Here is a 57,671-nt window from a genome sequence, read left to right on the forward strand (position 1 = left end):
ATGGTCTGGGGCATGGCCCTCGTCGTGGTGGCGCCCCTGGTCACCTGGTCGGCTCTCGTGGTGCCCGGCTGGCTCTGAGGGGCCTCAGCGGCGGCCGGGTCCTGATGCCGTCCCTGATGCCTCAGGCACGGACCTGGCCGTCGCCCTCCACGATCCACTTGGTCGTCGTGAGCTCCGGCAGGGCCATCGGCCCGCGGGCGTGCAGCTTCTGCGTCGAGATGCCGATCTCGGCGCCGAAGCCGAACTCGCCACCGTCGGTGAACCGCGTCGAGGCGTTGACCATCACGGCCGCGGCGTCGACCTCGCTGGTGAACCGCCGGGCTGCCGCGCGGTCCTCGGTGACGATGGCCTCGGTGTGCCCCGACCCGTAGGTCCGGATGTGCTCGAGTGCGTCGTCGAGGTCGTCGACGACCCGCACGGCCATCTCGAGCGCGAGGTACTCGGTCGCCCAGTCCTCGTCGGTCGCGTCCTCGTGCGCCACGCCTGCCTTCTCGGCAGCCTCGCCGGACGAGGGGTCGGTGTGGAGCCGCACGCCCGCGCCGCCGAGCTCGGCGAGCACCTTGGGGAGGAAGTCGTCGGCCACCGCCCGGTCCACGAGCAGCGACTCGGCCGCGTTGCAGACACTCGGCCGGTGCGTCTTGGCGTTGACCGCGATGGCGAGCGCCTTGTCGAGGTCGGCGGCGGCGTCGACGTAGACGTGGCAGTTGCCGACGCCGGTCTCGATGACCGGCACGGTCGACTCGGTGACCACGGTCTGGATGAGCCCCGCGCCGCCGCGCGGGATGAGCAGGTCGACCAGCCCGCGGGCGGTCATGAGCGCGCGCACCGCGTCGTGGCCGCCGCCGTCGAGCAGGCTGATCGCGTCGGCCGGCAGGCCGCGGGCCTCGAGGGTCGTGCGCAGCACCGAGGCCAGCGCCCGGTTGGTCGACGCGGCCGCGGACCCGCCCCGCAGGATGACGGCGTTGCCGCTCTTGAGCGCCAGGCCGGCTGCGTCGACGGTGACGTTGGGGCGCGCCTCGTAGATCATCCCGACGACACCCATGGGCACCCGCACCTGCCGGATCTCCAGGCCGTTCGGCAGCGTCGAGCCGCGCACGACCTCCCCCACGGGGTCGGGCAGCGCGGCGATGTCGCGCAGCGCCTGCGCGACCCCTGCCACTCGCGCGGCGTCGAGGGTCAGCCGGTCGAGCAGTCCCTGGGCCATGCCGCCCTCGCGGCCGCGCTGGAGGTCCTCGGCGTTGGCCGCGATGACCTGCTCGGTCGCGGCGTCGAGGGCGTCGGCCATGGCGCGCAGCGCGGCGTCCTTGTCGGCCCGGGAGAGCAGGGCGAGGCGGCGGGCGGCCACCCGGGCGGCCGTGGCCAGCTCACGGACCTGCTCGACGGCGGCGGGGTCGATCATCGAGGGCACGGACATGCCCCAAGCGTATGCCGCGTGCCCGCCATGCGGACGTGCGTCCCGGCTCCCGGACCCCCCCCTCCTTCCCCGCCGAGGAGGTCCGGCGGAGGGGGGCGGGGCGCACCGGCGCGCACGCGGCATACCGGCTTTGCCACAATGCGCGGGTGAGCATCCTGTCGATCCAGTCCTCGGTCGCCTACGGCCACGTCGGAAACAGCGCGGCGGTCTTCCCGCTGCAGCGCCTCGGGGTGGAGGTGTGGCCCGTCTACACGGTGCACTTCTCCAACCACACCGGCTACGGCCAGTGGCGCGGGCCGCTGCTGCCGGCCAGCGACGTGCGCGAGGTGATCACCGGTGTCGAGGAGCGCGGGGCGTTCCCGAACGTCGACGCGGTGCTCTCGGGCTACCAGGGCGGCGAGGACATCGGTGACGTCATCCTCGACGCCGTCGCCCGCGTGAAGAAGGCCAACCCCGAGGCGATCTACGCGTGCGACCCGGTGATGGGCAACGCCAAGAGCGGCTGCTTCGTGCACCCGGCGATCCCGGTGCTGCTGCGCGAGCGCGTGGTGCCGGCGGCCGACCTCATCACGCCGAACCAGTTCGAGCTCGGCTTCCTCACCGAGACCGAGCCGGAGTCCCTCGAGGACACCCTCACTGCCGTCGACAAGGCGCGCGCCATGGGCCCGCAGACGGTGCTCGTGACGAGCGTGCTGCGCCCCGACCGGCCCAAGGACACCATCGAGATGCTGGCCGTGAACGGTGACGGCGCATGGATCGTGCAGACCCCGCAGCTGCCCCTGAAGGCCAACGGCTCCGGCGACGTCACGGCGGCGCTCTTCACCGCGCACCTGCTCTCGACCGGCAGCGCGGCCGAGGCGCTCGGCCGCACCGCCTCGAGCGTCTTCGACCTGCTCGAGAACACCCTCAGCTCAGGCGAGCGCGAGCTGCAGCTGGTGCAGTCACAGGAGAGCATCGCGCACCCGAAGATGCAGTTCGAGGTCAGGCAGGTGCGCTGAGAGGGACCCGCTCAGAGGATGACGAGGTCGTCGCGGTGGACGACCTCACGCTCGTAGCCGGGGCCGAGCTCGCGGGCCAGCTCGTGCGTCGTGCGGCCGAGCAGGTCCGGCAGTTCCGACGACCCGTAGTTGACCAGCCCCCGGCCGATCACGGTGCCGTCGGGGCCGCACAGCTCCACGGCGTCGCCGTCCCCGAAGGCACCGACGACCTCGGTGATGCCCGCCGGCAGCAGCGACTTCCGTCGCTCGACGACCGCGCGGACGGCACCCTCGTCGAGCATGAGCCGGCCGCGGGGCGTGGTGGCGTGGGCGAGCCAGAGCTTGCGCGACGCCCGCCGTGAGCCGGTCGGGACGAAGAGGGTGCCGACGTCCTCGCCGCCCAGCGCCGCGCCGGCCTGGTCGGTGCTGGTGAGCAGGCAGGTGATGCCCGCCGAGTTGGCGATCGACGCGGCCTCGACCTTGGTCACCATGCCCCCGCTGCCGACCGACGAGCCGGTGCCGCCGATGCGCACGTGGTCGAGGCCCAGGCCGCCGACGACGAGCGGCACCCGCTGTGAGCCGGCCTGGCTCGGCGGTCCGTCGTAGAGCGCGTCGACGTCGGTGAGCAGCACCAGCGCGTCGGCGTGGGCGATGTGGGCCACGAGGGCGGCCAGGCGGTCGTTGTCGCCGAACCGGATCTCCTGGGTGGCGACGGTGTCGTTCTCGTTGACGATGGGCACGATCCCGAGCTCGAGGAGCCGGTCGATGGTGCGCTTGGCGTTGGTGTAGTGCGAGCGCCGGGTCACGTCGTCGGCGGTCAGCAGCACCTGCCCCACCGTGAGCCCGTGGGCGCCGAAGGCGCGCTGGTATGCCGCGACGAGGGCCCCCTGCCCCACGCTCGCCGCCGCCTGCTGCGTCGCGAGGTCCCACGGGCGCTTGGTCAGGCCGAGGGGTGCGATGCCCGCGGCGATGGCGCCGGAGGAGACCAGCACGACCGAGGTGCCCTCGAGCCGACGCTGTGCGAGCACGTCGACGAGGGCCACCAGCCGGCGCTCGTCGAGTCCACCGCCGTCGGGGTCGGTCAGCGACGACGAACCGACCTTGACGACCAGCCGCGAGGCCTTGGCCACGTCCTCGCGCCGCCGCGCAGGGGTCATGCGTCGTGCCTCACTCGTCGTCGTCCTCGCGGACCGTGGCCCAGTGCCCGGCCCGGCGCTCGGCCGCCAGCTCGTCGCGCGCGGCAGACTTGGCAGCACGGCGGTCGGCGTACTCGGATCGCTTCTGCTCGCGCGTGGGGCGGCTCGCCTCCTCCAGGCGCAGGTCGGTGCCCCGGGCGCCGAGCAGCTCGGCCCCGGTGGCCATGGTCGGCTCCCAGTCGAAGACGACCGCGTTGTCCTTCGGGCCGATCAGCACGGTCGCCCCGGCAACCGCTCCGGCCTTGAACAGCGCTTCCTCGATCCCGGCACGGCTGAGCCGGTCGGCGAGGTAGCCGACGGCCTCGTCGTTGGAGAAGTCGGTCTGGCGGACCCACCGCGTCGGGCGCTCCCCCTCGATGCGGAAGACCTCGCCGTCCGGGGTGTTCTCGCGCACCACACGGAAGCCGCTGTCGTCGACGGCCTTGGGCCTGATCACGACGCGCGGCGCCTCGACGACCTCGAACTCCCTGCGGTGCTCTGCGACGTGACGGGCCATGGCGAAGGTGAGCTCCTTCAGGCCGGTGCGTGCCACCGCGGAGACGACGAACACCTCCACCCCGCGGGCCTCGAGGTCGGGCCTGACCATCTCGGCGAGCTCGCGGGCCTCGGGCACGTCGGCCTTGTTGAGCACGACGATGCGGGTGCGCTCGGCCAGCGGCCGGCCGCCGAGGGAGTCGTCCGGCACGTACTGCGCCAGCTCCTCCTCGATGACGTCGAGGTCGGTCATGGGGTCGCGGCCCGGCTCGAGGGTGGCGCAGTCGATGACGTGCACCAGCACCGAGCAGCGCTCGACGTGGCGCAGGAACTCCAGGCCGAGCCCCTTGCCCTGGTGGGCGCCCGGGATGAGGCCGGGCACGTCGGCGATGGTGAAGCGCTCGTCCCCGGCCATGACGACGCCGAGGTTGGGCACGAGCGTCGTGAACGGGTAGTCGGCGATCTTCGGCTTGGCGGCAGAGAGCACCGAGACCAGCGAGGACTTGCCCGCAGAGGGGAAGCCGATGAGCGCGACGTCGGCGAGCGACTTCAGCTCGAGCACGACGTCGAGCACGTCGCCGGGCTCGCCGAGCAGGGCGAAACCGGGCGCCTTGCGCCGGGGCGAGGCCAGCGCCTTGTTGCCCAGGCCTCCGCGGCCGCCGCGGGCGATAACGAACTCGGCGTGCTGGCCGACGAGGTCGGCGAGCACCTCGCCCTCGGTGCCCTTCACCACGGTGCCCTCGGGCACCGGCAGCACGAGGTCGTCGCCGTCGGCGCCGTTGCGCTCGTCGCCGGCGCCGGGCTTGCCGTTGGGCGCCTTGCGGTGCGGGTGGTGGTGGTAGTCGAGCAGCGTCGTTGCCTGCGGGTCGACCCGCAGGATGACACTGCCGCCACGACCGCCGTTGCCGCCGTCGGGGCCGCCGAGCGGCTTGAACTTCTCGCGCTTGACGGAGGCCACGCCGTGGCCGCCGTCGCCGGCGGCGACGTGCAGCACGACGCGGTCGACGAAGTTGGCCATGGTCTCTGCTCTCTGTCTGGGGGCGACCCGAGTCTAGGCCGCTGCCCCTTTGTCGGGTGACCCGAGAAAAGTGCGCTTCACCCCGGGTGGCACCCCGGGTGAAGCGGCTGTTTATCGGGTGACCCGATAAAGGGTCGGGGAGGGAAAGTGCGAAGGGGGCGGGCCGCACTGGGCCCGCCCCCTCGCGAGGTTCGGTGACCGCGGGGTCGAGGCCCGCGGCATACCAATCACTCCGCGGCGACGGTCTCCGCCGGGACGATGTTCACGGTCTTGCGGCCGCGCTTGGTGCCGAACTGCACGTTGCCGGCGACCAGGGCGAACAACGTGTCGTCGCCGCCACGGCCCACGCCGTCACCGGGGTGGAAGTGCGTGCCGCGCTGGCGGACGAGGATCTCGCCCGCGTTGACCAGCTGGCCGCCGAAGCGCTTGACGCCGAGTCGCTGTGCGTTGCTGTCACGACCGTTTCGGGTCGAGGACGCACCCTTCTTGTGTGCCATGTCAGTTCCTGCCTTGTCTTAAGTCTACGGTCTAAACGAAGTCTGGTGGGCGGGAGGCTCAGGCCTCGATCGCGGTGACCTTGACCTGGGTCAGGTGCTGACGGTGGCCCTGGCGCTTCTTGTAGCCGGTCTTGTTCTTGTACTTCATGATCGTGATCTTCGGGCCCTTGGCGGGCTTGACGACCTCGGCGGTGACCTTCACCTTGGCGAGCTTGTCGGCGTCGCTGGTGATGGTGGAGCCATCGACCACGAGAAGCGGCGTGAGGTCAACGGTGTCGCCGGCCTGGGCGGAAACCTTGTCGATGATGAGGACGTCGCCGACCGACACCTTTTCCTGTCGGCCACCAGCGCGAACAATCGCGTACACAGTTGATCTCACTTTCGTCTTTCGAAGGGCACGCGCTCTCTGTCTGGACCGTCCGATAGCTACCCGCTGACGCGGACATCGGGAGCGGTGGGCGCACCGAGGGTCAAGAGTACCGGGTGGCCGCCCGCTCTCCAAAACCGAGCGGGCGGCATACCGGCAGGTCAGGCGTCGGGCGCGGGAGCCGCGCCGTCCTCCTCGCCAGCGGGCGACGCCACCGACGCGCGGGGCGGGCCGGCCGGGGCCACCACCCGTCCGCGCTTGCGGCGCCGGGGGGCGGCTGGCTCGGGCGCTGCGGGCTGCGCAGCCGGGGCCTCGTGGACCGGGGCCGCGGCAGCAGGTGCCGCCTCGGTCGCGGGCGCGCGCTCGGGTGCCGCCTCGGTCGCGGGCGCGCGCTCGGGTGCAGACTGCGCCCGGGCCGGTGCCGGCTGCTGCTCCTCGGACTCGGTCTCGTGGACCTCGAGCACAGGCTGGTCCTGCGAGGGCGCCTCGGAGCCGTCGGCCTCGAGGGCCACCCCGGCGCTCTTGAGCGCGGCAGCGTGGGCAGCCGCGGCGATCTGCGCCGGCGTCGGGCCGGTCGGGGTCGGCGGAGCCTGCTGCTCCTCGGCCTCGCGGCCGCCGGACCTGCCCTTGCGGCTGCGGGAGCGGGCGGCACCGCCGCCGTTGCCGGCGGACTCACCACCGCCGACGGCCCGCTCGACGGGCTCGGCGTGGACGATGATGCCGCGACCGTTGCAGTGGTCGCAGGTCTCGGAGAACACCTCGATGAGGCCGCTGCCGACCCGCTTGCGTGTCATCTGCACCAGCCCGAGCGAGGTCACCTCGGCCACCTGGTGCTTGGTCCGGTCACGGCCGAGGCACTCGAGGAGCCGGCGCACCACGAGGTCGCGGTTGGACTCGAGCACCATGTCGATGAAGTCGATGACGATGATGCCGCCGATGTCGCGCAGCCGGAGCTGGCGCACGATCTCCTCGGCCGCCTCGATGTTGTTCTTCGTGACCGTCTCCTCGAGGTTGCCCCCCGAGCCGACGAACTTGCCCGTGTTGACGTCGATGACGGTCATCGCCTCGGTGCGGTCGATGACCAGGGAGCCGCCGGACGGGAGCCAGACCTTGCGGTCCATCGCCTTGGCGATCTGCTCGTCGACCCGGTAGTGGCTGAAGAGGTCCTCCTCGGAGGTCCACTTCTTCAGGCGGCCGGCGAGGTCGGGCGCGACGTCGCCGAGGTACTCGCTGACCTCCTGCCAGGCCTGGTCGCCGGCGACGACCAGGGAGGTGAAGTCCTCGTTGAAGACGTCGCGGATGACGCGCACCGTGAGGTCGGGCTCGCCGTGGACGAGCGCCGGGGCGCCGCCCGACTTGCCCTTCGAGCCGGACTTGGCGTCGGCCTTGGACTTGATGCGTTCCCACGTCTTGGTCAGGCGCTCGACGTCGGCCCGCAGCTCCTCCTCGCTCGCCCCCTCGGCGGCGGTGCGCACGATGACGCCCGCACTCTCGGGCACGACCTCCTTGAGGATCTGCTTGAGGCGGGCGCGCTCGGTGTCGGGGAGCTTGCGTGAGATGCCCGTCATGTTCCCCTCGGGGACGTAGACGAGGTAGCGGCCCGGCAGCGAGATCTGGCTGGTCAGGCGGGCGCCCTTGTGGCCGATCGGGTCCTTGGTGACCTGCACCAGCACGGTGTCGCCCGACTTGAGCGCGTTCTCGATGCGCTTGGGCTGGTTGGCCTCGAGGCCCGCGGCGTCCCAGTTGACCTCGCCGGCGTAGAGCACGGCGTTGCGGCCCTTGCCGATGTCGACGAAGGCCGCCTCCATCGAGGGCAGCACGTTCTGGACGCGGCCGAGGTAGACGTTGCCTGCCATCGAGACGTTGGTCTCGCGCGAGACGTAGTGCTCGACGAGCACGTCGTCCTCGAGGACGCCGATCTGGGTCCTGCCGTCCCGCTCGCGCACGACCATGGTGCGCTCGACGCTCTCGCGCCGGGCGAGGAACTCGGCCTCGGTGATGATGGTGCGTCGACGCCCTGCCTCGCGGCCCTCGCGGCGGCGCTGCTTCTTGGCCTCGAGCCGGGTGGAGCCCTTGAGCGAGGTGGGCTCGTCGCGCTCCTTGCGCGGCTCGCGCACCTTGGTGACGACGCCGGGCTCGGCCTCGCCCTCGGCCGCGTTGCCGCTGCGGCGACGACGGCGGGTGCGGCGGCGGCTCGTGCCACCCTCGCCCTCAGCACCCTCCTCGGCGCCCTCGCCCCCGGCTTCGGCCTCCTCGGCCGGAGCCTCCTGGCCCGCCTCGGGTGCCTGCAGCAGCGTGTCCGGCTCCGCCGACTCCTCGCCCTCGGCAGCCCCGCGACCCCGGCGCCCCTTGCCGCCGCGGTTGCGGCGACGACGGCCGCGGCCGCCCTCGGTGGCCTCCTCCTCCGCGGGCTGCTCAGCCTGCTCGCCCTCGTCGGCCGACGCCTCGCCGCCCTGCGGCTCCTCGACCTCGGGCTGGGCCTTGCGGGCGCGGCGTCGCGACGGCACCACCGGCGTCTCCGGCGCCTTGAACAGCACCCCGAGGCTCGGGACGGCCGAGGCGCCAGCGGCTGCCTCCCGGGCGTCGCTCTCCTCGCGCTGCTCGGCACCTTCGTCGAGGGCCTCCCCGAGCGGGGCCACCTCGGCGCCGGCCGGCTCGACCGTCGCCTCGACGGCCTCGGCGGTTGCCTCGACCGTGCCCTCGACCTCGGGCGCGGCCTTCTTGGCGGACTTGCGCGCGGTCTTCTTGGCCGCCCTCTTCCTGGCAGGCTTGGCGGGTTTGTCGTCGGCGGAGCTCTCGTCCGCGGGCTTGTCGTCGGCAGGCTGGTCAACCGGCTGGTCGACCGGCTGGTCGGTCGCGGGAGCCTCGTCGGCCGGCTTCTCGTCGGTGGACCGCGACTCGGCGGACTGCGACGGGGCGGGCGCGGCCGCCTTCTTGGTGGCCCGTCGCGGAGCCCGCTTGCGGGCCGGCGCCGGGGCGGCTGCGGAGTCGGTGGCGGGGGCCTGCGCCGCCGCGGCGGTCTCGCCCTCGGCGGAGCCCTGCGGAGCCTGGAAGAGGTCTTCGGTGGATGCCATCGTGGCGTCCTCTCGTCACCCACGGGGTGAGGGCCACACCCGAGAGGCCGAGGCCGCTCCGATCAGCACCGTGGTGCGTGGGTTGTGCGCCGTCTCGCCTGCGGGTGCCTGCGACACGGAAGTCGTTGGTTGCCCCTGGCTGGCTCGCGCGGGCCGCGCGTCACCGGTCAGGTGCCGGCGCCGTCCTTGTCGGCAGCCAATGGGTCGGCCACCCCAGCGGATGCGGTCTGCAGCGGGCCCTGCGCCAGCCGGGTCACCAGGGGTGGTGTCGGCGGCGCGAACTCCGTGACTGCTCGCAGCGCGGTCAGAACGTCGTCGGGGCGTACGGCAGGTGTGGTGTGCCGGACGACCACCTGCAGTATCGCACACCCGGGCCGCTCCGAGGCCTCAGCGGACAGCGACACGACGGCGCCGCGCACGTCGAAGGTCTTCGGCCCCGTCTTGAACATCCGGGTCACCTCGGCCCGCTCCTGCGCCAGCAGGGCCCCCGCCGCCCGCTCGAGCTCGGCCAGCGGCACGTCGGTGAACTCCATGACCCAGTCGCTGGCCTGGAGTCGGTCGGCGAGCGAGCCGGCCGAGGCCTGAACCACCTCGAGCACGTCGAGGCCGTCGGGGAGCGCCTCGTCGAGGGCGGCCCGCACCGACTCGGGGTCGACCCGCTCGGTGACGGAGATCTCGAAGTACTCCGCCTCGCTCGCGGTGCCGGTCGGGGCGGCGTTGGCGTAGGACACCTTCGGGTGCGGGTGGAAGCCGGCCGAGTACGCCATCGGCACCCCGGCGCGGCGCAGCGCCCGCTCGAGCGCGCGCTGGAAGTCCCTCGTGGAGGAGAACCGCAGCCGCCCCCGCTTGGCGTAGCGCACCCGCAGCTTCTGCACGGCGGGTGCGGGTGGCGGTCCTTCGGGGGTGCGCTGGCGGGCCATGGTGGACAAGCCTAGGAGGTATGCCGCCGTGCCCGGCCCGCGGGCGGTGACGGCGTCACTGGCGCCGCCGAGGCATCAGCGACGCAGCGCGCGGAGCAGTGCAGGCAGACCTTCCCCGACACCCCGTCGGGATACGGAATCAGTGGCCCGCAGGGCCTCTGGATGCCGAGATCATCCGTAAGATGCCACTGTCGCTGACGACATCGGCACACTAGCCTTCCCTCATGGCGTCCCTCGACCGCACCCGGCTGGCCTCCCTCCTCGAAGCCGAGCAGGCGGCATACACGACGAACCACCCTCGCAGCCGCGCCCTCTTCGAGGAGGCGGGGAACCTCTTCGGCCGCGTGCCGATGACCTGGATGAACATGTGGACCGGCGGGTTCCCGCTCTACCTCGACCACGCCAAGGGCAACCGCGTCACCGACGTCGAGGGCCACACCTACGTCGACTTCGCCCTCGGCGACACCGGCGCCATGGCGGGTCACTCCCCCGCGCCGACGGTCGCGGCGGTGCAGCGCCGTATGGGCGAGCTCGGCGGGATCACCACGATGCTGCCCACGGAGGACGCCCAGTGGGTGGGGGCCGAGCTGACCCGGCGGTTCGGCATGCCGCTGTGGTCGTTCACGCTCAGCGCCACCGACGCCAACCGCTGGGCCATCCGACTGGCCCGCCTGGCCACCGGCCGGCCCAAGGTCCTCGTCTTCGCCTACTGCTACCACGGCTCGGTGGACGAGGCCTTCGCCCTGCCGGGGCCCGGGGGCAAGGCCGAGAGCCGGCCCGGCAACGTGGCCCCGCCGGTCGACCTCGACCTGACGACCCGCGCCGTCACCTGGAACGACCTCGAGGCCGTCGAGGCTGCCCTCGCGCACGGCGACGTGGCCGCCATCCTCACCGAGCCGGCCCTGACCAACATCGGCATCGTGCTGCCCGAGCCCGGCTTCATGGAGAGGCTGCGCGAGCTGGCCACGCAGTACGGGGCGCTGCTGATGATCGACGAGACGCACACCTTCTCCGCCGGCTGGGGCGGCGCCACCCGCGCGTGGGGCCTGCAGCCCGACATCTTCGTCATCGGCAAGTCCATCGGGGGCGGCATCCCGTCCGGCGCCTACGGCATCACCCAGGAGGTCGCCGCATCGATCACCCGGCACACCGAGGCAGGCGAGGCCGACATCGTCGACGTGGGCGGCGTCGGCGGCACGCTGGCCGGCAACGCCCTGTCGACCGCCGCCATGCGAGCCACCCTCGGCGAGGTGCTGACGCAGGACGCGTTCGAGCGCATGACGGCGCTGGCCACCGAGTTCACCGCGGGCGTGCAGGCGACCCTCGACGAGCTCGACGTGCCGTGGTCGATCAGCCAGCTCGGCGCGCGGGCGGAGTACCGCTTCGCCCGCCCCGCGCCCACGACGGGCGAGGCCTCTGCGGCCGCCGCAGACGACCAGCTCGACGCCTACATGCACCTGGCCATGGTCAACCGCGGCATCCTCATGACGCCGTTCCACAACATGGCCCTCATGTGCCCGGAGACCTCCCGCGAGGACGTCGACCGGCACACCGCGGCCTTCCGCGAGGTCGTCGCCGCCCTCTTCGCGTAACAGTCACTTTCGCGTAGCTCGGCGGCCGGTCACCGTGCCGCGGGGCTAGGACGTCTGCCCGACGAGAGCGCCGGGCGTCCGGCGTAGCGTCGAGCGCTGGGCCACTTCACCAGGGAAGCGGCCCTGCCAGGACAGGAGGGCGGACGTGTTCATCCAGATCATCCAGGGAAAGTGCCGCGACGAGGAGCGGCTGCACCGCCTGACCGACGAGTGGCGCGAGAGGCTGGGTCCGACGGCGGAGGGCTGGCTGGGCGGCACCTACGGCGTCACGGACGAGGGCGAGTTCGTCGGGGTGGTGCGCTTCGAGTCCAAGGATGCCGCGATGCGCAACTCGGCCAGACCCGAGCAGGGCGAGTGGTGGCAGAAGATGCAGGAGTGCTTCGACGGCGACGTGACCTTCCACGACTGCGACGACGCGACCATCTGGATGCAGGGCGGGTCCGACGATGCCGGCTTCGTGCAGGTCATCCAGGGACGCGTGAGCGACCCCGAGCGGTTCCGCCACAGGATGGAGCAGCCGATGGACACCCTCCACGAGCAGCGCCCGGAGATCATCGGCGGCACCCTCGCGATGCAGCCGGACGGCTGGTTCACCGAGACGGTGGCGTTCCGCTCCGAGGCCGAGGCCCGCGACGGCGAGCGCAAGCAGATGCCCGAGGAGGTGCGTCGGGACTACGAGGAGGAGATGTCGATGATGCAGGACGTCTCCTACAAGGACCTCCACCACCCCTGGTTCGCCAGCCGCAGGGGCTGACCACCGCCGTGTGCCGGGTGGTCACCGCGTCCTGGCCACCCGGCACACATCGGCGTCAGCGGTGGCGCGGGCCCTGCGGTGGCGCCGGGAAGGGCTCATAGCAGTCGTAGGTCTCGTGTCGGGAGACGAGCCCATCGCGCACCGTGAAGAAGCCGGCCAGGTGGGCGGTCAGGCGCGTGCCGGCGGCCAGCGCACCGGCGTCGTGGCGCACCACGCCGGTCCAGGTCGACTGCACCGCCACCCGGTCCCCCTCGACGAGCACGCCCTGCACGTCGATCTGCTGCTCGGAGAGCAGGTCCTTGCCGGCGAGGAAGCCGGCCACCATGCCGTCACGACCGTGGGTGCGGCCGTGGGGTGACATGGGGCTCGGGTGCTCGACGAAGACCACGTCGGGGTGGAGCACCGCGAGCAGGTCGTCCCGGGTCGAGGCCAGGTCGGCGACGACGTCGAGGTAGGCACGCACGGCCGCTTCAGGTCTCCTGCCCGGGGTCCTGCTCACCTCTCCACGATATCGACGGTCGGTTCGGCGTGGCGGCGGGTTTCGTCACGCAGGTGCGAGGTCTTCCAGTTCGCGACGAGCACGAAGGAGACCACCACGAGCAGGGCCCACGACCCGAACTTGCCGACGTGGACCATGGACCAGCCGTCGGCCTGGTCCGGGTACCGGTAGGCCTCGAAGACCGTGGAGATGTTCTCGGCCAGCCACAGGAAGAAGCCGATGAGCACGAACGACAGGGCCAGCGGCATCCGGTAGCGGCTGGGCCCCACGGTGTAGTGGACCCAGGTGCGCCACGTGGCGGCGAGCAGCAGCACGGCCAGCACGACGCGCGCGTCGGGAAGGAAGTGGTGGGTCAGGAAGTTGGCGTAGATCGCCACGGCCAGCGCGGCGGTCGGCCACGGCCGGTAGCGGGTCAGCCCCAGGTCCATCAGCCGCCAGGCCCGCGCGATGTAGGAGCCGACCGCGGCATACATGAAGCCGCTGTAGAGCGGGACCCCCGCGACCTTCGTGAGCGCGTCCTCCGGGTAGGCCCACGAGCCGAGCCGCACCTTCAGCATCTCGAACACCAGGCCGACCAGGTGGAAGGCCAGCGTGCCGAGCACCTCACGCCCCGTCTCCAGCCGCAGCGCCCAGAAGGCCAGGGTCGCGACGACGCCGTAGACGAGCAGGGCGTCGTAGCGCGCGATCGGCAGCGGCACCACGGTCGAGAGGGCCAACCCGGCGAAGATGACGACCGCGAACGCGCACGCGCGGGCCTCGAGCCACGCGAACCGCAGCAGCTGGGCGACTCCGTGCCCCACCCGGTGGCGGGTCACAGGTCGAGCCGCAGCAGGTTGTCCGCCGGGGCGAAGCCCAGCCCATGGTAGAGCGGTAGGGACACCTCGCTCGGGTTGAGCACGATCCGCAGCATCCGCGCCTCCCGGGCCCAGTCGACGACGCCCTCCATGAGCAGGCGCCCCACCCCTCGCCGTCGGTGGGCAGGGTCCACCCAGACGTTGGCCACGTACGCCCAGTGCACGTCGGGCACTCCCGGCCGCGGCATACGCGTGAACACCGCGAGGTTGGCCATGCCCACGGACGCCCCTGCGGCGTCCCGGACCACCCATGCCCGGCGGTGGCCCGACTGCTGGTCCCACCACTGCTGCATGCGGTCCGTGAACTCATCGCGGGCAGCGTCGGTGGCACGCAACCCGTGCTCTGCTGACCACGCGAGCCGCATCCGGGTCAGGTCGCCGAAGTCCCCCTCGCCCGCCTCGACGACGCGGTAGGCAGCCCGCTCCCCGTCCATGGCCAGCCACCCTAGAGCCTCCCGCATGCGGTCGTCGTCGAGCCACACGGAGGCCTGCAGGCACGGAGCAGGGGCACTGCGCCGCCGCCTGTCTCCTGCTGCCCACGGACCGGGAAGGACGGACTGCGGTCAGCCGAACTCGCGACGGGTGAGACCCGCCACCCCTGCGCCCGAGTCGAGGACCGCGAGCGCGTCGGCAAGCTCGTCCACCCGGCGCTGCACGCGTTGCACGGATCCCGTCACCAGGGGGTCACCCGAGTGGCCGGCCTGCTCGGCGAGCTGGTCGACCGCCTCCGCGACCCCGACGACCCGCTCCCTCAGGACCGCGATCACGTCGACCTCGTCGGGCTGCGAGTCGACCTGCTGGCGAAGGAACGCGGCCTGGGCTGCCAGGCGACGGCTCGCCGTCCACAGGTCGACGAACACCTGGACCTTGGCACGGAGGATCCAGGGGTCGAAGGGCTTGGAGATGTAGTCGGCTCCCCCCGAGGCGTAGCCGCGGTAGGAGCTGTTCTGGTCCTTCTCCAGCGCGGTCAGGAAGATGATCGGGACGTCCTTGGTGCGGCTTCGCCGCTTGATCCGGGTCGCCGTCTCGAAGCCGTCCATGCCCGGCATCTGGGCGTCGAGGAGGATCAGCGCGAAATCGTCCTTGAGCAGCGCCCTCAGCGCCTCCTCGCCCGAGCCCGCGCGGACCAGCACCTGGTCGAGCGACCCGAGGATGGCCTCCAGCGCCAGGAGGTTCTCCGGTCGGTCGTCGACCATCAGGATCTTCGCCCGCTCCGTCATGACAGCCACGACCTGAACACCGTGAGCAGCTGCTCGACATCCACGGGTTTGGTGACGTAGTCGGACGCGCCGGCGGTCAGGCTGTTGTCCCGATCCCCCGGCATGGCCTTCGCGGTCAGGGCGATCACGGGGAGGTCCCGGAACGTGGGCATCTTGCGGATCTCCCGCATCGCGGTGTAACCGTCCATCCCCGGCATCATCACATCCATCAGCACCAGGTCGATGTCGGGCTCCCGGCGCAGGGCGTCGAGTCCGGACTCCCCGTTGTCGGCGTAGATGACGTCGATGCCGTGCTGCTCGAGGGCGCTCGCGAGTGCGAACACGTTCCGCACGTCGTCGTCCACGATGAGGATGCGCTTGCCGACGAAGACCTGCTCGCCGTCCCGCACCCGCTCGAGGGAGCGCCTGAGGTCGGGTGGCAGCTCGACGTCGGCCCGGTGCAGGAACAGGGCGATCTGGTCGACGAGGCGCTCCAGCGACGGCGGGGTGGTGATGGTCATGGCGTCGACGTACTGCCGCAGTCGGGTCGCCTCGCGTGGGCTGAGGTCGGCGGCACCGGTGACGACCACCGGTGTGCCGCGCAGCGCCTTGCGCGCCCTGATCCGCTTGAGGACGTCGAACCCGCCCCCCTCGGCCATCCCGAGGTCCACCACGACGCAGTCGCAGGGGCGGGCGTCCAGGGCCTCCGCGGCAGCCGCCGAGGTTCCCACCACCTCTACCTCGACGTCCTCCATGGCGCCGAACTGCTCGGCGGCGGCGGCGCTCTGGCCGGCGGGGTCGCCCGTCACGACCAGAAGCGACCGCGTCTCCCTCGCCACGAACGAGGCGAGCCGCTCGAGGGCTGACTCGATCTCCGCGCGGGTGACCGGTTCCTCGATCACGTCGAGCGCGCCGGCCAGACGGCCCTGGTGGGCGTCCTGGCCTGCCTTGGCCGAGTGTGCGGCCACCGTGGGGATGTGACGGGTCTCGGAGAACCTCTTGAGGCCGTTGAGGAGGGACATCCCGTCGTGGGCGACCATGTCCATGCCGATGATCATGGCCTCGGGCCGGCGCTGGTGGGCAAGGACGAGCGCGTCGTCGGCCCGGGTGGTCGCCATGACCTTGAAGCCCTGCTGCCGGCCGATCTCCACCCCAGCCCGGCACAGGTCCACGTCGGAGAGTGCGACCAGGAGCACGCGGTCGTCGGGCCGGATGTCGGCCCCGTCGTCCTCCACGCTCTCCTGGACCAGCTCCACGGGCCCGGTCCTCGCGGGGACGGCCTCCGCCGCCTGCTCGAGCTGCACCGGTCCCGCCTCGTTCGCCGACGACTGGTGGCCGGCGGCGAACCGGATCGGCAGGTAGAGCGTGAACGTGCTGCCCCGACCCGGCTCGCTCTCCACGTGGATCTCGCCGCCGATCAGCCGGGCGATCTCCCGGCTGATCGACAGGCCGAGGCCTGTGCCGCCGAACTTCCTGCTGATCGTGCCGTCCGCCTGCTGGAAGGCCTCGAAGATGGTCCGCAGCTGCTCGGGCGCGATGCCGAGGCCCGTGTCGCTGACCGCGAAGGCCACCACCTGGGGCGCCACGGTGAGTGAGGGGGTCGTGAAGCGCTCCTCGGTGGAGTTCCGGATGTCCAGCCTCACCTCGCCGGAGGTCGTGAACTTCACGGCGTTCGACAGCAGGTTGCGCAACACCTGCTGGAGCCGGTGCTGGTCGGAGTGCAGCGTCCGGGGCAGGTCGTCGGAGACCGTCACCGAGAAGCGCAGGTCCTTCTCCGCGGTCAAGGGCCGGAATGTGGCCTCGACGTACTCCACGACCCCCGAGAGCGCGACATCGGAGGGGTGGACGTCCATCTTCCCGGCCTCCACCTTGGACAGGTCCAGGATGTCGTTGATCAGCTGCAGGAGGTCCGTGCCCGCGCTGTGGATCGTCTGGGCGAACTCCACCTGGCGGCGGTTCAGGTTTCCGTCCGCGTTGTCGGACAACAGCTTCGCCAGGATCAGCAGTGAGTTGAGGGGCGTGCGCAGCTCGTGCGACATGTTGGCGAGGAACTCGGACTTGTAGCGCGACGACAGCGCCAGCTGCTCCGCACGGTCCTCGAGGGCGCGGCGGGCGTCCTCGATCTCCAGGTTCTTGATCTCGATCGCCCGGTTCTGCTGGGCCAGCAGGCTCGCCTTCTCCTCGAGCTCGGCGTTGCTCTGCTGCAGCTCGCGCTGCTGGGTCTGCAGCTCCCCCGACTTGTTCTGCAGCTCTGCCGCGAGCCGCTGCGACTCGACCAGGAGTGCCTGGGTACGGGAGCTGGCGATGATGGCGTTGAGGGAGACGCCGATGATCTCCATCAGCTGCTCGAGGAACTGGATGTGCACCACGCTGAACGGCACGAACGACGCCAGCTCCACGACACCGAGCACCTGCTCCTCGAACACCACTGGCAGGATGATGATCGTGAGCGGGGAGGCTTCGCCCAGACCGGACGAGATCCGGATGTAGTCACTGGGCACGTCGGTCACGAGGATGGGCTCGCGTCCGAGGGCCGACTGCCCGACGAGCCCCTCACCGAAGCCGAAGGTGTCGGGCACCCCAGCGCGGGGACGGTAGCCGTACGAGGCGATCCGTCGCAGCGACTCGGCACCGTCGGCACCCTGTTCGGTCAGGAAGAACGAGCCCTCGGTGGCCCCGACCAGCGGGGTCAGCTCGGTCACGATGAGCTGGGTGACGTCGAGCAGGTCGCGCCCGCCCTGCATGTGTCCCGTGAACCGGGCGAGGTTGGTCTTGAGCCAGTCCTGCTCCTGGTTCGCCCGCGTGGTCTCACGCAGGTTGTCGATCATCTGGTTGAGGTTGTCCTTGAGCTCGGCGACCTCACCTTGCGCCTCGACGGTGATCTCCTGGCTCAGGTCACCCTGGGTCACTGCCGTGGAGACCTCGGCGATCGCCCGCAGCTGTGTGGTGAGCGTTCCGGCGAGCTGGTTCACGTTCTCGGTGAGCTTGCGCCATGTGCCCGAGACGTCGGCGACCTCCGCCTGACCACCGAGCTTGCCCTCGGTGCCGACCTCGCGGGCCACCCGGGTCACCTCGTCGGCGAACGAGGACAGCTGGTCGACCATGCGGTTGACCGTCGTCTTCAGCTCGAGGATCTCGCCGCGCGCGTCGACGTACGTCTTCTGGGTCAGGTCGCCGTGGGCGACGGCAGTGGTGACGAGCGCGATGCTGCGCACCTGGCTCGTCAGGTTGCCCGCCATGGAGTTCACCGAGTCGGTCAGGTCCTTCCAGGTGCCGGCGACACCGCGGACGTGGGCCTGGCCGCCGAGGATGCCCTCGGTGCCGACCTCCCGCGCCACCCGGGTCACCTCGTCGGCGAACGCGCGCAGCGTGTCCACCATGGCGTTGATGGTGCCGGCGAGCGCAGCCACCTCACCGCGCGCCTCGATGGAGATCTTCTGGCTGAGGTCGCCCCGCGCGACCGCAGTGGAGACCGCTGCGATGCTGCGCACCTGGTTCGTCAGGTTGCTCGCCATCGAGTTCACCGAGACGGTCAGGTCGCGCCAGGTCCCGGCCACGCCGGGGACCCGTGCCTGTCCGCCGAGCATGCCCTCGGTGCCGACCTCCCGCGCCACGCGGGTCACCTCGTCGGCGAACGACGACAGCTGGTCCACCATGGTGTTCACGGTGCTCTTGAGCTCGAGGATCTCGCCTCGGGCGTCGACGGTGATCTTGCGGGTGAGGTCACCACTGGCCACCGCGGTCGTCACCTCAGCGATGTTGCGCACCTGGGAGGTCAGGTTCGCCGCCATCATGTTGACGTTCTCGGTCAGGTCCTTCCACGTCCCGGAGACGTCGTGGACGTCCGCCTGGCCGCCCAACCGGCCCTCCGTGCCGACCTCGCGGGCCACCCTCGTGACCTCGTCGGCGAACGACGACAGCTGGTCCACCATGGTGTTCACGGTGTCCTTCAGCTCGAGGATCTCGCCCCGAGCCTCGACCGTGATGGTGCGCGTGAGGTCGCCACGGGCGACGGCGGTGGTCACCTCGGCGATGTTGCGCACCTGGGCGGTGAGCGTGCCCGCCATGAAGTTCACCGAGTCGGTGAGGTCTCGCCAGGTCCCGGACACGCCGGGCACGGCAGCCTGACCGCCGAGCCGGCCCTCCCCACCGACCTCACGGGCGACGCGGGTCACCTCGTCGGCGAACGACGACAGCTGGTCGACCATCGTGTTGACGGTCCCCTTCAGCTCAGCGAGCTCGCCGCGCACGTCGACGGTGATCTTCTGGCTCAGGTCCCCTCGGGCGACGGCGGTCGTCACCTGCGCGATGTTGCGCACCTGGTTGGTCAGGTTGCTCGCCATGGAGTTCACCGAGTCGGTCAGGTCCTTCCACGTCCCGGCGACGCCGGGGACGTCGGCCTGTCCGCCGAGGATGCCGTCGCTGCCGACCTCGCGCGCCACCCGGGTCACCTGGTCCGCGAAGGAGGACAGCTGGTCGACCATCGTGTTCACGGTGCTCTTGAGCTCGGCGAGCTCGCCCTTCACGTCGACCGTGATCTTCCTGCTGAGGTCGCCTCGTGCCACCGATGTCGTCACCTGGGCGATGTCGCGGACCTGCGCCGTCAGGTTGTTCGCCATGTAGTTCACCGACTCGGTGAGGTCCTTCCACCGACCCGCGACGCCCGGCACGTCCGCCTGGCCGCCGAGGATCCCCTCGGTGCCCACCTCGCGGGCGACCCGGGTCACCTCGTCGGCGAAGGTCTGCAGTGTCGCGGTCATGGAGTTCAGCGTGTCCGCCAGCTCCGCCACCTCACCGCGGGCCGTGACGGTGATCTGCTGGCTGAGGTCCCCCTGGGCCACGGCCTGGGCGACGGACGAGATGCCGCGCACCTGGCTGGTCAGGTTCGAGGCCATGGTGTTCACGGAGTCCGTGAGGTCCTTCCACGTGCCCGACACCCCCCGCACATCCGCCTGGCCACCGAGCCGTCCCTCCGTACCGACCTCCCGGGCCACTCGAGTCACCTCGGCCGCGAAGGAGGAGAGCTGGTCGACCATCCGGTCGACGGTGTCCTTGAGCTGGGACATCTCCCCCGACACCTCGACCGTGACGGTCTGTGAAAGGTCGCCGTTCGCGACAGCCGTGGTCACCAGGGCGATGTCGCGGACCTGGGCAGTGAGCCGGGACGACATCGTGTTCACCGCGTCGATCAGCCCGCGCCAGCTGCCGTCGGCGTTGCGCACACGCGCCTGCCCACCCAGCTTGCCCTCGGTGCCGACCTCGCGGGTGACGCGAGTGATCTCGTCGGCGATGGAGGACAGCTGGTTCACCAGACCGTTGACGCTCTTGGCCGCCCGGAGCGGCTCACCGCGGAGGGGTTGTCCGTCGAGGCGGATGTCCATCCGCTGGGTGAGGTCACCTTCGGACACCGCCGCGACGACCCGGGCGAACTCTCCCGTGGGACGGACCAGGTCTGCAACGAGGCTGTTGGCCGCTTCGATGGACTTCGCCCACGCGCCCTCTCCGTCGCCGGGCTGGATTCGCTCGCCGTACTGACCCTCACGCCCCACGACGCGCGCGACCCGAGTCAGCTCGCTCGCCAGGTGCTGCTCCCGGTCGGCGATCTCGTTGAAGACGGCAGCGATCTCGGCAACGATGCCTTCGCCGCCCTCCGGCAGCCGCTTGCGGAAGTTGCCGTCGCGCATGGCCGTCAGCGCGGCAAGGACGGGCCTGAGCTCCGCTGGGTCGATGTCGCCGTTCCGGCGGGGCTCGGAATGCCCTTCCGTGCCGCCGGTCGTTCCTTTCGCACCCTTTGTCACAGTCGGGCTCATGGGCATCGCGCGCCTCCAGTTTCGGCCTCGGTGCAACGATGCGGGCAAGTCTGTCACCATGACGAGAGCCTGCCCATACCTTCCCGCGAGAGCTCATGCCCACCCAGCCGATGCGCGCCCACCACACTTTCGCCGCGGACGCGCGCTCGGTGTCGCAGGCACGGCTCTTCGCCCGACAGACTTTGGAGGAATGGGGCGCCGGGGACCTGGTCGACAACGCCACCCTCCTCGTCAGCGAGCTGGTCACCAACGCGATCGTCCACGCGGGGACGACAGCCCTCCTCCGGCTCAGGCTCGACGCCCAGGTCCTCCGGCTCGAGGTGGAGGACCGTCATCCTTCACGGTCGCTGCCGCTGGGGGCCCAGGAGCCGACCGACGCCGAGGGCGGCCGCGGGCTGTTGATCACGTCGGCGCTGGCCTCGGCCTGGGGGGTCGAGTACACCGGCACCTCCAAGAGCGTGTGGGCGCTGTGCTCCCGCGACATGGCATCGGCGCGGCCCGAGTCCAGCGCGGCGGGGACGACGCAGGAGCCTCTCCGCGTCGCGGCCGTCGAGATGTCCGGTCACGGCGTCGTCACGGCGTGGAACCCCGATGCGACCGCGATGTTCGGCTGGACCCCCGAAGAGGTGATCGGGAGGACCTTCGAGGAGATGGTCGACTCCCTTCCCGGGGACCGGCCGCCGCGCGAGCTCACCACACCGGCGGCGGCCGCGCCGTGGCAGGGCACCTACGCGGTGGTGTGCAAGGACGGTGTGCCCGCAGCGGTCTTCGCCTCCCACGTCCCTGCCGGCCGCGGCCGGGGATCGGTGGCGTTGCTCGTACCAGCGAGCCGGCGCGACCTGCTCGAGCACCCGGTGGCCGCCGCCCGGGCGTCCCGTACCCGGGCCGATCCGCTGGGCATCAGGGAGGACGTGCTGCAGCGCCTGGGCATCGATGACTACCTCTCCCTGGCCGTGGAGCGGGTGAGGGACCCGATCTCGGCGGATGCGTCCTACCTCCTGCTGGTGCGGGACTTCGACGACGAGTTCGAGGTCAAGGCCGTCAGCGGCCTGCCGGATGCCCTTCGCGGCACGCGGCTGGAAGCCGGCTCGGCAGGCGTCCCCGACCCGCGCACGCCGCACCTGCCGGTGGTGGTGACCGACCTCTCCGACCTGGAGGTGCCGCTGTTGCAGGGAACCGGTCTGGGATCGCTGCTCGTCGTGCCCGTCGTCATCGAGGGCAGGGTCATCGGGGCGTTGGGGGCGGCCGCCGAACGCGCGGACTCCTTCGCCGACGACCAGGCGGTCGAGCTGCAGCGTTTCGCCGACTCGATAGCCGTGGCTGCGGACCGTGCGCGACTCCAGAGGTCGGAACGTGAGCGGCGCGGTTGGCTCAGCTTCATCGCTGAGGCGGGGGACCTGCTCGCAGGATCGCTCGACCAGTCCATGACCATGGCGATCACCGGACAGATCGTTGTGCCCCGCCTTGCGAGCTGGTGCGCCGTGTACCTCGACGACGAGCGGGGGAACCCGGTGCTGGAACACGTCTGGCACGCCGACGAGCAGCTCGTCGAGCCACTCCTCGCAGCGCTCGAGGACACCAGCCCCGACCAGCTCGGAGACTCGGTCGACATGCTCCTGGGCCAGTCGCTCACCGTTATCCGCATGGTCGCCCGGGGGCGGCAGATCGGTTTCCTGACCCTTGGCCGCCCGAAGGACAACCCGCTGCGCAGCGAGACGTTCCTCGTCGCCGAGTCCATCGCGCGCAGGGCGGCCCTGGCGATCGACAACGCAAGGGCGCACGGCGCCCTGCTTGCCGTCGGCCAGGCGCTCCAGCAGAGCCTGTTGCCCTCGTCGATGGACGTTCCGCCGGGGCTCGACGTGGGCGTGGTCTACGAGGCCGCAGGAGAGGGCGCCTCCGCCGGCGGCGACTTCTACGACCTCTTCGCGGTCGGCGGCGGCACGTGGTGCTTCGTCGTCGGCGACGTGTGTGGAAAGGGGGCGGAGGCCGCGGCCGTCACCGGCTTGGCGCGGCACACCATCCGGGCTCTGGCCCAGGCCGGCTTCCCGGTTCCGGCCGTCCTCGAGCGGCTGAACGCCGCGATCCTCGCCGAGGGCTCGAGGTCGCGGTTCCTGACCCTGGTGTGCGGGACGCTCCATCTCGATGGGCGACGGCTGAGGGCGAACGTCGTGAACGCCGGCCACCCCCCACCGTTCGTCGTGCGGAACGGCGGGGGGGTCACCCAGATCGGCCGGCCGCAGCCCTTGCTGGGGGTTCTCGACCAGGTGGAGTACGAGGCCGAGCAGCACGTGTTCGAACGGGGTGAGGTCCTCGTCGTGGTCACCGACGGCGTGCTGGAGAGACGCCGGAACGACCACATGGTCGGTGAGAAGGGGCTCAGCACCGAGCTGAGCCGTGCCGCTCACCTGCCTGCTCAGGCGGTGGCCGAGAGGATCCGCCAGCTGGTCCTCGACTTCACCGCGGAGCCGCCACAGGACGACATGGCCATTTTCGTCGTCAGGGTCGGGGACTGACGGACGCCGTGTTCGGGGTGTTCCCGCGCGTCACTGTGCGCGGGAACGCCCCGACCTGCGAGCAGGACCTGGCCGGGTCAGTGGGAGTGTCCGGCGTTCTCGAGCATCTGCTCGCGGCCGGAGCCGAGCACGGTCAGGGGCAGCAGCTTCTTGCCGGTCGGGCCGATCTCGATCTCGGTGCCCATCTGCGGGCAGACGCCGCAGTCGAAGCACGGGGTCCAGCGGCAGTCGTCGACCTCGGTCTCGTCGAGGGCGTCCTGCCAGTCGTCCCAGAGCCACTCCTTGTCGAGGCCGGAGTCGATGTGGTCCCAGGGCAGCACCTCGGTCTCGCCGCGCTCGCGCGTGGTGTACCAGGCGACGTCGACCGGCAGGTCGGCCAGGGCCTCCTCGGCGCAGCGCATCCAGCGCTCGTAGGAGAAGTGCTCGCTCCAGCCGTCGAACCGGCCGCCGTCGCGCCAGACCGCCTCGATGACCCGGCCGACCCTGCGGTCACCGCGCGAGAGCAGCCCCTCGACGATGCCGGGCTTGCCGTCGTGGTAGCGGAACCCGATCGAGGAGCCGTAGCGCTTGTCGGAGCGGATCGCGTCGCGCAGCTTCTCGAGCCGGGCGTCGGTCTCCTCGGCGCCGAGCTGGCCGCACCACTGGAAGGGCGTGTGCGGCTTGGGCACGAAGCCGCCGATGGAGACGGTGCACCGGATGTCGCGCCGACCGCTGACCTGCCGGCCGGTCTCGATGACCCGCTTTGCGAGCTCGGCGATCTGCAGCACGTCCTCGTCGGTCTCGGTCGGCAGCCCACACATGAAGTAGAGCTTCACCTGTCGCCACCCCGCGCCGTAGGCCGCCGCGACGGTGTTGATGAGGTCCTCCTCGGTCACCATCTTGTTGATGACCTTGCGGATGCGCTCACTGCCGCCCTCGGGCGCGAAGGTCAGGCCGGATCGGCGGCCGTTGCGGGTGAGCTCGTTCGCAAGGTCGATGTTGAACGCGTCGACCCGGGTCGACGGCAGCGACAGGCCGGTCTCGGTGCCCTCGTAGCGGTCGGCGAGGCCCTTGGTGATGTCGGCGATCTCGCTGTGGTCGGCCGAGCTCAGCGAGAGGAGGCCGACCTCCTCGAAGCCTGTCGCCGACAGCCCGCGCTCGACCATTTCGCCGATGCCGGTGATGGAGCGCTCGCGCACCGGCCGGGTGATCATGCCGGCCTGGCAGAAGCGGCAGCCGCGGGTGCAGCCGCGGAAGATCTCGACCGACATGCGCTCGTGCACCGACTCGGCGAGCGGCACCAGCGGCTGCTTCGGGTAGGGCCACTCGTCGAGGTCCATGACAGTGTGCTTGGCGACCCGCCACGGCACACCCGACGCGTCCTGCTTCGGCGCCACGCGCTTGATGCGGCCGTCCGGCAGGTAGTCGACGTCGTAGAGCGCCGGCACGTAGACGCCGCCGGTGCGGGCCAGGCGCAGCAGCAGCTCGCGGCGGCCCCCCGGCCGGCCCTGGGCCTTCCACTCCGAGACGAGGTCGGTCACGGTCAGCACCGCCTGCTCACCGTCGCCGACGATGGCGGCGTCGATGAAGTCGGCGATCGGCTCGGGGTTGAACGCGGCGTGGCCACCGGCGATCACGACCGGGTCGTCGTCGGTGCGGTCGACCGAGTGGAGCGGGATGCCGGCGAGGTCGAGCGCCGTGAGCATGTTGGTGTAGCCGAGCTCGGTGGAGAACGAGACCCCGAAGAGGTCGAAGTCGCGCACCGACCGGTGTGCGTCGACCGTGAACTGCGGCACAGCGGACTCACGCATGAGGCGCTCGAGGTCGGGCCACACGGCATACGTGCGCTCGGCGAGGGCATCCTCGCGCTCGTTGAGGACTTCGTAGAGGATCATGACGCCCTGGTTGGGCACGCCGACCTCGTAGGCGTCCGGGTACATCAGCGCCCACCGCACCGTCAGGTCGTCGCCCGCGGGGCCGAACCCACCGCAGTTCCAGTCCTTGACGGTCGAGTTGAGCTCACCGCCGACGTACTGGATGGGCTTGCTGACCTGCTCGAGCAGCGGCTCGAGGGCAGGGAAGACGGACATGCCAGACATGGGCTCAAGGGTAAACCGGGGCCGCCCCCCAGCCCGAATCCGCGGACCTCGGCCCGGCGGCATACTGGCGAAGTGGAGGCCGCGGAACGGGTGCGGGAGGCCATGCGGGCGGTGCCGCGGGCCCGCTACCTGCCGAGGGCGCAGCGCTTCTTCGCACCGGCCGACATGGCCCTTCCGATCGGCCACGGGCAGACAAACTCGCAGCCGAGCACGGTGCGGGCCATGCTCGAGCTGCTCGACGTGCACGAGGGGCACCGGGTGCTCGACGTCGGCTCCGGCTCGGGCTGGACCACGGCGATCCTCGCGCACCTGACCGGCCCCACGGGGTCCGTCCTGGGCGTCGAGCGGGTGCCGGCGCTGGTGGAGATGGGTGCGGCCAACCTGGCCGGGGCCGGTATGCCGTGGGCTCGGGTCGAGCGGGCCACGCCCGGCATGCTCGGTGCCCCGTCGGAGGGGCCGTTCGACCGCATCCTCGTCTCCGCCGAGCCCGACCACCTACCCGACGAGCTCGTGGCCCAGCTGGTGCCCGGCGGGGTGATGGTCATCCCGGTGGGGGGCCGGATGCTGCGGGTGCGCGCCGCGGCCGGCAGCCCTGAGGTGGAGCGCGGCGGGTACTACCGGTTCGTGCCCCTGGTGCAGGACGGCGGCTAAGTCGTCCACAGTGAGCCGGGCGCCGTCACATCATCCACAAGGGTCCGCCTCCCGGGTTGCCGCGAGGGATGAGGTATGCCGCGAAAACGGTTGTGCGACAGACGTTCCCGTCATCGTCGAGCTGGGTCCGGCTGTCGGTGGTCGGCTCTACCTTTGTGGTCATGGAGGGGAACCAGCCGCGTATCAGCCTGGCGGAGCGCCGGGCTCGAGTGGGATCTCACCCGAGGCTCCTACGACGAGCTCCTCGCGAGGCGCGCCGCGCGGGAGCCAGCGTGACCCCGCCCCACACCCCGCCGACACCGGCGGGGCCGCAGGCATGCCCAGCCCTTGTCCAGCCCCCTGACCGAGCCCCGCACACCTAGAACAGACGGCGACCGGCCACCCGCGCCTCGAGGTCGAGCAGCAGGCGCTTGCGCGGCAGGCCGCCGCCGTAGCCGGTGAGGTCGCCACTGGTGCCGACGACCCGGTGACAGGGCACCACGATGCCGAGGGGGTTGCGCCCGTTGGCGAGACCGACGGCTCGGGAGCCGGTGGGGTTGCCCAGGCGCCGGGCCAGCTCACCGTAGGTCGCCGTCTCGCCGTACGGGATCGTCACCAGCTCCGCCCACACCCGCCGCTGGAACTCGGTGCCCTGGGCGGCGAGGGGCAGGTCGAACTCCGTGCGCTCGCCGGCGAAGTACTCCTCGAGCTGCGCCGCGGCGCGAGCGAGCACCGGGTCGTCCGTGGCGGCGCACACGCCGTAGGTCAGCTCCCCGGGGTGGTGGCGCTGGTCCTCCATCCAGACGGCGACGAGCCCCTCGCCCTCTGCCACGAGGGTGAGCGGGCCGACGGGGGTCGGCTCCAGCACGAGGTGTCGGCGGCCGAGACCCTGCGCGTTCATGCTGCCGAGCCCTCGGCCGGGAGCCGGTTCACCGCGTGGTCCGCCATCCCCCATAGGTGCTGCACGGCATACGCGCCCCACGGCCGCCACTGCCGTCGGGCTTGGCCGAGGGCGGCGGCGTCCCGGACGCCGAGGGACGCCAGAGCCTGCCTGACCCCGAGGTCGGTGGCCGGGAAGGCGTCCGGGTCTCCGAGCCCGCGCATGGCCACCATCTCGACGGTCCACGGGCCGACGCCCGGCTGCGCGGCGAGAGCGGCCTTGGCACTCCCCCAGTCCTCGCCGGGGCCCAACCTGACGGCGCCCGACGCGAGGGCCGCCGCGAGCCCGACCAGCGTGGCTGCGCGGCTGCGCGGCATGGCAAGGGTGTCCGGGTCGAGCTCGGCAACCACCTCGGGAGACGGGAAGCAGTGCGTCAGCGCACCCTCGGGGTCGCTGACCGCAGGGCCGAGGGCGGCCGCCAGCCTGGCCGCGAGCGTGCGGGCGGCCGCCGTCGACACCTGCTGCCCGAGGACGACGCGCAGGGCGAGCTCGTCGGCGTCGACCGTGCGAGGCACCCGGCGGCCGGGCGCGCGGGAGACGAGTGGTGCGAGGTGGGGGTCACCGGTGAGGTGGTCGTCGACCGCCGCCGGGTCGGCGTCGAGATCGAGCAGCGCCCGGCAGCGGGCCACGGCGCTGGAGAGGTCGCGCAGGTCGGCGAGCCACACACGCGCCGCGACGTGGTCGCCGGCCGGCGCCAGGGCGACCACCCCCGGCCCGCGGGGCAGCAGCAGGGTGCGGCGGTAGGAGCCGGCACGCCACTCCTCCACGCCGGGCACCCGCGTCTCGACGAGGTGCCCGAACAGGCTGTCCGGCAGCAGCGGCGCCCGGAACGGCAGGCGCAGCGCCACGTGGTGCCAGGCCGGTTCGGTGGCGGTCTGGGTGCGCTCATCGGCGACAACGGGTTCCGCACGCTGCCGCAAGGCCGTGGGCGTCAGCGCGAAGACCTCCCGGACCGTCGCGTTGAAGGAGCGCAGGCTTCCGAAGCCGGCGGCGAAGGCGACCTCGCTCATGGGCAGGTCGGTCGACTCCACGAGCACCCGGGCGGTCTGGGCGCGCTGGGCGCGGGCGAGCGCCAGCGGGCCGGCCCCCACCTCGGCGGTGAGCAGCCGCTCGAGCTGGCGGGTGCTGTAGCCGAGGTGCCGCGCGAGTCCGGCCACGCCCTCGCGGTCGACCACCCCGTCGGCGACGAGCCGCATCGCGCGGGCGGTCACGTCGGCACGGGTGGACCACTGCGGCGAGCCGGGCGCCGCGTCGGGGCGGCAGCGCTTGCAGGCGCGGAAGCCTCCCCGCTGGGCTGCGGCCGCGCTGGGGTAGAACCTCATGTTCTGCGGCTTGGGCGGCACCACCGGGCAGCTCGGGCGGCAGTAGATGCCGGTCGTCACCACGGCGGTGAAGAACCACCCGTCGAACCGGGCGTCCTTGGCCTGGACGGCGCGGACGCAGGCCTCGTGGTCCTCGTGCATGGGCCCAGTCTGCCGGGCTGCGCCGACGGCCACTGGCAGGAATCCGACACCGTCCTCACCCCGCCGGCGACCCGGCGCGTCCCGCGCTCGCGCGGGCGCCGCCCCGACCACGCGCGAGCGCCCCGCCGCCCGGAGGGGCAGCGGGGCGCTCGCGCGGTCAGCCGTGGAGCGGACGTCACTTCACGGGCGTGTCCGCGTAGTGCGCGTCGAGCTGGCCGCGGTAGCGCTCGTTGACCACCTTGCGGCGCAACTTCATGCTCGGCGTGATCTCGCCCTCCTCGACCGAGAAGTCCCTGTCGAGGATGGTGAACTTCTTGATCTGCTCCCACCGGTTGAGCGTCATGTTGAGCTCGTCGATGTAGGCCTGGACCATGTCGCGGCAGCGCTGCGACGTGACGACCTCGCTGTAGGACTTGCCGGCCATGTTGTTGGCGGCCGCCCAACCCTGCATCGCATCGGGGTCGAGGGTGACCAGCGCCGAGACGAAGTGACGGTCGGCGCCGTGCACGAGCATCTGGCTGACGTAGGGGCACATGCCCTTGAAGGTCGACTCGATCCGCGACGGCGCGACGTACTTGCCGCCCGAGGTCTTGAACATGTCCTTCTTGCGGTCAGTGATCTTGAGGAAGCCGCGCTCGTCAACCTCGCCGATGTCACCGGTGTGCAGCCAGCCCTGGACGTCCATGGTCTCGGCCGTCTGGTCCTGGGCGTTGTGGTAGCCCTCCATGACGCCCGGACCACGCACCAGGACCTCGCCGTCCTCGGCGATCTTGACCTCGGTGCCCGGCGCCGGCCAGCCCACGGTGCCGTGCTGGTAGGCGTTGGGGCGGTTGACGAACGAGAACGCGCTCGTCTCGGTCAGTCCGTAGCCCTCGAGGATGAGGATCCCGAACGCGTCGAACCACTTGGCGATCGCGGGGTCGAGGGCCGCCGAACCGGAGACGAAGAAGCGGACCCGTCCACCGAAGCGCTCGCGCACCTTGTGCAGGACCAGCTTGTCGGCCAGCGAGTACTGCAGCCCGAGCAGGCCCGACGGCTCCCTGCCCTGGGAGCGCAGCGCGGCGGCCCTGTCCCCCACACCCTCGGCCCACTGGAAGAGGCGGTACTTGATGCCGCCCTCCTCCTGCATCATCATCGAGATCCGGCCCTTGGCCTTCTCGAAGATGCGGGGCGGGGCTCCCATGAAGGTCGGCTTCACGGCGCCGAGGTTCTCCACGATCTTGTCGACCCGGCCGTCGATCGCGGTCGGGAAGCCGATCTGCATCGGGATGGTCAGCAGGATCTTGCCGAGCACGTGCGACAGCGGCAGCCAGAGGAACTGCAGGTCGTCCTTGCTGAGGATGCCGATCGAGTCGACCGCCGCGCCCTCGTAGGTCCACGCGTCGTGGGTCAGCCGAACGCCCTTCGGGCGACCGGTGGTGCCCGAGGTGTAGATGATCGTGGCCAGCCGCTCCGGGGTGAGGGCGTCGATGCGCTCGTCGACGGCACCGGAGTCGGTGGCGAGCAGCTCGGCGCCCATCTGGTCGAGCTCGTCGAGGGTGATGACCCAGTCGCCGTCGGGGGTGCCGTCGTAGGTGACGACCCGCGTCACGTGCGGGATCTCGTGGCGGACCTCGCGCAGCTTGGCGATCTGGGCGTCGTCCTCGGCGAAGACGACGCGGCTGTCCGAGTTGGACAGGATGTAGGAGACGTCGCCGGGGATGGTCGTCGGGTAGATCGTCGTGGTGGCCGCGCCGGCGCACATGATCGCCAGGTCGCAGATGGCCCACTCGTAGCGCGTCGTGGAGGCGATCGACACGCGGGCCTCCGGACCCACGCCGAGGGCGATGAGGCCGGCGGCCAGCCGGTAGGCCTGCTCGCGGGCCTCCTTCCACGTCACCGGCACCCAGGCGTCGCCACGCGGGAACGAGTACGCCACGTCGTTGGCGCTGGCCTCCACCCGGCTCCGGAACAGGTGCGCCACGCTGGTCGCCCTCTTCTCGATCAGGCTCCGGTCGACGGGCTCGTCGGCAGGGGTCCGGTAGTGCAGCGTCATCGCCATCCTCACGTTGGGGGTTCCGTTGCCCGGATAGTGCCACGCACACCCTGACACCGGGGGTGATTCGTGCGAATCGTTGTGATTCCCGAGCACGACGCGCCGGGCGTTCGCCTCAGCGCCGCAGGCTGGACAGGTGCACGTTGTTGACCAGCCCGACGGCCAGCCAGCAGGCGAACATCGAGGACCCTCCGTAGGACACGAACGGCAGGGGCAGCCCGGTCACGGGCATGAGGCCGAGGTTCATCCCGACGTTCTCGAACACCTGGAACGTGAACCAGGTGGCCACGCCGAGCGCCATGAGGCGCCCAAAGGCGTCGCGGGCCCGCGCGGCGACCACCACCGAGCGGATGACGACGAACCCGAGGAGCAGGAGCAGGCCGGCGGCGCCGACGAACCCGAGCTCCTCCCCCGCCACCGAGAAGACGAAGTCGGTCTGCTGGTAGGGGATGAACCCGCCCTGCGTCTGCCGGCCCTCGAAGAGGCCCTGCCCCTGCCAGCCGCCGGAGCCGATGGCGATGCGCACCTGCCGGGTCTGGTAGCCGATGCCCTGCGGGTCGGCCTGCGGGTCGGCGAAGGCGGTGAGCCGGTCGCGCTGGTAGTCGCTCAATAGCGGGGTCGTGAGCGCGGCCACCACCCCGGCCACCACGAGCCCCAGCACGAGGGCCAGGCCCCGTTTCGGTGCCCCGCTCAGGGCAACCACGCCGAAGGCCAGGGCCCCGAGCACCAGCGCCGAGCCCAGGTCGGGCTGCAGCATGACCAGCCCGATGGGCACGGCCGCGACCGCCCACGCCACCGCGACGTCGCGGCCGTCGGGCGCGGCGCCGCGGTCGAGCCGCTCGCCGAGGATGATCGCCAGCCCCAGGCACAGCGCCGCCTTGGCGAGCTCGGAGGGCTGCACGGAGAACCCGCCCGGCAGCAGGATCCACGAGCGGGAGCCGTTGACCGTCGACCCCAGCGGCGTGAGCACCAGGACGAGCCCGAGCACCGACAGGAGGTAGAGCACGGGCGCCACCGCGCGCAACAGCTGGTGGCCGGTGCGGGTCACCGCCGCCGCGAGCGCCACCCCGAGCGCCGTGTTGAGCAGGTGCCTGGTCAGGTATGCCGTGCCGGCGTCGTTGTGCGTCGCCGACCACACCAGCAGGGCGCCGACGAGGGAGAGCCCCAGCGCTCCGATGACCAGGCCCCAGTCGCTGCGCGCCCAGGTGCCGGGCAGCGCCGGCCGTGGCCCCCGGGGGCGGCTCAGGACGGGACGACGGTGGTCAGCACCTGGCGGCACCGCTCGACGTCCCCTGCCATGGCCGTGAGCAGCTCGTCGACGGAGTCGAAGCGCAGCGTCGGCCTGATGTGTTCGACGAACTCGACCGAGACCCGCTCGTCGTAGAGGTCGAGGTCGTCGCGGTCGAGGACGTACGCCTCGACGGTGCGGATGGTGCCGTCGAAGGTGGGGTTCGTGCCGACCGAGATGGCGGCGGGCAGGGTGCGCTCGACGTCTCCGGCGGGCAGGTCCAGCCGGGTCAGCCACCCGGCATACACCCCGTCGGCCGGCACCATGCCGAGGGCGTCCTGGTCGAGGTTCGCCGTCGGGTAACCGAGGTCGCGCCCGCGGTGGGCGCCGTGCACCACGGTGCCGACGACCTGGTGGGGCCGGCCGAGCACGTCGGCCGCGGCGGCCACCCGGCCGGCGGCGAGGTGCTCGCGCACTCCGGTGGAGGACCAGCGGTGGTGGCCCGCGTCGCCGAGGTCGCCCTGGTCGCTGACGACCACGACCTCGAAGCCGTGCCTCTCCCCCAGCTCGCGCAACAGGTCGACGTCGCCGGTGTAGCCCCTGCCGAACCCGCGCGTGTCCTGCCCGACCACGAGCGCCCTGGCCTGGAGCGCCTCGACGAAGGTGTGGCGGACGTAGTCCTCGGCGGTCTGGTCGGCGAACTCGTGGGTGAACTCCAGCACCAGCAGGCCGTCGAGGCCGATGTCGGCGAGGAGGTCGTCGCGCAGCGAGTCGGGAGTGATCAGGGGCAGCCCCTGCTCACGGTGGAACAGCGCGGCAGGGTGCGGGTCGAACGTGACTGCGACCGACGGCAGGCCCAGCCGGGCCCCCTCCTCGAGCAGGCGCCCGAGCACGGCCCGGTGGCCCCGGTGGACCCCGTCGAAGTTTCCGAACGTCGCGACGCAGGGGCGCAGCGACTCGGGGGTCTGGGTGGGGTCGGTCCAGCGGTGCACGGGGGACACTCTACGAACCCGCGGGGGCGAACACGACGAGCGCCCGGGCTTTCAGCCCGGTCTCGTCCAGCATCGCCACCAACGTGCCGTCCGGCCCGAAGGCCGCGACCGGCTCCCGGCGCCCGGGCGGCGCCGAGGCGATGCGCTGCCCGTAGCCCACCGCGCGGGCCTCGGTCTCGCTCAGCTCGCGGGCTGTGAACCCGCCCCGGGCGGCGTCGGCGAGCGGCAGCAGCGGCACCTCGTCGCGCTCGGCCGCGGCCGCAAGCTCGTCGAGGGTGTGGGCCTGCTCGAGGGTGAAGGAGCCGACGCGGGTGCGCCGCAGCGCGGTGAGGTGGCCGCCCACCCCGAGCGCGGCCCCGAGGTCGCGGGCGAGGGCCCGCACGTAGGTACCCGAGGACACCTCCACCTCGACGTCGACGTCGAGCACCGGCACGCCGTCGGCCTCGGCCCGACGGGTCTCGAGCACGTCGAAGCGGTGGACCGTCACCGGACGGGCGGCCAGCTCGACGTCCTCGCCGGCGCGGACGCGGGCGTAGGACCGCTCGCCCTTGACCTTGATGGCGCTCACGGCGCTCGGCACCTGCTCGATGTCGCCGGTGAGGGCGAGCACGGCGCCCCGCAGCGCACCGGCGGTGACGCGGTCGGCCGGGGTCGATGCAGTGACCTCGCCCTCCGCGTCGTCGGTGATGGTGCTCTGGCCGAGCCGGATGGTGGCGGTGTAGGTCTTGTCGCAGCCGACGAGGAAGGTCAGCAGCCGGGTGGCCTTGTTGACCCCCAGCACGAGCACGCCGGTCGCCATCGGGTCGAGCGTGCCGGCATGCCCGACGCGGCGGGTGCCGCAGAGCCGCCGGGCCCGGCCGACGACGTCGTGGCTGGTCCAGCCGGCGGGCTTGTCGACGACGAGGAGGCCGTCAGCGACGGGCATCCGCGTCGCCGTCGAGGTCGGCGGTGTCCCACACGGTGTCGTCGACGTCGCCCTCCTCGGAGGGCTTCTTGTAGGGGTCGGCGTCGCCGGCATACTTCGCCTCGGCGGCAGCCGCGGCCACGGCCGCGTCGCGCTCCTTGGCCTCCCGCAGGAGGTCCTCGAGGTGGGCCGCGGTCTCCGGGATGGCGTCGGCGAAGAACTCCAGGGTCGGGGTCAGCCGGATGCTGATCTGGCCGCCCACGAAGGAGCGGAGCCGTCCCTTGTTCTTCTCCAGCAGGGCGGCGGTCTTCGCGCGCTGCGCCTCGTCGCCGAACACCGTGTAGAAGACGGAGGCGTGCTGGAGGTCGTTGGTGACCCGCACGTCGGTGATGGTGACGAAGCCGAGGTCGGGGTCCTTGACGATCCGCTCGACGTTCGCCGCGATGAGGACCTTGATGCGGTCGGCGATCTTGCGGGCGCGTCCTGCGTCAGCCATGGCTACTCCTCGTGTGGGTCCGGGTCGCGCGGCGCCGTGGCGGCTGGCCGGAGCGACGGGAGGCGGGGGTATGCCGGGTGGTGACCACCCGGCATACCCCGCCGCTGTGCGCCGTCAGGCGCGCGGCTTCTCGCGCATCTCGTAGGTGGAGATGAGGTCGCCGAGCTGCAGGTCGTTGTAGGACCCGAGGTTGATGCCGCACTCGAAGCCCTCGCGGACCTCGGTGACATCGTCCTTGAACCGGCGCAGGCCGGCGATCTCGACGTTCTCGGCCACCACGACACCGTTGCGGGTGATCCGCGCCTTGGTGCCGCGCTTGATCTCGCCGCTGCGGACGATCGAACCGGCGATGTTGCCGAACTTGGACGAGCGGAAGATCTCGCGGATCTCCGCCGTGCCGAGCTCGTGCTCCTCGTACTCCGGCTTGAGCATGCCCTTCAGGGCCGCCTCGATCTCCTCGATGGCGTTGTAGATCACCGAGTAGTAGCGGATCTCGACGCCCTCGCGCTCGGCGTAGTCAGCGTTCTGGCCCTCGGCCCGGACGTTGTAGCCGATGATGATGGCGTCGGAGGCCATCGCGAGGTTGATGTTGTTCATCGTGATCGCGCCGACACCGCGGTCGATGATCCGCAGGTCGACCTCGTCGCCCACGTCGATCTGCAGCAGCGCGTCCTCGAGCGCCTCGACCGAGCCGGAGACGTCGCCCTTGAGGATGAGGTTGAGCGTCTCGACCTTGCCGGCCGCCAGGGCCTCGTTGAGGTCCTCGAGGCTGATGCGCTTGCGGGCCTTGGCCAGGGAGGCCTGGCGGTCCGCCGCCTCGCGCCGCTCGGCGATCTGCCGGGCGGTGCGGTCGTCGGGTGCGACGACGAAGGTGTCGCCGGCCCGCGGGACGGAGGACAGACCCAGCACCTGGACCGGGCGGGACGGGCCCGCCTCGTCGACGTTCTTGCCGTGCTCGTCGAGCATGGCTCGCACGCGACCGTAGGCGCTGCCGGTGACGATCGCGTCGCCGACCCGCAGGGTGCCGGTCTGCACCAGCACCGTGGCGGTGGCGCCGCGGCCACGGTCGAGGTTGGCCTCGATCGCGACACCGCGGGCGTCCTTGCCGGCGTTGGCCCGCAGGTCGAGCGCCGCGTCGGCGGTGAGCAGGACGGCCTCGAGGAGGCTGTCGATGTTCTGGCCGGCCTTGGCGGAGACGTCGACGAACATGGTGTCGCCGCCGTACTCCTCGGCGATGAGGTTGTACTCGGTGAGCTGCTGGCGCACCTTGGCCGGGTTCGCACCCTCGACGTCGATCTTGTTGACCGCGACCACGATCGGCACGTCAGCCGCCTGGGCGTGGTTGAGCGCCTCGATGGTCTGGGGCATCACGCCGTCGTCAGCGGCGACGACGAGGATCGCGATGTCGGTGACCTTGGCACCACGGGCACGCATGGCGGTGAACGCCTCGTGACCCGGGGTGTCGATGAAGGTGATCGCCCGGTCGACGCCCTCGTGCTCCTTGTGGACCTGGTAGGCGCCGATGTGCTGGGTGATGCCACCGGACTCGCTCGCCGCGACGTCCTCGTTGCGGATGGCGTCGAGCAGGCGGGTCTTGCCGTGGTCGACGTGGCCCATCACGGTCACGACCGGCGGACGCGCCTCGAGGTCCTCGTCCTCCTCGCCCTCGATACCCGTCTCGAGGTCGATGTTGAAGGAGTCGAAGAGCTCGCGCTCCTCCTCCTCCGGCGAGACGACCTGGATGTCGTAGCCGAGCTCGGAGCCGAGCACCTTGAAGGTGTCCTCGTCGAGGGACTGCGTCGCCGTGGCCATCTCACCGAGGTGGAACAGCACGGTGACCAGCGACGCCGGGTTGGCGTTGATCTTGTCGGCGAAGTCGGTCAGCGACGAGCCGCGACGCACCCGGATGACGGTCGAGCCGTCACCCCGGGGGACGGTGACGCCACCGATCGACGGCGCCTGCATCTGCTCGAACTCCTGGCGCTTCGCGCGCTTGGACTTCCGGCCACGGACCGGACGGCCGCCACCGCGGCCGAACGCGCCGGCGGTGGAGCCACGACCGGCGCCGCCACGGAAGCCGCCGCCACCGGGACGACCGGCGAAACCGCCACCGCCGCCACCACCGGGACGACCCCCGCCGGGACCGCCGGGGCCGCCGCCGGGACGACCACCCGGACGGGCGGTGCGCTCACCGGGACGACCGACCGCGCTGCGGTCGGGCATCATGCCGGGGCTGGGACGCGGGCCACCCGGACGCGGACCGGCTGCGCCGGTGCCACCGGGGCGGGGCCCGGGACGGTTCTGCGGGCGCGGCATGCCCTGGCTCGGGGCGAAGGGGTTGTTGCCCGGACGCGGGGCGCCCTCACGGCCGCCACCCTCGCGACCGCCGCCCTCGCGGCCGGCACGCATACCCTGGCTGGGGGCGAAGGGGTTGTTGCCCGGACGCGGGGCGCCGGGACGGGGGCCACCGGGACGCGGTGCCGGGCCGCCAGGACGCGGGCCGGAGGCACCGGGACGCGCGGACGACGGGGCGCCGCCCTGCCGTCCCTCGTCACGCGAGGACTGCACCCGGGCAGCCGGGGCCTCGGGGGCCTTCGGCGCAGGGCGCGGGCCCGGCGTGGGCATCGACGAAGCAGCGGCCGGCTTCTCCGGGGCCGCCGGCTCGGACGCCGCAGGGGCAGCCGGAGCGGGGGTCGCGGGGGTCGCGGGGGTCGCCGGGGCGGCAGGGGCCGCGGGGGCAGGCGCAGCCGGCTTCGCGGCCGGCTTCCTGGCCGCCGGCTTGGCTGCCTTCGCCTCGGCCTGGCCGTCACCGCTGCCGCGGAGCTCCGCGGGGAAGGTCTCCTTGATCTTGCGGACGACCGGCGGCTCGATGGTGGAAGAGGCGGAACGGACGAACTCGCCCTGCTCCTTCAGGTGGTTGAGCAGAGTCTTGCTCTCGACTCCGAGCTCCTTGGCGAGCTCGTAGACACGGACCTTGGCCACGTTTCTCCTGTCTGGTCCGTGCCGGGACAGGCGCGGACCGTCGTTAATGCTGGGGGGTGCTCATCGCTGAGTACTCATCGGGTGCTCATCAGCGTCAAACCCGCTTTCGGTTCCCAATTCGGACGGTTTCTTCTGCACATGCCTCTGCGAGAGGGCTTCGAGGTGGTGCCTGACCGCTGCCGGGTCGAGGGCCACGCTGACACGCAGCGCGCGCCCGAAGGCCCGGCGTCGGAGGGCTTGGTCAAAGCAGTCAACTGTCGGGTGCAGCCATGCGCCACGTCCCGGCAGACAACGTCGCAGATCTGGTACAAGCAGGAACTGGCCCTGATCATTCCGCACCGCGACCACTCGCAGGAGCGCCGACCGGCTATCCCTCCCGCGACACCCCACACACGTCCGGATCGGGCGCGCTGCGCCGTCCTCGGGTTGTGCACGTGAGCGCCGGGGCTGGAGTCCAGTCCGGTCGGTCCCCACCAGTCTACCCGTTACCGGGGTCGGCGTGCGCCACCGGCTGCACCTGTGGGGTCACCACCGGCACCAGAGGCCCCACCGGCCCCACTGCGCTCGCCCTTGCCCGCGTCCGCGGCACTGTCCGGCCGGATGTCGATCCGCCAGCCCGTCAGCTTCGCGGCGAGGCGGGCGTTCTGGCCCTCCTTGCCGATCGCCAGCGAAAGCTGGTAGTCCGGCACCACGACGCGCGCCGCGCGCAGCTGCGGGTCGACGATCTCCACCGACTCCACCCGCGAGGGCGAGAGGGCGGCGGCGACGAACTGCCTGGGGTCCTCGGAGTAGTCGACGATGTCGATCTTCTCCCCGTGCAGCTCGGTCATCACCGCACGCACGCGGGCGCCCATCGGGCCGATGCAGGCGCCCTTGGCGTTCAGGCCCGCCACCTTGGAGTGCACCGCGATCTTCGTGCGGTGGCCGGCCTCGCGGGCCAGCGCGGCGATCTCGACGCTGCCGTCGGCGATCTCGGGCACCTCGAGGGCGAACAGCTTGCGCACGAGGTTGGGGTGCGTGCGGGAGAGGCCGATCTGCGGCCCCTTGGGCCCGCGGCGGACGCTGACGACGAAGCACCGGATGCGGTCGCCGTGCACGTACTTCTCCCCCGGCACCTGCTCGGCCAGCGGCAGGATCCCCTCCACCGTGCCGAAGTCGACCAGCACGTGGCGCGGGTCGGAGCTCTGCTGGATGACGCCGGCCACGACGTCGCCCTCGCGGCCCTTGAAGTCACCGAGGATGGCCTCGTCCTCGAGGTCGCGCAGGCGCTGGACGATGACCTGGCGGGCCGTGGACGCCGCGATGCGCCCGAAGCCGGTGGGGGTGTCGTCGAACTCGGGGCCGAGCTCCGGGCGGGCGCGCTCCTCCCCCTCGGCGGGCTCGGGGGCCTCGAGCTCCTCGCGGGCCCACACGATGACGTGCCCGGTCTTGCGGTCGAGCTCGACCCGGGCGTGCCGGTAGGCGCCCTCGGTGCGGTGGTAGGCGACGAGCAGCGCCTGCTCGATGGCAGGGATCAGGATGTCGAGCGAGATGTCGCGCTCCCGCTCGAGGGCCCTCAGGGCCGCAAGGTCGATGTCCATGTTCAGTTCTCCTCGTCGCTGCTGTCGCTGTCGTTCTGGTCGCCCTCGTCCTCGGCCCGGCCCCGCGAGAACTCGACCTGGACCACGGCCCGCGAGACGTCGGCATACCGGAAGTCCTGCATCCGCGCCGGCTGCTTCTTCGTGGCGGGCACCTCGAGGGTGACCTCGTGCTGCCCGGCCCGCACGATGCGGCCGGTCACCGGCTCGCCCTCCACGGGGGTCAGGGCCACCAGGCGCGAGACGTTGCGCTGGAAGTGTCGCGGCTGCGTGAGGGGGCGGTCGACACCCGGGGACGTCACCTCGAGGGTGTAGGGCTGCTCGCCCATGACGTCGGAGGCGTCGAGGGCGTCGCTCACCACGCGGGTGGCGTCGGCGACCTCGTCGAGGCTCAGGGACGGCGTCGGGTCGCTCACCTCGGCACCGTTGGTCTCGAGGGCGCGGTCGATCCAGACCCTGACGAGCCGGCGACGGCCGGCCGGGGTGACCGCGATGTCCTCGACCAGCAGGCCCAGGGCAGCCAGCGGGCCCTCGACGGCAGGACGGATCTGCTCCTTGACGCTCATGCGGATCGTCCTCTCTGAAGTTCTCGGGTCCGTGCGCGGACACTCTATCCACGGCGGCCGTGCCCCTGCATGTCGCGCCGGAGCCTCGCGCCCTGCCCGGGCGGGCAGGGCCGTGCGTGCCATGATCGGGCCATGCCCGAGACCCCCCGCCGTATGCCGGGTGCCCCCACCCGGCGGTCCGTGCTGGCCGTGCTCGGGCTCAACGCGGCGGCGCTCCCGCTGGCGGCGTGCGGCATCCGCCTCGAGGACGACGCCCCCCGCGTGCCGCTCGTCCCCACCCGCGAACCGATCCCGGGAGAGGGCGCCCTGCTCGGTCTCTGGCTGGGGGCCACGGACCTCGCCGAGCAGGCCGCCGAGCTCGGTGGCGCAGCGACGTCGCTCCCGGCGCGGCTGGCGACGCTGCACCAGGAGCAGGCCCGGGTGCTGCGCTCGCTGCTCCGCTCGCTCGGGGTGCCCGACCGCGTCGTGGCCGAGACGCAGTCCTTGCAGCAGGCCCGGGCGACCGCCCCGACCACGGCCGCGACCCCGGCACCGGGTGCCACCACGACTGCCGCCCCTTCGAGCCCGCCCGGCACCGCCACGGCTCCGTCACCTGCGTCCCTCGGCGCGGCCGAGGCCGCGACGCTGTCGGCGGACAGCTTCGCCGAGCTGGCCAGGCTCGGTCGCGGCACCGTGGTGACTCCGGCCGCGGCGCTCGCCCAGCGAGCCGCCGCGGCGACGCTGCTCGGGGAGACCCCGATGTGGCCCACCCCCCGCAGCCTGGTGGCCCCCGCCCTGGCCGCCGACGCCCTCGAGGCCACCCGGGCAGCGGTCTACGGCATGGAGGTGGTGGCGGCGCAGTCACAGGGTGGCCAGCGGCGACTGGCGACCGCGACCCTGGCGACTTTGCGGGCCCGCGCCTCCGCGCAGGAGGACCTGGCCGGGGACTCGGCACCACCGCCGTCGCTCGGCTACCCGCTGCCCTTCGCGGTCACCGGTGCCCGCGCGGCCCGGCGGCTGGCCGTGCACGTCCTCGACGGCCTCCGCACCGGCCAGGCCGCGGCGGCTGCGCGGGCCGCCGGCGACGTGACGTCCCTCGTGGCCTGCATGCAGTGGCTCGCCGAGGCCGAGGTGCTGTGCCACCGCTGGGGCATGCCGCTGGAGCCGTTCCCCGGCCTGGACTGACGGTGCCCACCGCCACCGAGGCCGCGGCGCTCATCCCCGACGGCTGGCGCGAGTGGGTCTCGCGGCTGCCACCCGAGGGCGGGCCGTCCGGCGCGGACTGGGCCGCCGGCCTGCCCCGCCTGCTCGCCGACCTGCTCACCCACTGGGAGCTGACGCCCACCGGCCCCGGCATGACGGGCTGGACCGCGGTGGTCGTCCCGGTCACGCGGGACGGCGAGGCGTTGGTGCTCAAGCTGGCGTGGCCGCACCGCGAGGCGGTGGCGGAGCCGCAGGCCCTGCGGCACTGGGCCGGCAACGGGGCGGTGCGGCTCGTCGCGGCGGACCCGGGGCGGGGCGGCCTGCTGCTCGAGGCGCTCGACCCTGCCAGAGACCTCATGGCCGAGCCCGTGGAGGAGGCCTGCGAGGTGATCGGCTCACTGCTGGGTCGCCTGCACGTTGCGGCACCCGCCCGCGTTCCCACGATGTCGAGCTGGATCGCCCGCCAGCAGGAACGGCTGTCGCTCCACGCCGAGACCGTGCCGCGGCGGATGCTCGGGCACGCGGCGTCGCTGATGCGCGACCTCGCGACCCTGCCCGACCTCGACGGCACGCTGCTGCACACCGACCTGCACTTCCAGAACGTGCTCGCCGGCGAGCGCGAGCCGTGGCTGGCGATCGACCCCAAGCCGCTGGCCGGGCGGCCCGGCTTCGAGCTGCCGCCGGTGCTGTGGAACCGGCTCGACGAGCTCGGCACCGGCTCAGCCTTCCGCTGGTCGGTGCGACGCCGGCTGCAGCTGGTCTGCGACGCCGCGGGCATCGACGAGGACGAGGCGCGCGCCTGGGTCGTCGTCAGGGAGACGGCAGAGGCCATGTCCGCCGCTCGCGACGGCGACCGCGACGGGCTCACCCTGGCCATCTCGCTGGCCAAGGCGATGGACGACTGAGGGCCGCCGCCCCCTCAGCCCACCCAGGTGTACTCGACCTCGGGCCGCCCCGACCCGGTGTAGCGCGACCGCCGCACGGCAAGCCGGCTCTCGCAGAGGAACTCGGCGTAACGGCGAGCGGTCACCCGGCTGACCCCAACCCGCTCGCCGAGCTCGGTGGCCGAGGCGCCGGCGGAGGACTCCCGGAGGGCGCGGGAGACCCGCGCCAGCAGCTCCTCGCCCATGCCCTTGGGCAGCCGTGCCTCCGTGGCCGCCCGCACGCCGGAGACCACCTCGTCGACCTCGGCCTGGGTGCCGACCTGCGCGGCGCCGTGCAGCTGCTCGCGGTAGGTCCGGTAGGCCAGCAACCGCTCGCGCAGGGTCGCGAAGACGAACGGCTTGAGCACGTACTGGACGACGCCGAGCGAGACCGCGGCCCGCACCACCTCCAGGTCACGGGCCGAGGTGAGGGCGATGACGTCGGCCCGGTGGCCACCTGCCCGCATGGCACGGACCACCTCGAGCCCGTGCCGGTCGGGCAGGTTCATGTCGAGCAGCACGAGGTCGACGGGGTGCTCCTGCAGGGCCAGCATCGCGGCCTGGCTCGTGCCGACCGTGGCGGCGACGGCGAAACCCGGCACCCGGTTGACGTAGGCCGTGTGGGCCTCCGCCGCGACCGGCTCGTCCTCCACGACGAGGACGTGCAGGATGCCCACGTCCTCGCCACTCATGTCCTCTCCGCCAGGGGAATCCGAACCACGAAGCGGGCACCGGGCGGCCCCTCCACGCGCAGGTCGCCCCCAAGTCGCTGGACCGACTGGGCGACGAGGGCCAGGCCGAGTCCCCGCCGGCCCTCACCGGCCGCCTGCTTGGTCGACCAGCCGCGCTCGAACGCCCGCTCCACCTCCTCCGGTGCGATGCCCGGGCCGCTGTCCTCCACGACCAGCACGGCATACCCGTCGGTCACGTGGGCATCGAAGCGCACCCGGCGCGGGCCGTCCACGCCGGCCACCGCGTCGAAGGCGTTGTCGACGAGGTTGCCGACGATGGTCACGAGGTCGCGGGCGGGCGCCACGTTCTCGGGCCAGTGCGCGCTCTCCCCCACCTCGAGGTCGATCCCCCGCTCGCCGGCCTGCGCGGCCTTGCCGAGCAGCAGCGCGGTGAGCGCCGGTTCCTGCACCGATGCCACGACCCGGTCGGTGAGCACCTGCGACGCGGCCAGCTCGTCGGTGGCGAAGGCAAGCGCCCGCTCGGGGTGGCCCAGCTCGATGAGCGAGACGACCGTGTGCAGCCGGTTGGCCGACTCGTGCGCCTGGGAGCGCAGCGCCTCGGCGAGGCCCTTCGCGGAGTCGAGCTCGCCGGTGAGGTCCTCAAGGTCTGTGCGGTCACGCAGCGTGGCCACCGAGCCGAGCCGACGTCCCTCGCGCAGGGCCGGCGCCGTGTTGAGCACGAGCACCCGGGACTCCGTGACGTGCAGCTCGTCCTCCCGCGGTTGCGGGTCGGTGAGCGCCTCGACCAGGGGCTGGGCCAGGCCCAGGGCCTCGACAGGGCGTCCGCGTGCGTCGGCCGGGAGGCCGAGCAGCCGGATCGCCTCGTCGTTCGCCTGGACGAGGCGGCCATCGGGGTCGACGAGCAGCAGTCCCTCGGTGACGGCGTGCAGCACCGCGTCGTAGTACTCGTACATCTCGCGCAGCTGCCGCTCACCGAGGCCGTGGGTCTGCCGTCGCACACGGCGGGCCACCAGCGCCGTGCCCACCCCGGAGAGTGCCGCGGCCGCGAGACCGGCGAGCAGCAGGCCCGGCACCTGGCCCCGGAGCCGCTCGGCCACGGCCGCCTTGCGGATGCCGACGGCGACCAGGCCCACCACCCGGTCCTGGTCGGTCACCGGGACGACGACCCGGCGCGACGGGCCGAGGGTGCCCGTGTAGTCCTCCACCACCATGCCGCCGGCTGCGGCCCGCTCGATGTGCCCGAGGAACTGCCGGCCGACCTGTGCGGGGTCGGGGTGGCTGTAGCGCCTGCCTGTGGGGCTCATGACCACCACGAAGTCGGTGCCGGTCTCGCGGCGTACGCGCTCGGCGTAGGGCTGGAGGCTTCGAGCCGGGTCGGGGCCCTGCACCGCCGCGACCACATCGGGGGTGGCGGCGACGGCCTCGGCCACCGCGGTCGCGCGGGCGGTGGCCTCCGCGGTGCCCGACCGCTGCGCCTGCGCCCAGGCCCCGAGGAGCCCGACGCCCACCACGAGCACCGCGACGAGCACCTGGAGCGCGGCGGTCTGTCCCGCGACCGACCACCGCGCCGGGGAGACGGCCCTGAGCCGTCCACGAAGAGGTCCGCCGGCGGGAGGCGACGACGAGCCGGAAACGGATATCACCGGCATACTGGACAGCCGCCGTGCACGGCGCACGGCCTGGCCGGCCAGAACTCAATGAACACAAAGGTGACCCTAGTCACCGGTGCCCCGACCCTCGTGTCTCATCACCCCTTCGGGCACAGCCGCCCGGACCCACCGCTGGAGGACCACCGTGAGCAGCACAGCCGACAACGCCGTCGACACCCGGCCCACGCCGCGGCGCGACCGCACCCACTACCTCTACGTCGCCGTCATCGCCGCCATGGTGGCCGGCGTCGCCGTCGGCGCCATCTGGCCCGAGCTCGGCAAGGAGCTCAAGCCGCTCGGCACGATGTTCGTCAACCTCATCAAGATGATGATCACGCCGATCATCTTCTGCACCATCGTGCTCGGCATCGGGTCGGTGCGACGGGCCGCTCAGGTCGGCCGCGTCGGCGGCCTCGCCCTCGGCTACTTCCTCACCATGTCGACCGTCGCGCTGGCAATCGGCCTCGTCGTCGGCAACCTCATCAAGCCCGGGGCCGGCCTCAACCTCACCGAGGACCTCGCCGCCGCGGGCCAGAAGCAGGTCGAGAGCGCCGAGCACACGTCGACCGTCGACTTCCTCCTCGGCCTCGTCCCCGACACCCTCGTGTCGGCCCTGACCTCGGGCTCGGTGCTGCAGGCCCTGCTCGTGGCGCTGCTCGTCGGCTTCGCCCTGCAGAAGATGGGCCCCGCGGGCGAGCCCATCCTCGTCGGCATCAAGCACGTCGAGCGGCTCGTCTTCCGCCTGATGGCCATGATCATGTGGCTCGCCCCCATCGGTGCGTTCGGCGCCATGGCCGCGGTGGTCGGGGCGACCGGTCTCGACGCCCTCAAGAGCCTCGGCCTGATCATGGTCAGCTTCTACGTCACGTGCGCACTGTTCGTCTTCGTCGTCCTCGGCACCCTGCTCAAGGCCGTGACCGGGGTCAACATCTTCGCGCTGTTGCGCTATCTCGGCCGCGAGTTCCTGCTCATCCTCTCGACGTCGTCGTCGGAGTCGGCCCTGCCGCGCCTCATCGCGAAGATGGAGCACCTCGGCGTCTCCCGCCCGGTCGTCGGCATCACGGTGCCGACCGGCTACTCGTTCAACCTCGACGGCACCGCGATCTACCTGACGATGGCCTCGCTGTTCATCGCCGAGGCGATGGACAAGCCGTTCAGCATCGGGCAGCAGATCTCGCTGCTGGTCTTCATGATCATCGCGTCCAAGGGTGCTGCCGGCGTCACCGGCGCCGGCCTGGCCACCCTGGCCGGCGGCCTGCAGTCCCACCGCCCCGACCTGGTGGACGGCGTCGGCTTCATCGTCGGCATCGACCGCCTCATGAGCGAGGCCCGCGCGCTGACCAACTTCGCCGGCAACGCGGTGGCCACCGTGCTCATCGGCACCTGGACCGGCCAGCTCGACAAGGGCCAGTGCGCGGCGGTGCTGGCCGGTGACCGGCCGTTCGACGAGGCGACCATGATCGACGACGACCACGCCGCGCCCGCGGCGGAGCCCGCAGTGGCGCACAGCGCCCCGCGGGAGTATGCCGGGGTCGGCGCCGACCGCTGACCTCGGGGCGCGGCCGTGCGGGCCGCACCCTGCGCACGAGCCCGGCCGGGTCCACCGGCCGGGCTCGTGCGTGCGCGCCGGTCCCTGCCGGGCACGAGCCCTCAGATCCGCACCGGCCGGCCGAAGCTCGTCTCGACGCCCGGCGAGAACAGGACGCTGTCAGGCGGTCGGTCGGTGACTCCCGGAAGACCCGCGGCGGCCACGAGCAGGTCGTCGAGCTCGAGCACCTCTGCCCGGTGCAGCGGCCACGGCGCGTGCGTGTTCGGCACCCACAGCACGCGACCGGCGACCGTGGTGTGCAGGCCGAAGCGGGCGGTGAGGAACTGCTCGAGCGGATTCGGCTCGGCGACCCGCTCCCCCACCCGCACGCGCAGCCGGCTGGTCGGGTGCGGGTCGGGCGGGGCGTTCCCGCCCTCCGGGCGGATTCGGCGGTGCCACGGCACGCGGAGCCTGCGCGCGGCATACGTCACCACCGAGCCGGTGGGGTCCCGCGGCACGGGCTGCGGCGTCGACCGCATGCGCGCCCACCGGTACGGCGTGCCGAACAGCAGCCGCGCCCCGACGACGACCGGCAGGCGCTGTGCGTCCAGGGACAGGAACACCACACCGCGGCGGCCGGCGTCGTCACAGGAGTAGAGCCGGACGTTGGTCTCGAGCAAGGTGCCGAGCCACGGGACCGGCCGACGCGGTCCCACGCCGCCGTCGACCATGCGGAACGGGATGAGGCCCACCCAGCTCGACCCGTCGTGGACGTCGGGGCGCACCCCCTCGGGCAGGTACCTCTGCACGCGGTCCGCGTCGACGCGCCAGTGCACGAACGTGATGTCGCGCCAGTGCTGGTGCATGATCGGCCGACCTTGCAGCGCCGGTCCCTGTCCCGGGAGCGGCGACGTCATTCCCGCCTGCCCAGCTCGCGGAGCACCGCACCCGCGGCCCGCCGACCGGAGACGAGGGCGCCCTGCTGGGAGGCGGTGTCGCGGTGGTCGCCCGCGACGAACAGTCCGTCTCCCAGCGCAACGGGACGACGGGCCCGCAGCGGTGCCGACTGCACCGGCAGGGAGCGTTCGATGTCGTGCCGGACGACGAGCTCCCAGGTCGCCGTGGACGTGCCCCAGAGCAGGTCGAGCTCGCGGCGGACACCTGCCTCGTCGAGGTCGCTCGGCAGCAGTGTCGTGGCCTGCACCAGTGCCCGGCCGGCCGGGGCATACGTGGGTGCGGCACCGCTCATGACCGAGGTGTTGACGACGGGCCCGCGGCGGGCGTCGACAAGGATCAGCCGCTCCGGTGACGGGGTCTCGGCGGCGGCGAACCACCAGGTGCGCAGGCCGCGCATGACCTGCGAGCCGACGCCCACCAGCGCGAGGGCGTCGACGGCATCGGTCGCGACGACGACGGCCGACGCCGCCAGCAGCCCGTGAGAGGTGTCGACCCGGCCGCCGCGGGAGACAGCCTGCACCCGCACCCCGCAGCGCACCGGTTCCCGCAGCCCGGAGGCGATCTGGCAGGGAAGGGCCTGCACGCCGGCGGCGGGGACGCCCGGGGTGCCCAGCAGGAAGCAGCGCACCAGGAGCCGCACGAAGGCCGCCGAGGTCTGGCCCGAGCTGTCGGCCAGGACCCCGGCGAGGAAGGGCTCGAGCACCTCGCGCCGGAGCCGTCCGCCGACCCCGGCCTCGTCGAGGGAGGCGGCCAGCGTCGTGTCGGGCCCGCGGGCGAGGTGCGACGGCCTCAGTGCCGGGGCCGCCCACCGGGCCAGTGCGGCCAGCTCACCCACGTCGAGGTAGCCGCTGCGCAACGTGGCCGGCACCAGGCGCGGCTCGCGCCGCGGATCGGCCAGCACGGACAGTCCCCGCTGGGTGCGCACTGCCACCCCGGCGTCGAAGGAGCGGAGCTCCAGGGCGTCGAGGTCGATCAGCCGGCGCAGCGCCGGGTATGCCGGGTTGACGACCTGGAAGCCGCGGTCGCAGAGGAAGCCGTCGACGTGGTCGGTGCGCATGCGTCCGCCCACCTCGTCGGCGGCCTCGAGGACGATGACCGACAGGCCGGCGCGCTCCAGCGTCCGCGCGCAGGCGAGTCCGGCCAGGCCTGCACCGACGACGAGGACGTCGGCGTCGTCGTCCCTCACCGTTCGCGTCCTGCCGCCATGGTCCAACGGTGGCACGCCCTCCGACGGGCCGCGCGGCCACTGGCGCTGCCCCAGAGCCTCAGGACTCGAGGTCGGGATGGGCGATGGTGCGAGGCGTGAGCCCCAGGGAGCGCACGTGCCCGGCGATCTCCTCCAGCGAGGCCGTCCAGACATCAGCGCACGAGGTGACGTGGGCCATGAGATCGTCGAGCTGCCGTGCCCGAGAGGGGCGCCCGGTGAGGAACGGGTGGTTGGTCAGGACCCAGCAGCCCCCCACGTCCCGCAGCGCCTCGAACTCGTCCTGCCACAGCTCGCGCGCCTTGCGCGGGGTCTCGATGAGCCCGCTGCCCGAGATGTCGGGCAGGAAGCAGAACTGCTCCCAGTCGTCGAGGGCCCACTGGATCGGGATCTCGACGAGCGATGACGTGCCGGCCTGGCCGGTGCCCGGTCCCACCGCGAGCTCATAGGGGACGTCGGAGTCCATGAGGCTCGAGTCGTAGAGGAAGCCGCGCTCGGCGAGCAGGCCCGGACTGCGCCAGGACAGGTCCCACATGGGAGCCCGGTAGCCGACCGGGCGCAGGCCGGCGACCTCCTCCAGCGCCTGGAGCCCTCGGTCGAGGTTGGCGGCCTCCTCCGCGGCGCTGACCGCGGTCGGCTGCTCGTGGAGGTACCCGTGGTGGGCCACCTCATGCCCTGCCGCCACGATGTCCTTGACGACTCCCGGGTAGCGGTGGGCGGTGTAGCCGGGGACGAAGAACGTCGACCGGATGCGGTGCCGCTCGAGCAGGCCGAGCAAGCGCGGGACGCCCACCAGCGGCCCGTAGGCCTGGTGGCTCATGACGCTCATCCGGTCGGCGCTGCCCGGGCTGCCCCAGAGCACCGCCGACTCGGCATCGACGTCGAAGGTGAAGGCCGCGGCGGCGGCTCTCCCGCCGGGCCAGGACACCGGCACCGCGGGGACGCTCACCGCTTCACCTGCTCGGACATGATCGTGACCAGCTCGTAGGCGATGTTGGCCGCCGCCACCGCGGTCACCTCGGCGTGGTCGTAGACCGGCGACACCTCGACGATGTCGGCGCCGACGAGTCGGAGCCCGCGCATCGCACGCAGCACGCCGAGCAGCTCGCGGCTCGTCATGCCGCCCGCCTCGGGAGTCCCCGTCGCCGGCGCGAACGCCGGGTCGAGGACGTCGATGTCGATGGAGATGTAGACCGGGTGGTCGCCGACCCGCTCGACGACGCGCTCCACGATCCCGTCGACACCGATCCGGTCGATGTCGCGGCAGTGCACGATCGTGAAGCCCAGCTCCTCGTCGTCAAGGAGGTCCTGCCGGTCGTAGAGCGACCCGCGGATGCCGACGTGCGCCGAGCTGCCCTTGACGATCAGCCCCTGCTCGGACGCGCGGCGGAAGGGTGTGCCGTGCGTGTAGGGCGCGTCGAAGTAGGTGTTCCAGGTGTCGAGGTGCGCGTCGAAGTGCACGAGGGCCAGCGGCCCGTGGACGTGGTGCATGGCCTGCAGCGCCGGAAGGGCCATGGTGTGGTCGCCGCCCAGGCTGACGACCGGCCGCCCCGTCGGGGTGATGAGGGCGGCCAGCCCATCGCGCGTCTCGTCGATGGCCCGGGCGATGTCGAAGGGGTTCGCGGCCACGTCTCCGGCGTCGACGACCTGGGCGTGACGGAACGGCTGCGTGTCGAGGGCCGGGTTGTACGGCCGCAGCAGGCGGGACGCCTGGCGGATCGCGGACGGACCGAACCGCGCCCCGGGACGGTAGGTGACCCCGGAGTCCCAGGGGACGCCCACCACGGCCACGTCGTAGTCGTCCACGTCCTCCAGCCGGGGCAGGCGGGCAAAGGTCGTCAGACCGGCATACCGCGGCACCTGGAGGCCGTCGACCTGCCCCACGACGCCGTCGTCGTACCTCGCATAATGCTCTGCCATCGTTGGTCCTCTCGCCGTCTGCCGGGGGTCTGCTGCAGGCGTCCTCACGCCCGGGTGCGGGTGGAGCCGCCGTTGGCCTGGACCACCTGACCGACCATGGCCGACATCCGGAAGTCGGCCAGCAGCGCCACCGCCGCCGCCATCTCGTCGGCGGTGCCGATGCGCCCGAGCGGGATCCCCGCGGCATACCGTCGATGCATCTCCTCGAGGGTGGTCCCGGCGTCGCGGGCGTCGACCTCGAGCTGGGGGGTGTAGGTCACCCCGGGCGCGATGGCGTTGACGACGATCCCCTCGGGGGCGAGCTCGCGCCCGAGGGTCTTGACGAGGGAGATGAGCCCGGCCTTCGATGCGGCGTATGCCGTGGCGCCGGGCCAGCCCGTGATCCCCCACTCGCTGGTCACGACGACGATGCGCCCACCCCCTTTGGCACGCATGTGCGGAAGGACCGCCTGCACCAGGTGGAAGGTCCCGCCGAGGTTGGTGTCGACCACCTTCCACCAGTCCGCCGGGTCGTGCTCCAGGAAGGGCGCCATCGTCATGTAGGCGTGGTTCGCGACGAGCACGTCGAGGCCGCCCGCGGCCTCCGCAACAGCCGAGACCACTGAGCGCACCTGTCCGGGTTCGCTCACGTCGCCGGGAGCGGTGAGGCCGCCGATCTCGTCGGCGAGGGCCCGCAGCGAGTGCGAGTCGTGCAGGTCGTTGACCGCGACGAGCGCGCCCTCACGGGCCAGCCGCCGGGCGTGCGCGGCGCCCATGCCCTGGGCCGCGCCGGTGACGAGAGCCACCCTCCCCTCGAAGGACCCTGGCGATGTCTGCTCGAGGGTCACTCAGATCACCGCCCCCGCGTTGACGTTCAGGACCTCGCCGACGCAGAACGTGCCCTCGTCCACGAGGAAGGCCACGCAGAGGGCGACCTCCTCGGGGGTGACGAGCCGTCGAAGGGGCAGGGTGGCGAGGTACTCGGGGGCGCGCCAGGGCGAGTCCGGCCCGATGAGCGGGGTGTCGGTCGGGCCCGGGGCGACGGCGTTCACCCTGACGCCCCACGGAGCGACCTCGGCGGCCAGGCTGCGCACCAGGCCGAGGATCGCCCCCTTGGCGGCTGCGTAGTGCGCGTCCTCGGCGCCGCCGCCGACCGCCAGCTCGCTGGCGATGGCGACGAAGGAGCCGTTGCCCTCGCGGAGCATCGCGGGCAGGGTGGCCCGGGCCAGGTTCGCCGTCCCGGCCAGGTGGACCCGCAGCATGCGCCGCCACTGGTCGGCCGTGATGTCCGACACCGGCAGCATCTCGTAGTAACCCGCCACGTTGACCGCGGCCACGACGGGCCCCAGTCGGTCCTCGGCCTCACGGACGGCCTCGGCCATCGCGTCCGCGTCGGTGACGTCGACCTGCACACTGTGGTCGGCAGATGCCGACGGCTGCAGGTCGAGGCTGGCCACAGCCCAGCCGCGGGAGCCCAGCTCCGTCACGACAGCCCGTCCGATCCCGCTGGCGCCGCCGGTGACCACGGCGGAACGCGGGTGCCCCTGCGCACTGGTCTCCGTCACACGGCACCCCGCGCAAGGTCCTCGCGCTCGTCCTCGGCCTCTTCGACGTCGATGACGTGCGCATCGAGGATCCGCGAGCGGACCGACGCGAAGATCGCCGCGCCGACGACCCCGAGCACCCCCACCACGATCCAGACCGACCAGTCGAGGAAGCGGCGCTCGTAGACCGGTCGCGGCCAGGAGATGTTGAGGAACTCCAGCACCGCCCAGAGGGTGGCGACGACGGTGACGGGCAGCGACATGGCGCCGAGTGAGAACGGGCCCGGGCGCCACCTCCCGCGGAGCTGTACGACCAGGGCACCGACCAGGGGGAAGAGGAAGGCGAGGTAGAAGCCGCCCGTCGTGAAGTTGACCATCAGTGTGTAGATGTTGCTGGCGACGTTGCTGAGCAGGAACAGCCCGGCCCCGATCACCGTGGTGACCAGAATCGCCGCCGTCGGGATTCGCGCCCCGGTGCTGAGCCGGCCCAGGACGTGCGAGCCGGGGAGCGCGCCGTCGCGGGCGTAGGACCAGATGACCCTTGACGCAGACGTCTGGAGGGCGAGGAAGCTGGCCAGGAAGCCGATGACGAACAGCAGCTCCACCGGCTTGGCGATCCCGGCGCCCAGAGCGCTCGTGAGGGTCTCGTAGACCGGGTCGGCCACGTCGCCGGCCGCGACGGCGTCGAGGTCCGGGATGGCCAGGACGATGGCGAGGCTGGAGTACATCACCACGATGGCGATGAAGGTCAGCGAGAAGATCACCGACTTCGGCAGGTTCCTGCGCGGCTCATGCACCTCCTCGGCGATGGCGCCGGCGCTCTCGAAGCCGACGAACGACCACCCGATGAAGGCCACCGCGACCAGGAAGGGACCGGACAGGGACAGGTACCCCGTCGCGGCGTCTCCCCCACCCTGGGTCAGGACGCTGAGCGAGTTCTCGCGGTGGAAGAGCAGGAGCCAGGTGCCGAGGCCGAGGGAGCCGACCACCTCGGCGATGATGCTGGCGCTCATGAAGATCTTGAGGGCCTGACGGCCCACGAGGTTGACGGCCGTGCCCAGCAGCAGGATGACCAGGGCGATGGAGGCCCGCTGCGTGCCGCTGGGGGCCTCGACACCGGCGATGTTCGCGACGAAGCCGGCCGCTCCGAGCGCGACGGTTGCCATGGCGATGACGAGGGTCCACATGTAGGCCCAGCCGGCGAACCAGCCGTACCCCGTGCCGATCAGCCTGCGGGACCACTGGTAGATGGAACCCTCGATCGGCCAGCGGGAGACCAGCATCGCGAACACGAAGGCCACGAGCAGCTGGCCCGCGAAGACCAGCAGGAAGCCCCACCAGAAGCTCGGCCCGGCGGCGGTCAGGGCCAGGCCGAAGATGCCGTAGAGCGCGACGATGGGCGAGATGAAGGCGAACGCGAAGGCGAACGAGGACCACAAGGTGAACTCGCGCCGCAGGACGTGGCCCTCGGTGATGTGAACAGGTTCTTGGGACATCGTTGTCTCCTAGCTCACTCTTGTTGGCTCCACCATCCCCACGGCACGGGAGCCGCGCAAGGGCGTGGGCGAGAGTCGCTGGAGAGGCACTGTCGAGCGGGCTTGTCGTTGGAGGTTCCTACAAGTGCCAGCGGTCCGGGGCCGGACCAGCGAACTAGGCTTGCGGCATGGCGAGGAGCACGGTGCCGACGGGCAGCACCGATGACTGACGCGTCAGCGGTCGCTACCTCGGGCGACAGCGGGCCGACGCTGCGGGAGCTGTTGGCCGTCGACGCCCTGAGGCTGCGCATTCACACGTCGCCAGAGGCGGCGCTGGGCCGGGCGGTCAGGTGGGCGCACAGCACCGAGCTGCCCGACCCCTCCGCCTACCTGCGTGGCGGCGAGCTGGTCTGCACGGTCGGCACAACGCTCACCGGTGTCGAGAGTTGTGCCCGGTTCGTCGACTCCGTCGTGGCCGCTGGGGCAGTGGGCATCTGCTTCGGCACTGGCGACGTCCACGACGACGTACCCCAGGCTCTCGTCGAGGCGTGCCGCGCGGCGGGGCTGCCGCTGCTCGTGGCGCCCCGCGGGGCGCGGTTCAGTGCCATCGGCGAATACCTCACCAGCCGCAGGGTGGAGGCGGAGACAGCGCACCTGCGAGCCCGCGACGAGCTGGTGCCACGACTGCTGGCCGGCCTGCGTGCTCACGCGCCCGTCGTCGACCTCCTCGAGGAAGCGGCCCAGCTCGTGGGTGGGCGCCTCGAGCTGCGCCTCCACGGCCGGACGATGGCGGCCGCGGGCGCGGAGCCGACCGCGGGCGACCTGGCGACCGACGACCTGCCGACCGACGACCTGTCGACCATGACGGCCAGTGTGGGCGGCGGCGAGCTCGTGTGGACCGGCCTGCGCGAGCGCCCTGACCCCACGCTGGTCGAGCAGCTGTCACGCGTCGTCGAGGTGGCCCTCAGCGAGCGCGATGTGGAGGCTGCCCTGGAGAGGGAGCGCATCGGCCAGCTCCTCCTCCTGGTGCAGCAGCGGCTGCTCAACCCGACGGCTCTCGCGCCCTTCCTGGAGCGGGCTGGCCTGGGCTCCGCCGACATCGTCCTATCGTGCTGGCCGGGCGGGGCCGCCAGTCTGCTGACCCGGCGGCTGGCGCCCGCGCTGATCGGAGAGGCGCCCGGCGTCAGCCTGGTCGTGACGGGCGGGACCGAGCAGGTGACCGCCGCAGCGAGGGAGCTCGGCCTCGCCTGCGGATATGGCAGTCCCGTGGCGCTGGGCCACCTGTCGCAGGGCGTGTCACAGGCCAGGGCGGCGCTGGAGCTGGCGTCCAGCCAGGGCGGTGTCGTCGGCCCCTCCGGGCTGCTGAGCCTGGAGGGCCTGCTGGAACAACAGCCCGCTGCCCGCCTCGAGCCGTTCGTCGACCAGCTGGTGGCACCCCTGCTCGCGTCGGACACCGACCGCGGGACCGAGCACATGTCCACCCTGCGCTCCTTCCTCGCCACCAACGGCTCCCTCCAGGCCACCGCCCGCGAGCAGTACCTCCACGTGAACACCGTCCGCCACCGCCTGGCGCGGATCAGGGACCTGACCGGTCGCGACCCGCTCGTGTTCGCCGACCGGGTGGCCCTGGCGATCGCGCTCTGGGCCTACGACCGGCGCGACCCCGCATGACCCGACCGCGGGGCGGGCACCGGCCCGCCCCGCGGCATACGGTGGAACGCATGGCCAACCGTCTGGCGACGTCCACCTCCCCCTACCTGCTCCAGCACGCCGACAACCCGGTCGACTGGTGGGAGTGGTGCCCGGCGGCCTTCGAGGAGGCCCGGCGGCGCGACGTGCCCGTGCTGCTCTCGGTGGGGTATGCCGCGTGCCACTGGTGCCACGTCATGGCGCACCAGTCGTTCGAGGACGAGGGTGTCGCCGAGGTCCTCAACCGCGACTTCGTGTCGGTGAAGGTCGACCGCGAGGAGCGGCCCGACATCGACGCCGTCTACATGCAGGCCACCACGGCGCTCACCGGTCAGGGCGGCTGGCCGATGACCTGCTTCCTCACCCCGGACGGCGAACCGTTCTACTGCGGCACCTACTTCCCCCGCGACCACTTCCTCCAGCTGCTCCAGGCGGTCCACGAGACGTGGCGAGGCCAGCGGGACCGGGTGCTCGAGACCAGCGGCTCGATCGTGGCCCGCCTGCGCGAGATGGGCGGGCCACTGCCCGCCCGGCCGGTCGGCGAGGACGTGCTCGCGAGCGCCGTCGCGCGGCTGCTGGGGCAGTTCGACGACGAGCGTGGCGGTTTCGGTGGCGCCCCCAAGTTCCCGCCGTCGATGGTGCTGGAGTTCCTGCTGCGCCACCACGGTCGCACCGGCTCGCGCGACGCCCTCTACATGGCCGAGCGGACCTGCGAGGCGATGGCGCGCGGCGGGATGTACGACCAGCTCGGCGGCGGCTTCGCGCGGTACGCGGTCGACGCCGACTGGGTCGTCCCCCACTTCGAGAAGATGCTCTACGACAACGCCCAGCTGCTGCGGGTCTACGCGCACCTGCACCGCACGACCGGTTCGCCGCTCGCCCGGCGCGTGGCGCTCGAGACCGCCGAGTTCCTGTTGCGCGACCTGCGGACCGGGCACGGCGCGTTCGCCTCGGCGCTCGATGCCGACACCGACGGCGTGGAGGGCCTGACCTACGCGTGGACGCCCGCGCAGCTCGTCGAGGTGCTCGGACCCGACGACGGGCGTCGCGCCGCCGAACTGCTGGGTGTCACCGACCGCGGCACCTTCGAGCACGGCACCTCGACCCTGCAGCTGCGGCGCGACCCGGACGACCCCGACTGGTGGCGGCACACCCGCGAGCGCCTGCTGAGGGTGCGCCAGGAGCGCCCGCAGCCGGCCCGCGACGACAAGGTGGTCACCGGGTGGAACGGGCTGGCCGTCGCCGGCCTCAGCGACGCCGGCGTGCTGCTCGACGAGCCCGCTCTCGTCGAGGCGGCCGGGGCGTGCGCCGACCACGTGGTGGGCACCCACCTGGTGGACGGCCGCCTGCGCAGGGCGTCGCGCGACGGGGCGGTCGGCGCTGCGGCCGGTGTGCTCGACGACTACGGCAACCTCGCCGAGGGGCTGCTCGCCCTCCACCAGGCCACGGCCGACCCGCGCTGGCTCGAGGTCGCCGGAAGCCTGCTCGACACCGCGCGGTCGCGGTTCGGCGACGGCAGCGGCGGCTTCCACGACACCGCCGACGACGCCGAGGCCCTGTTCACCCGGCCGCGCGGCCAGGGAGACAACGCCGAGCCCTCGGGCCAGTCCGCGATGGCGGGCGCCCTGCTCTCCTACTCGGCCCTCAGTGGCAGCCCGGAGCACCGAGCCGCCGCCGACGCCGCCTTGGCCGCGTCGGGGCTGGTCGCCTCACGCGACCCGCGGTTCGCCGGCTGGACGCTGGCGGCCGCCGAGGCCGCGGCGGCGGGTCCCCTGCAGGTCGCCGTCGCCCACTCCCGGGCCCAGACGGAGCAGGCGCAGCCGCTGGTCGAGCAGGTGCGGCGCTCCCTCTCCCCCGGGCTGGTCCTCGCCCACGGCGAGCCGGGCACCCCCGGCATACCGCTGCTCGAGGGGCGGCCGCTCGTCGACGGCCGCCCGACGGCCTACGTGTGCCGCGGCTTCGTGTGCGACGCCCCGGTCACCAGCGCGGAGGCACTGGAGGCGGCACTGGCGAGCGCCACGCAGGCGCCCTAGGCGGCGACGAGGTCGACGACCTGCTCGCGTGTCCAGTGGGGCCAGACCCCGGGGCAGTCGAGCAGGTAGTCCACCAGCGCGTCGTCGGCGTGCTCGTGGGCCTCCCGCAGCCCCTTGGCCACCATCGTCAGGTAGGGCTCCGACGGCGGGTTGTGCGGCAGCTCCGCGCTCTCGGGATTGGTGAACGTCAGCACCGGGTGCCCCTCGAGCTCCCCCACCAGGTGCAGCGACTCGTAGCGGCCGGGGCCCAGGCTGTGCTGGCGCTCCTCGAGCACCGTGCTGAGGTCGAGGTCCTGCCCCGGGTCACGGTGCATCTCCTGGGCAGCGACGTCGGCGAACTGGCTCTCCGTGATGAGGTAGGCCCGCGCGAGTGCCTGGCTGGGCGAGCTGGCGTCGTAGAAGGCCACGCCACCGTCCCACGTCGGCGAGTGCCAGCCGAAGAAGACCTGGCCGGGCAGCTCGAGGGCGGTGTCCCCCAGGGGATGGGACCGGTCCCGGGCGCCAGGGTACGTCCGGGCCGCGCCCTCAGGACGACCGCCCCTCAGGTAGCAGAGGAAGCGGTCGCGGGAGAGGTTCGAGCCATAGCTGGCGTACCAGACGTGCACCCGCCCCACTGTGCCAAATGGGCACCCCGTAGTTCCAGTGGGCCATCGACAGATGGTCCTCTCTGGCCAAGATTTCGTCCTATAGGACGAGGCAGCGGTATGCCGGGTCGGCCGCTTCCAGCGCGGCGCGCCCCTGCTCCGGGTCGTCCCGCCACTTTCGGGGCGCGGGCCCGCCGACCGGCATACGGTGGTCGCACGGCGACGCGGGGAGACGGTGTGGACGCCAGAAGGTCACGACAGCTGCGGGTGATGGCCGCCTGTGCGCTCGCGGCCGCCTGCCTCGGGGCCGCGCCGGCGCCGACGCAGGCCGTCTCGGACGTGGTGGTGTCGGTGCCGGCGGGCGCGGGGGCACACGGCTGGCACGCCGACGCGCCGTTCAACGTCACGGAGCAGATCACGGACCGCGCCGGCGTGCTGACCGGCGAGGTCGACGCGCTTCAGGTGGAGCTCGACGCCCTGCGCTCCGAGCACAACCTGCAGCTCTACGTCGTCTACGTGAAGAGCTTCGACGGCACGAGCCCGCAGACCTGGACCGAGCAGACCTTCGAGCGCTCCGGGCTGGGCGGCAACGACGTGCTGATGGCCGTCGCCGTGGACGACCGCCGCTACGCCACCTGGACCACGGAGGAGTCCGGACTGACGCCCGAGGAGGACAGCGCGGTCCGCTCCGACTACATCGAGCCCCGGCTGGCCGAGGACGACTGGGCCGGCGCCGTGCGTGCCGCCGCAGACGGCTACGGCAAGGCTGCCGCCGGCGAGCTGTCCGGGGACGGCGGTTCGGCCGGCGGGGGCTCAGGTGGTGGCCTGTCCCCATGGCTGCTGCTCCTTCCCGCTGGCGCGGTGGGGGCGTATGCCGTCGCGAGACGCCGCTCGCGTCGCCGGGGCCAGCCCGGGGCCTGGCCGCCGGGACAGGGGCCGCAGCATCCGCCCGTGCCGACCGAGGAGCTGCGCCGGCGGGCCGCCGCGGCCCTGGTCGAGGTCGACGACGCGATCCGCTCCTCGGCCGACGAGCTGTCCTTCGCCGAGGCGCAGTTCGGCGTGCAGGCGACCCGCCCGTTCAAGGAGGCGCTGGAGAGTGCTCGGGCCAGTGCCGCCGAGGCGTTTCGGCTCCAGCGCGAGCTGCAGGACCAGGAGTCTGCCGGCCAGGTGGACGAGGTGACCGTTCGCTCCCGGCTCGAGCAGATCATCGAGCTGGCCGGCGGCGCGGACCAGCGGCTCGACGCCCAGGAGGCCGAGTTCACC

General features: G+C 72.3%; 46 protein-coding genes (2 of these 46 running past the window's edge). 12 read left to right on the top strand and 34 right to left on the bottom strand.

Going from position 1 to position 57,671, the window contains the following annotated elements; genetic code table 11:
• Positions 1 to 78 carry the final stretch of an SLC13 family permease gene (locus P2F65_RS02705; RefSeq protein WP_275803900.1) on the top strand. It extends 1,299 nt beyond the left edge of the window, so only the last 78 of its 1,377 coding nucleotides appear in the window; its start codon lies beyond the left edge, outside the window; its stop codon occupies positions 76 to 78.
• A 43-nt stretch (positions 79 to 121) separates the two neighbouring features.
• On the opposite strand, the gene P2F65_RS02710 is transcribed toward P2F65_RS02705, so the two are convergent.
• Entirely contained in the window at positions 122 to 1,414 is a 1,293-nt protein-coding gene (locus tag P2F65_RS02710; protein WP_275803902.1) for a glutamate-5-semialdehyde dehydrogenase, read from the bottom strand.
• A gap of 146 nt (positions 1,415 to 1,560) precedes the next feature.
• On the opposite strand from P2F65_RS02710, the gene pdxY reads away from it, so the two are divergent.
• Entirely contained in the window at positions 1,561 to 2,412 is an 852-nt protein-coding gene (gene pdxY, locus P2F65_RS02715; RefSeq protein WP_275803904.1) for a pyridoxal kinase PdxY, read from the top strand.
• An 11-nt stretch (positions 2,413 to 2,423) separates the two neighbouring features.
• On the opposite strand, the gene proB is transcribed toward pdxY, so the two are convergent.
• The 6 genes from proB to P2F65_RS02745 form a co-directional block, all read right to left on the bottom strand.
• Positions 2,424 to 3,548, bottom strand: coding sequence for a glutamate 5-kinase (gene proB, locus P2F65_RS02720; RefSeq protein ID WP_275803906.1), 1,125 nt, complete (start codon positions 3,546 to 3,548; stop codon positions 2,424 to 2,426).
• A 10-nt stretch (positions 3,549 to 3,558) separates the two neighbouring features.
• Positions 3,559 to 5,079 (bottom strand): GTPase ObgE, encoded by a 1,521-nt coding sequence (gene obgE, locus P2F65_RS02725; protein ID WP_275803908.1) that lies wholly within the window; start codon positions 5,077 to 5,079, stop codon positions 3,559 to 3,561.
• Positions 5,080 to 5,306: 227 nt separating this feature from the next.
• Positions 5,307 to 5,576, bottom strand: a complete 270-nt coding sequence (gene rpmA, locus P2F65_RS02730) for a 50S ribosomal protein L27 (protein WP_275803910.1) — start codon at positions 5,574 to 5,576, stop codon at positions 5,307 to 5,309.
• Between the two features lie 58 nt (positions 5,577 to 5,634).
• Positions 5,635 to 5,943: a 50S ribosomal protein L21 gene (rplU, locus tag P2F65_RS02735; protein ID WP_091755432.1), complete on the bottom strand. Its 309-nt coding sequence runs from the start codon at positions 5,941 to 5,943 to the stop codon at positions 5,635 to 5,637.
• 161 nt (positions 5,944 to 6,104) lie between these two features.
• Positions 6,105 to 9,017 carry an Rne/Rng family ribonuclease gene (locus P2F65_RS02740; protein ID WP_275803914.1) on the bottom strand — a complete coding sequence of 971 codons (2,913 nt, stop codon included), beginning with the start codon at positions 9,015 to 9,017 and terminating at the stop codon, positions 6,105 to 6,107.
• 167 nt (positions 9,018 to 9,184) lie between these two features.
• Positions 9,185 to 9,937, bottom strand: a complete 753-nt coding sequence (locus P2F65_RS02745; protein ID WP_275803916.1) for a TIGR03936 family radical SAM-associated protein — start codon at positions 9,935 to 9,937, stop codon at positions 9,185 to 9,187.
• Positions 9,938 to 10,161: 224 nt separating this feature from the next.
• Here P2F65_RS02745 and P2F65_RS02750 point away from each other — a divergent pair, with 224 nt between their 5' ends.
• The gene (locus tag P2F65_RS02750; protein ID WP_275803918.1) at positions 10,162 to 11,529 is read left to right on the top strand and encodes a transaminase; all 1,368 of its coding nucleotides are present in this window, start codon (positions 10,162 to 10,164) and stop codon (positions 11,527 to 11,529) included.
• 145 nt (positions 11,530 to 11,674) lie between these two features.
• Entirely contained in the window at positions 11,675 to 12,283 is a 609-nt protein-coding gene (locus tag P2F65_RS02755; protein ID WP_275803920.1) for a hypothetical protein, read from the top strand.
• A gap of 55 nt (positions 12,284 to 12,338) precedes the next feature.
• On the opposite strand, the gene P2F65_RS02760 is transcribed toward P2F65_RS02755, so the two are convergent.
• The 5 genes from P2F65_RS02760 to P2F65_RS02780 all read right to left on the bottom strand — a co-directional run bounded on the left by P2F65_RS02760 (position 12,339) and on the right by P2F65_RS02780 (position 20,519).
• On the bottom strand, positions 12,339 to 12,782 hold the full coding sequence (locus P2F65_RS02760; RefSeq protein ID WP_275803922.1) for a nuclear transport factor 2 family protein: 444 nt from the start codon (positions 12,780 to 12,782) through the stop codon (positions 12,339 to 12,341).
• Positions 12,779 to 13,597: a DUF817 domain-containing protein gene (locus P2F65_RS02765; protein ID WP_275803924.1), complete on the bottom strand. Its 819-nt coding sequence runs from the start codon at positions 13,595 to 13,597 to the stop codon at positions 12,779 to 12,781. Before P2F65_RS02765 ends, P2F65_RS02760 begins: the two co-directional genes overlap by 4 nt.
• Positions 13,594 to 14,070, bottom strand: a complete 477-nt coding sequence (locus P2F65_RS02770; protein WP_275803926.1) for a GNAT family N-acetyltransferase — start codon at positions 14,068 to 14,070, stop codon at positions 13,594 to 13,596. Before P2F65_RS02770 ends, P2F65_RS02765 begins: the two co-directional genes overlap by 4 nt.
• A 129-nt stretch (positions 14,071 to 14,199) precedes the next feature.
• Positions 14,200 to 14,856, bottom strand: a complete 657-nt coding sequence (locus tag P2F65_RS02775) for a response regulator (RefSeq protein ID WP_275807230.1) — start codon at positions 14,854 to 14,856, stop codon at positions 14,200 to 14,202.
• Positions 14,853 to 20,519: a HAMP domain-containing protein gene (locus tag P2F65_RS02780; protein WP_275803928.1), complete on the bottom strand. Its 5,667-nt coding sequence runs from the start codon at positions 20,517 to 20,519 to the stop codon at positions 14,853 to 14,855. Before P2F65_RS02780 ends, P2F65_RS02775 begins: the two co-directional genes overlap by 4 nt.
• Positions 20,520 to 20,740: 221 nt before the next feature.
• Between P2F65_RS02780 and P2F65_RS02785 the strand changes: the two genes are divergently transcribed.
• Positions 20,741 to 23,158: a SpoIIE family protein phosphatase gene (locus P2F65_RS02785; RefSeq protein ID WP_275803929.1), complete on the top strand. Its 2,418-nt coding sequence runs from the start codon at positions 20,741 to 20,743 to the stop codon at positions 23,156 to 23,158.
• 77 nt (positions 23,159 to 23,235) lie between these two features.
• On the opposite strand, the gene P2F65_RS02790 is transcribed toward P2F65_RS02785, so the two are convergent.
• Positions 23,236 to 25,236 (bottom strand): TIGR03960 family B12-binding radical SAM protein, encoded by a 2,001-nt coding sequence (locus tag P2F65_RS02790; RefSeq protein ID WP_275803931.1) that lies wholly within the window; start codon positions 25,234 to 25,236, stop codon positions 23,236 to 23,238.
• Between the two features lie 72 nt (positions 25,237 to 25,308).
• Here P2F65_RS02790 and P2F65_RS02795 point away from each other — a divergent pair, with 72 nt between their 5' ends.
• A complete protein-coding gene (locus tag P2F65_RS02795; protein ID WP_275803933.1) occupies positions 25,309 to 25,887 on the top strand; it encodes a methyltransferase domain-containing protein in 579 nt (192 codons plus the stop codon).
• 358 nt (positions 25,888 to 26,245) lie between these two features.
• Here the strand turns inward: P2F65_RS02795 and P2F65_RS02800 are convergent, their stop codons facing one another.
• The 11 genes from P2F65_RS02800 to rimP form a co-directional block, all read right to left on the bottom strand.
• Complete coding sequence (locus tag P2F65_RS02800; RefSeq protein WP_275803935.1) at positions 26,246 to 26,767, bottom strand: methylated-DNA--[protein]-cysteine S-methyltransferase; 522 nt, start codon at positions 26,765 to 26,767, stop codon at positions 26,246 to 26,248.
• Positions 26,764 to 28,269, bottom strand: a complete 1,506-nt coding sequence (locus P2F65_RS02805) for an AlkA N-terminal domain-containing protein (RefSeq protein WP_275803936.1) — start codon at positions 28,267 to 28,269, stop codon at positions 26,764 to 26,766. Before P2F65_RS02805 ends, P2F65_RS02800 begins: the two co-directional genes overlap by 4 nt.
• 175 nt (positions 28,270 to 28,444) lie before the next feature.
• A complete protein-coding gene (locus tag P2F65_RS02810; protein WP_275803938.1) occupies positions 28,445 to 30,304 on the bottom strand; it encodes a long-chain fatty acid--CoA ligase in 1,860 nt (619 codons plus the stop codon).
• Between the two features lie 115 nt (positions 30,305 to 30,419).
• Entirely contained in the window at positions 30,420 to 31,520 is a 1,101-nt protein-coding gene (rodA, locus tag P2F65_RS02815) for a rod shape-determining protein RodA (RefSeq protein WP_275807233.1), read from the bottom strand.
• 26 nt (positions 31,521 to 31,546) lie between these two features.
• The gene (locus tag P2F65_RS02820; RefSeq protein ID WP_275803940.1) at positions 31,547 to 32,524 is read right to left on the bottom strand and encodes a bifunctional riboflavin kinase/FAD synthetase; all 978 of its coding nucleotides are present in this window, start codon (positions 32,522 to 32,524) and stop codon (positions 31,547 to 31,549) included.
• A gap of 10 nt (positions 32,525 to 32,534) precedes the next feature.
• Positions 32,535 to 33,449, bottom strand: a complete 915-nt coding sequence (gene truB, locus P2F65_RS02825) for a tRNA pseudouridine(55) synthase TruB (RefSeq protein ID WP_275803942.1) — start codon at positions 33,447 to 33,449, stop codon at positions 32,535 to 32,537.
• Complete coding sequence (gene rbfA / locus P2F65_RS02830) at positions 33,436 to 33,924, bottom strand: 30S ribosome-binding factor RbfA (protein ID WP_275803944.1); 489 nt, start codon at positions 33,922 to 33,924, stop codon at positions 33,436 to 33,438. Before rbfA ends, truB begins: the two co-directional genes overlap by 14 nt.
• Before the next feature lie 114 nt (positions 33,925 to 34,038).
• Positions 34,039 to 36,906, bottom strand: coding sequence for a translation initiation factor IF-2 (gene infB, locus P2F65_RS02835; RefSeq protein WP_275803946.1), 2,868 nt, complete (start codon positions 36,904 to 36,906; stop codon positions 34,039 to 34,041).
• A gap of 60 nt (positions 36,907 to 36,966) precedes the next feature.
• Positions 36,967 to 37,380 (bottom strand): YlxR family protein, encoded by a 414-nt coding sequence (locus tag P2F65_RS02840; RefSeq protein ID WP_345803668.1) that lies wholly within the window; start codon positions 37,378 to 37,380, stop codon positions 36,967 to 36,969.
• An 11-nt stretch (positions 37,381 to 37,391) separates the two neighbouring features.
• Positions 37,392 to 38,486: a transcription termination factor NusA gene (gene nusA, locus P2F65_RS02845; RefSeq protein WP_275803950.1), complete on the bottom strand. Its 1,095-nt coding sequence runs from the start codon at positions 38,484 to 38,486 to the stop codon at positions 37,392 to 37,394.
• 2 nt (positions 38,487 to 38,488) lie between these two features.
• Positions 38,489 to 39,049 carry a ribosome maturation factor RimP gene (rimP, locus tag P2F65_RS02850; RefSeq protein WP_275803952.1) on the bottom strand — a complete coding sequence of 187 codons (561 nt, stop codon included), beginning with the start codon at positions 39,047 to 39,049 and terminating at the stop codon, positions 38,489 to 38,491.
• Between the two features lie 132 nt (positions 39,050 to 39,181).
• Between rimP and P2F65_RS02855 the strand changes: the two genes are divergently transcribed.
• Together P2F65_RS02855 and P2F65_RS02860 are read left to right on the top strand one after the other, a co-directional pair.
• Positions 39,182 to 40,213, top strand: coding sequence for a DUF4439 domain-containing protein (locus P2F65_RS02855; RefSeq protein ID WP_275803954.1), 1,032 nt, complete (start codon positions 39,182 to 39,184; stop codon positions 40,211 to 40,213).
• A 2-nt stretch (positions 40,214 to 40,215) separates the two neighbouring features.
• Positions 40,216 to 41,136, top strand: coding sequence for an aminoglycoside phosphotransferase family protein (locus P2F65_RS02860; RefSeq protein WP_275803956.1), 921 nt, complete (start codon positions 40,216 to 40,218; stop codon positions 41,134 to 41,136).
• A gap of 14 nt (positions 41,137 to 41,150) precedes the next feature.
• On the opposite strand, the gene P2F65_RS02865 is transcribed toward P2F65_RS02860, so the two are convergent.
• Positions 41,151 to 41,846 carry a response regulator gene (locus tag P2F65_RS02865; protein WP_275803958.1) on the bottom strand — a complete coding sequence of 232 codons (696 nt, stop codon included), beginning with the start codon at positions 41,844 to 41,846 and terminating at the stop codon, positions 41,151 to 41,153.
• The gene (locus P2F65_RS02870; RefSeq protein ID WP_275803960.1) at positions 41,843 to 43,489 is read right to left on the bottom strand and encodes a sensor histidine kinase; all 1,647 of its coding nucleotides are present in this window, start codon (positions 43,487 to 43,489) and stop codon (positions 41,843 to 41,845) included. Before P2F65_RS02870 ends, P2F65_RS02865 begins: the two co-directional genes overlap by 4 nt.
• A gap of 151 nt (positions 43,490 to 43,640) precedes the next feature.
• On the opposite strand from P2F65_RS02870, the gene P2F65_RS02875 reads away from it, so the two are divergent.
• Positions 43,641 to 45,044 carry a cation:dicarboxylase symporter family transporter gene (locus P2F65_RS02875; RefSeq protein WP_275803962.1) on the top strand — a complete coding sequence of 468 codons (1,404 nt, stop codon included), beginning with the start codon at positions 43,641 to 43,643 and terminating at the stop codon, positions 45,042 to 45,044.
• 101 nt (positions 45,045 to 45,145) lie between these two features.
• Here the strand turns inward: P2F65_RS02875 and P2F65_RS02880 are convergent, their stop codons facing one another.
• From P2F65_RS02880 to P2F65_RS02910, 7 genes are all read right to left on the bottom strand, one after another.
• Positions 45,146 to 45,889 carry a DUF2071 domain-containing protein gene (locus P2F65_RS02880; protein ID WP_275803964.1) on the bottom strand — a complete coding sequence of 248 codons (744 nt, stop codon included), beginning with the start codon at positions 45,887 to 45,889 and terminating at the stop codon, positions 45,146 to 45,148.
• Between the two features lie 47 nt (positions 45,890 to 45,936).
• Positions 45,937 to 47,166 carry an NAD(P)/FAD-dependent oxidoreductase gene (locus P2F65_RS02885; protein ID WP_275803966.1) on the bottom strand — a complete coding sequence of 410 codons (1,230 nt, stop codon included), beginning with the start codon at positions 47,164 to 47,166 and terminating at the stop codon, positions 45,937 to 45,939.
• A 79-nt stretch (positions 47,167 to 47,245) separates the two neighbouring features.
• Positions 47,246 to 48,133 carry a polysaccharide deacetylase gene (locus tag P2F65_RS02890; RefSeq protein ID WP_275803968.1) on the bottom strand — a complete coding sequence of 296 codons (888 nt, stop codon included), beginning with the start codon at positions 48,131 to 48,133 and terminating at the stop codon, positions 47,246 to 47,248.
• Entirely contained in the window at positions 48,130 to 49,104 is a 975-nt protein-coding gene (gene speB / locus P2F65_RS02895) for an agmatinase (protein WP_275803970.1), read from the bottom strand. Before speB ends, P2F65_RS02890 begins: the two co-directional genes overlap by 4 nt.
• Positions 49,105 to 49,148: 44 nt before the next feature.
• Positions 49,149 to 49,889, bottom strand: a complete 741-nt coding sequence (locus P2F65_RS02900) for an SDR family oxidoreductase (RefSeq protein WP_275803972.1) — start codon at positions 49,887 to 49,889, stop codon at positions 49,149 to 49,151.
• A 42-nt stretch (positions 49,890 to 49,931) separates the two neighbouring features.
• Positions 49,932 to 50,648 (bottom strand): SDR family oxidoreductase, encoded by a 717-nt coding sequence (locus P2F65_RS02905; protein WP_275803974.1) that lies wholly within the window; start codon positions 50,646 to 50,648, stop codon positions 49,932 to 49,934.
• A complete protein-coding gene (locus P2F65_RS02910; protein WP_275803976.1) occupies positions 50,645 to 52,123 on the bottom strand; it encodes an amino acid permease in 1,479 nt (492 codons plus the stop codon). Before P2F65_RS02910 ends, P2F65_RS02905 begins: the two co-directional genes overlap by 4 nt.
• 201 nt (positions 52,124 to 52,324) lie before the next feature.
• Here P2F65_RS02910 and P2F65_RS02915 point away from each other — a divergent pair, with 201 nt between their 5' ends.
• The gene (locus P2F65_RS02915; protein WP_275803978.1) at positions 52,325 to 53,773 is read left to right on the top strand and encodes a PucR family transcriptional regulator; all 1,449 of its coding nucleotides are present in this window, start codon (positions 52,325 to 52,327) and stop codon (positions 53,771 to 53,773) included.
• 50 nt (positions 53,774 to 53,823) lie between these two features.
• Positions 53,824 to 55,824 carry a thioredoxin domain-containing protein gene (locus tag P2F65_RS02920; protein ID WP_275803980.1) on the top strand — a complete coding sequence of 667 codons (2,001 nt, stop codon included), beginning with the start codon at positions 53,824 to 53,826 and terminating at the stop codon, positions 55,822 to 55,824.
• Here P2F65_RS02920 and P2F65_RS02925 read toward each other — a convergent pair.
• A complete protein-coding gene (locus tag P2F65_RS02925) occupies positions 55,821 to 56,429 on the bottom strand; it encodes a histone deacetylase (RefSeq protein ID WP_275803982.1) in 609 nt (202 codons plus the stop codon). The genes P2F65_RS02920 and P2F65_RS02925 overlap by 4 nt on opposite strands.
• Positions 56,430 to 56,645: 216 nt before the next feature.
• Between P2F65_RS02925 and P2F65_RS02930 the strand changes: the two genes are divergently transcribed.
• Positions 56,646 to 57,671 carry the beginning of a TPM domain-containing protein gene (locus tag P2F65_RS02930; RefSeq protein WP_275803984.1) on the top strand. The gene runs 1,044 nt beyond the window's last position, so only the first 1,026 of its 2,070 coding nucleotides appear in the window; it begins with the start codon at positions 56,646 to 56,648; the stop codon falls past the right edge of the window.

This window comes from Knoellia sp. p5-6-4 (genome assembly GCF_029222705.1).
Lineage (GTDB): Bacteria > Actinomycetota > Actinomycetes > Actinomycetales > Dermatophilaceae > Pedococcus_A.

Excerpts from the sequence above, each read along its gene's own strand:
- P2F65_RS02790 (WP_275803931.1), bottom strand. The coding sequence starts at position 25,236 with ATGTCTGGCATGTCCGTCTTCCCTGCCCTCGAGCCGCTGCTCGAGCAG.
- rpmA (WP_275803910.1), bottom strand. The coding sequence starts at position 5,576 with ATGGCACACAAGAAGGGTGCGTCCTCGACCCGAAACGGTCGTGACAGC.
- P2F65_RS02710 (WP_275803902.1), bottom strand. The coding sequence starts at position 1,414 with ATGTCCGTGCCCTCGATGATCGACCCCGCCGCCGTCGAGCAGGTCCGT.
- P2F65_RS02740 (WP_275803914.1), bottom strand. The coding sequence starts at position 9,017 with ATGGCATCCACCGAAGACCTCTTCCAGGCTCCGCAGGGCTCCGCCGAG.
- P2F65_RS02880 (WP_275803964.1), bottom strand. The coding sequence starts at position 45,889 with ATGCACCAGCACTGGCGCGACATCACGTTCGTGCACTGGCGCGTCGAC.
- P2F65_RS02745 (WP_275803916.1), bottom strand. The coding sequence starts at position 9,937 with ATGGCCCGCCAGCGCACCCCCGAAGGACCGCCACCCGCACCCGCCGTG.
- P2F65_RS02915 (WP_275803978.1), top strand. The coding sequence starts at position 52,325 with ATGACTGACGCGTCAGCGGTCGCTACCTCGGGCGACAGCGGGCCGACG.
- rbfA (WP_275803944.1), bottom strand. The coding sequence starts at position 33,924 with ATGGCTGACGCAGGACGCGCCCGCAAGATCGCCGACCGCATCAAGGTC.
- proB (WP_275803906.1), bottom strand. The coding sequence starts at position 3,548 with ATGACCCCTGCGCGGCGGCGCGAGGACGTGGCCAAGGCCTCGCGGCTG.
- P2F65_RS02770 (WP_275803926.1), bottom strand. The coding sequence starts at position 14,070 with ATGGACGGGGAGCGGGCTGCCTACCGCGTCGTCGAGGCGGGCGAGGGG.
- speB (WP_275803970.1), bottom strand. The coding sequence starts at position 49,104 with ATGGCAGAGCATTATGCGAGGTACGACGACGGCGTCGTGGGGCAGGTC.
- P2F65_RS02780 (WP_275803928.1), bottom strand. The coding sequence starts at position 20,519 with ATGCGCGACGGCAACTTCCGCAAGCGGCTGCCGGAGGGCGGCGAAGGC.
- truB (WP_275803942.1), bottom strand. The coding sequence starts at position 33,449 with ATGCCCGTCGCTGACGGCCTCCTCGTCGTCGACAAGCCCGCCGGCTGG.
- P2F65_RS02910 (WP_275803976.1), bottom strand. The coding sequence starts at position 52,123 with ATGTCCCAAGAACCTGTTCACATCACCGAGGGCCACGTCCTGCGGCGC.
- P2F65_RS02785 (WP_275803929.1), top strand. The coding sequence starts at position 20,741 with ATGCCCACCCAGCCGATGCGCGCCCACCACACTTTCGCCGCGGACGCG.
- nusA (WP_275803950.1), bottom strand. The coding sequence starts at position 38,486 with ATGGACATCGACCTTGCGGCCCTGAGGGCCCTCGAGCGGGAGCGCGAC.
- P2F65_RS02810 (WP_275803938.1), bottom strand. The coding sequence starts at position 30,304 with ATGACGCTGCACTACCGGACCCCTGCCGACGAGCCCGTCGACCGGAGC.
- P2F65_RS02855 (WP_275803954.1), top strand. The coding sequence starts at position 39,182 with ATGCCCGAGACCCCCCGCCGTATGCCGGGTGCCCCCACCCGGCGGTCC.
- rimP (WP_275803952.1), bottom strand. The coding sequence starts at position 39,049 with ATGAGCGTCAAGGAGCAGATCCGTCCTGCCGTCGAGGGCCCGCTGGCT.
- P2F65_RS02865 (WP_275803958.1), bottom strand. The coding sequence starts at position 41,846 with ATGAGTGGCGAGGACGTGGGCATCCTGCACGTCCTCGTCGTGGAGGAC.
- P2F65_RS02775 (WP_275807230.1), bottom strand. The coding sequence starts at position 14,856 with ATGACGGAGCGGGCGAAGATCCTGATGGTCGACGACCGACCGGAGAAC.
- P2F65_RS02800 (WP_275803935.1), bottom strand. The coding sequence starts at position 26,767 with ATGAACGCGCAGGGTCTCGGCCGCCGACACCTCGTGCTGGAGCCGACC.
- P2F65_RS02750 (WP_275803918.1), top strand. The coding sequence starts at position 10,162 with ATGGCGTCCCTCGACCGCACCCGGCTGGCCTCCCTCCTCGAAGCCGAG.
- obgE (WP_275803908.1), bottom strand. The coding sequence starts at position 5,079 with ATGGCCAACTTCGTCGACCGCGTCGTGCTGCACGTCGCCGCCGGCGAC.
- P2F65_RS02805 (WP_275803936.1), bottom strand. The coding sequence starts at position 28,269 with ATGCACGAGGACCACGAGGCCTGCGTCCGCGCCGTCCAGGCCAAGGAC.
- P2F65_RS02920 (WP_275803980.1), top strand. The coding sequence starts at position 53,824 with ATGGCCAACCGTCTGGCGACGTCCACCTCCCCCTACCTGCTCCAGCAC.